Origin of the sequence: Streptomyces sp. NPDC005925 (assembly GCF_040638805.1) — a bacterium.
Lineage (GTDB): Bacteria > Actinomycetota > Actinomycetes > Streptomycetales > Streptomycetaceae > Streptomyces.
On the sequence record NZ_JBEXVL010000021.1, the window covers coordinates 56,077 to 100,468 of the forward strand.

Below are 44,392 nucleotides of genomic sequence, written 5' to 3' on the forward strand. Positions count from 1 at the left end.
CGTGGCGGTCGGGGAGAGTGGTCATGGGGCTATTCCTCGGGAGTCTGTGCGGCCTGACGAGCGGTCAGGCGGCGTGTTCGGAGGCCGGGTTCGGGTCGGGCCGGGGACGCGAACAGTCTCTCCGGCTCCGGTCGGCGCGGCGATCCGCAGGCATGCCTTTGCGTCAACCGCGCCTGCGCCCGCGCCCGCCGTGCACGGCACAGGTGATCCGTGCCGTGCAGACCCGGCGGCCCGCCTCGTCGGAGACGACGACCTCGTAGCTGGCGGAGGAATCGCCGAGGTGCAGTGCCGTCGCCACACCCGTCACCGTGCCGGAGCGTACGGGCCGGTGGTGGGTGGCGTTGAGGTCCACACCGACGGCGATGCGCCCCTCGCCGGCGTGCAGGGCCGCGCCCAGTGAACCCAGGGACTCCGCGAACGCCGCCGAGGCCCCGCCGTGGAGTATGTGCTGCAACTGCGTGTTGCCGGCCACCGGCATGGTCGCCACGACACGCTCGGGGGTGGCCTCGAGGAAGACCACGCCCATCCGGCCGGCGAGGGTCTCGGCCCCGGCCTCGTTGACCCAGGCCACGACGGACTCGGACGGGCCGGTCGGCACGGCACCCGGCGGCCCCCCGAGCGGCGTCCCCGGTCCGGGAACCGCCGAGGTCGGCGCGGTCACGCGTCCGCCGCCTTCGTGCCGTCGGCGACAGCCACCGCCCGAGGGTCGGCGGGACGGTAGTCCTCCAGCGCCGCGTACTTCTCGCGCAGCAGGCGCTTGAGCACCTTGCCGGTGGGGCCGAGCGGGACGTCCTCGGGCGAGGGCGCGATCTCCAGCAGCGCCAGCGAGGGCTGGCCGGCACGCTCCAGGGCGGCGTTGGCCCGCCGCAGCAGGTCCGCGGCCGAGGCCTGCCGCCGCAGCGTCACCAGCGCCGCCGGGACGGTGCGCCCGTTCCGCCGGCCGGCGACCACCGAGCAGTCGGCCAGCTCGTCGACCGCGAGGAGCAGCTCCTCCTCCATCAGGGCCGAGTATCCGTCGCCCGTGTCGGTGCGGATGCGGTCGACCGCCCGGTCCACGTGGAAGAACTCGCCGTCGGCCGAGCGGCGTACCAGGTCCCCGGAGAGCCAGTACCCGGCGAGCATCGACCGGTAGGTGGCGTCGGAGTCGTTCCAGTACCCGTGGGCCACCGAGTCGCTGCGCACCCCGAGCAGGCCGACCTCGTCCGGGCCCGCCTCGGAGCCGTCCTCGTTCAGCACCGCGACCTCGGCGATCGGCACGGCGGTGCCCAGGTGGCGGGCGCGGGTGAGGGAGTCCTGGGTGAGGACCCTGCGCAGCGCGGCCCAGCCCAGCTCGGAGGAGCCCAGACCGTCGTCGATGATCGACCCGGGCACGCGTGTGCCCTCGGGCGTGGTGGTGTGCCCCAGCGCCATGAGGCGGCGCATGTGCGCGTCGTGGCCGCAGTCCCCGAGGTTCACCCACACCGCGACGGACTCGAAGTCCGCCGGGTCCGGGTCGTGCGTCGCCAGGTGCGAGAGGGCCTCGTTGAAGGCCAGGACGACATTCGGGCGGTGGGTGACGCAGCCACGGGCGATGCCCGGCCCGGTCGGGTCGGACCAGCCGACGGTGGGCACCCCGGCGAGCAGCGAGTAGAAGGTGAACGCGATGGCGCTGGAGTGCGACTGCGGTGCGCCCGCGAGTACCAGGACGTCCTCCGGCTCGGGGTGATTGACGAGCCGGAAGCGGGCGCCCGAGACGCTCTGGCGGTGGGTCCAGATCACCGGCTTGGGCGCGCCGGTGGTCCCGGACGAGTGGCAGATGACGACGGCGTCGTCGTCGCCGTGCCGGAACAACTGCGAGGCGAGCGGCGCACGGGCGCCCAGCACTCCCACTTCCTCGTCGAGGGCGGTCCAGCGCAGCTCGGGCAGCTCGCGCTCCCGCCCGGCGAACATCTCCAGCCGCTCCCGGTCGGTGAACAGTCCGACGGCGCCGGTGCGCCGGACCAGCCCGAGGGCGAGGTCGGGCAGCATGCGGCCGTTGATCAGTACGCCGATCGCGCCGATCCGGGCCAGCGCCGTCAGATGCACCTGGTACGCGAACGTGTCCGCGAGGTACACGCCGATCCGGTCGTGCGGCCCCACACCCCGGTCCAGGTACCAGGCCGACCACGCGTCGGCCAGGGCGTCGAGCTCGCGGAGGCTGAACTCCGACCGCAACTCCCCGTCCGGTCCTGCGAGCGGCTTGTCGGCGAGCAGCACCGGCAGATCCGCCGCCGGATTCGTCTCGACGGCTGTGCGCCAGGCGTTGCCGCCGCCGAGACCCGGTAGCTCCGCGAGACGTTGGCGCGCTTCAGGGGAGAGCATCGTTTTGGGCGTGAGCGGCATGAGATCACCTGGCTTCGATCGGGGAAATCTTCGGTGGACGTCACAACTCCGCCAGCGACGCGCGCGGGTACCGGACAACCCGGCCGCCGGTGCGACCCCCGTGCCGGCAGCCCGCACCGACGACCGCACCGGCGGCTCGTCCACGGAAAGCTAGGGGCGGGCCCCCGGCCGCCGCCAGCACGGTGCGGAAAGTGCGTCAGGTCGGCGTACGCACCCCCACGACCGGGCGTCGCACGACGTCCGGGCCCCGGCGCCGCACCGGACGGGGGGCCCGAACGGACCACCCACGGCGCGGACTTGACGGACTCCGACGACGTCGCTGACGCGCCGGAAGCCGCTCGGTTACGGTCCTGACGGCTTACCGGGAGACCCCCCGGAGTCATCGCAACCGGCCGTCCTACAGCCCGACAAGGAGCGCGCCCGTGCCGCCTGAGCGCTTATCTGACGCCGTGGAGCGGCTGCGCCACATCGTGGCGACCGTTCTCGAACTCGACCTTGCCGAGGTACCCGCCGACGCCTCCTTCCAGCAGGACCTGAAGCTGGACTCCCTCGAGAAGGTCGAGGTCGCCGTGCGCATCGAGCGGGCCTTCGGCCGTGGGCTCGCCGACGAGGAGTTCGCCGCCGTCGACAGCGTCCTCGACGCCGCCGGCCTGCTCGACGCCGCCGGCCCACTCGCCCCGGCGCCCACGGGGCAGGAGCCCCCGGCGCCGGAGGAGCAGGACCTCATGGTGACCGCGGGGCCCAGCACCGCGGGGCAGGAGCCCCCGGCCGCCGCATCCGCCCCGGGCACGGCCCCCGCCGCCCCCGCCTCCGCGGACCGCGCCGCCCCGCGGCGGGCCGCCGCGGCCCCGGCCGGCACCGGCACGGGCCCGGCCCCCGGCGGCACCGACCTGGTGCGAAGGCTGGTCGGCCGTCACCTCGCCGCCGGTCACGGCGGCCGGACCGCGTACGTCGATCCCGATGCCGGTGAGATCAGCTACCGCGACCTGTACGAGGCCGCCCGGGGGTACGCCGGAGCGCTGAAGGCCCTCGGGGTGCAGCCCGGCACGCGCGCTCTGGTCGTCGCCCAGGACTCGGTGGCCACCGTCGTCGCCTTCCTCGGACTCTGGTGGCACGGCTGTGTGCCCGTCCCCGTGAGCCCCCTGCTCGGCGAGGACGAGCGGGACCTCATCGCCGCCGACTGCGCCGCCGGGGTCCTCCACCTGGACACCGCCCCGGCCGGTGCACCCGAGGGCCTCGTCCTGCTCACCGGCGACGAGGTCCGCGCCGGCCTGCGCGGCGGCGGCCCCACCACCGCCCACCGCCCCGGCCTCGCCGAGGCGCCCGCGCTTCACCCGGCCGACCGGGCCGCCCTCATCCAGTACACCTCCGGCAGTACGGGGACGCCCAAAGGCGTCCAGCACTCCGCCGCCGGGATCGTCGCCATGCTCGACGGTTTCGGCGGCCGACTCGGACTGCGCGCCGACGACGTCGTGCTGTCCACCGCCCGGATGCCCTTCGGCTACGGCTTCGGCAGCTCCGTCCTGTGCAGCCTCGACGTCGGCGCGACCACCGTCCTGATCGGCGGGGCGGTCGACGTCCGCGTCGTCGGGGCCGCCCTGCGCCGTCACCGCCCGACGGTCCTGTGCTCCGTACCGCGCCTCTACGCGGCGCTGCTCGACGCCCTGCGCCCCGGCGACGAGGCCGTGGCCGGGCTGCGGCTGTGCCTGACCGCGGGCGAGAACTGCCCGGCCGACCTGTACCTCCGGATCCAGGACACCTTCGGCGCGGCCGTCGTGAACTGTTTCGGCGCGACCGAACTCATGCACGTCGTCGTCGCCACGCCGCCCGACCGCCCGATGCCCGGACGGATGGGCATGCCCGTCCCCGGCGTCACCGCCACCGTCCGCGACGAACACGGCCGGCCGGTGCCCGACGGCACCGAGGGCCGCCTGCACATCGCGGGCCCCTCCGTCTCGCTGGGCTACCTCAACCGCCCCGACGCCGACCGGGTCACCTTCGCCGACGGGGGCGCCTACACCGGGGACCTGGTCCGCCGGGACGCCGACGGCGGCCTCACCCACCTGTGCCGCGTCGACGACGTCCTCAACCTGGGCGGCTACAAGGTGGCCCCGGCCGAGATCGAGGCGGTGGTGCGCGACGTCGACGGCGTCCGCGACTGCGCCGTGGTCGCCGCCCGCGACGACGACGGCCTGGAGTGCGCCGTGGCGTTCCTCGTCACCGACGACGCCGACCACGACACCGTCCGCCGGGCCGTGCGGTCCCGTATCCGCACCGGCCTCGCGTCCTACAAACGTCCGGCGCGGATGGAGTTCGTCGACGCGCTGCCCACCACGACCACCGGCAAGGTAGCCGCCCACCGACTTCGGGAGCAGGCAAAATGACGTGGGACATCACCGGGATGGGAGCGGTCGCCTGTGTGGGCGACACCCCGTCCGGCATCTTCGACTCGCTGTGCGCCGGCCGCGACGGCCTCGGCGCCCTCCAGGTCTTCGACCATGACAAGTACCGCGCCCGGCAGGCGTACGAGATCACCGACCGCGCCCGCCCGGGCGTCGACGAGCCGGCGCGGGCCACCCGCTGGCTCGTCGCGGCGATCGACCAGGCCCTCGCCGACGCGGGCCACAGCGACGACCTCGCCGACGTACCCGTCCTGGTCGGCACCACCCTCCAGGAACAGCGCAGCGCCGAACTGTGGTGGCGCCACGGCGCCCCGCTCGACCCCGGCGCGCTGCACTTCGGCACCGCCCTGAAAGAACGCTACGGCGCCACCCGTACGTACACCTTCGCCAACGCCTGTGCCGCCACGCTCTACGCGCTGGCCATGGGGACCGACCTGATCGAGCTCGGCGAGGCCGACACCGTCGTGGTGGCCGGGACCGACTCCATCGGCGAGAGCGCCTACGGCACCCTCGACCGGGTCCAGAACGAGGTGCCCGGGGCGCTGCGCCCCTTCGACCGCTCGCACGCCGGGATGCTGATGGGCGAGGGAGCCGTCGCGGTGGTGCTCACCCGCGCGGCCGGCCCCGGCCGGCAGGTCCACGCGCGGCTGCGCGCGGTCGGCGTGAACTGCGACGCCCACCACTCCACCGCCCCCGACCCGGAGGGCATCACCCGCGTCCTGCACGAGACCCACCGCCGGGCCGAGGTGGCGCCGCGGGACATCGACCTCGTCATGCTGCACGGCAGCGGCACCCCGAAGAACGACTCCACCGAGGCCGCCGTGCTGTCCCGGATGTTCCCGGCCGGGAGCGGACCGCTGATGACCGCCGTCAAGTCGATGACCGGCCACACCCTCGGCGGCTCCGGCCTGCTGAGCCTGGTCATGGCGGCGATCGCCCTGCAGCGCGGCCAGGTGCCGCCCGTCCTCGGCCTCGTCGACCCCATCGAGGAGGCCGCCGGTCTGCGGCTGGTGCGCGACAAGGCCGCCGCCGCGGACCTGACGCTCGCCCAGATCGACGCGTTCGGCTTCGGCGGGATCAACGCCGCCGCGATCCTGGAGGCAGCACGATGACCACCGCGCACCCCTCGGCGCCGGCGCCCGCCCGCCGCGAGGCCGTCGTCACCGGCGTGGGCCTGGCCGTCCCCGGCCTCACCCTGCCCGACGAACTGCTCGGCACCGTCCGCGAGGGCGGCTTCGACCCCCGTACCGGACTCGTCGGCCGCGACCTGCGGCACAAGGACCGCGCCTCCCGGCTCGCGCTGCGCAGCGCCACGCCCGCCCTGCGCGACGCGGGCCTGCTCGGCGACGACGGCTTCACCGGCCACGGCGACTCCACCGCCGTCGTGGTCAGCAGCAACTTCGGCATCCTGGACAGTGTCTGCTCCTTCGCCGACATCATCGCCCGGGACACCGTGCTCGGCCTCAGCCCGCTCGGGCTGCCGCAGACCTCCAGCAACGTGATCGCCGGATCGGTCGCCATGGCCCACAAGCTGCGCGGCCCGAGCGTCACCCTGTGCAACGGCCCCACCAGCGGCCTCGACGCCCTCTACTGGGCCCGCGCGCTCATCGTCGCCGGGCGCGCGGAGACGGCCCTGGTGATCGGCGTGGAGCCCGACGGCGACGCCGTCGCCAAGCTCCTCGGCGGGGCGGCCGTGGACGGCGCGGTGGCGCTCGTCATCGAGTCGGCCTCCCGCGCGGCCGAACGCGGCGCCCGGGTCCGCGCCGTCCTGGCCGGCTGCGCCCGTGGGGACAGCCTGACCGAGGCCGTCACCACCGCCCGGTCCGGCGGCCCCGGCCGGACCCCGGCGGACGAGGCCCGCCCCGGGCCCGCCGTCGACCTGTGGCTGACCGACCGCCCGGTCCCCGAGGAGGCCGCGGGGGGCCCCGAGCGGGACTCCGCGGACACCGCGGGGGGCGCCGAGTCCGCGCCGGACGACACGGCAGTCCCGCCCCGCGTCCGGGCCGGCGCCGTCCTCGACCCGACCGCGTCGCTCGGCCTCTGCTCCGGCGCGCTCGGACTGCTCCAGGCCGCCGCCGCCGTCGCGCACTTCGACGAGCACCCCGGCCACACCGCACTCGCCACCTGCGGGGGCCCCGAGGACGACGCCGTCGCCGCGGTGTTCCTGCACGGCCCCTGCCGCACCGCCTGATCAAAGTCCCACCCCGCCCAGATGAGGAGTCACCGCCATGGCCGACCACACCGACAGGCCGCTCGACGTCGAAGAGCTCCGCGCCGTCGTCGCCGGGGCACTGGAACTGCCCGTCGAGGAAGTCACCGACGACGCGCGCTTCAAGGAGGACCTCGAGGTCGACTCGCTGATATCGCTGGAGATCGCCGTCCGCATCGAGGAGCGCTACGGCGTCAAGATCGACGAGTCGCAGCTGACCGAACTGGGGAAGTTCCGGCTCGTACGCGAACTCGTCGAGGCCGGTCTGGGCACCGAGTCCGCGACGTGAGCGGCACGGACCCGGGGCAGCGGCCCGCGCCCGCCGCCCGCCCGGTCGCGCTGGTGACCGGCGGGTCCCGGGGCATCGGGCGCGCCGTCGTCGTGCGGCTCGCCGAGGACGGCTACGACATCGCGTTCTGCTACCGCTCCGACTCCTCCGCGGCCGAGGCCGCGGCCAAGGCCGCCGAGGCGGCCGGTGCCCGCGTCCACCACCGGCAGGTCGACGTCGCCGACCTCGCGCAGGTGAAGGAGTTCGTCGCCGGGGCCGAAAAGGAGGCCGGCCCTCTGGCGGCCGTCGTCACCTCGGCCGGCATCACCCGGGACCGCCCGCTCGCCCTGATGACCGAGGACGAGTGGCACGGGGTGGTGGACACCAACCTCACCGGCACCTACAACGTCTGCCGTGCCGTCGTGTTCGCGATGATGAAGCGCCGCCGCGGCGCGATCGTCACGCTGTCCTCCATCGCCGGGGTGCACGGCAACGCCACACAGACGAACTACGCGGCCTCGAAGGCCGGGATCATCGGTCTCACCCGGTCACTGGCCAAGGAGGTCGGCCGTTACGGAATCCGGGCCAACACCGTGGCGCCCGGCCTGATCGACACCGACATGACGGCCGCACTGCCCGCCGAGGTGACCGAGCGCCACCTCGCCAACATCCCGCTCGGCCGGGCCGGTACACCGCGAGAGGTCGCCGACCTGGTCTCGTTCCTGGTCTCGGACCGGGCGGCCTACCTCACCGGCCAGGTCATCGAGCTCAACGGCGGCCTCTCCGGCTGACCGGGCCGCACCGCACGGGTGCGGCACGTCCGGCGCGCCCCGGGCCCGCGGCGCACACCCCCGGGACGTGGTCGCACCCGTGCCCGCAGGACAGCCGGACGGCCACGGCGGCGACCGCCCGCCCCACCCCGAGCGCTCCGCAGCTCGACCGGGAGGGCCGCCGCCGTGGCGCCCCCCAAGAACGGCCGCCGTCGGCACGACCACGATTCATCCGAGACAGGAACGGGAAGCGAAGCCATGCCTGGGATACCCCCTATCGAGGCCTACCCGATGCCCACCCCCGGTGGTCTGCCGGCCAATACGGCCCAGTGGACCCCCGACCCGGCCCGCGCGGTACTGCTCGTCCACGACATGCAGCGGTTCTTCCTGGCACCCTTCCCCGACAGCGTCCGCGGCTGGCTGGTGCAGAACGCGGCGACGGTGCGCGACCGCTGCGCCGCGCTCGGCGTCCCGGTGGCGTACACGGCGCAGCCCGGCAGCATGACGGAGCAGCAGCGGGGCCTGCTCAAGGACTTCTGGGGGCCGGGCATGCGCGCCGAGCCGTCCGACCGTGAGGTGATCGACGAGCTGGCGCCGGTGGACGGCGACTGGCGGCTGACCAAGTGGCGCTACAGCGCGTTCTTCAACTCCCCGCTGCTGGAACGCATGCGCGCGAGCGGCCGGGACCAGCTGATCCTCTGCGGCGTGTACGCGCACGTCGGCGTCCTGATGACCGCCGTCGAGGCGTTCACCCACGACATCCAGCCGTTCCTCGTGGCCGACGCCGTCGCCGACTTCTCCGAGCAGTACCACCGCCTGGCCCTGGACTACGCCGCCGAACGGTGCGCGGTCGTCCTCACCGCGAAGGAGGTCCTCGCATGAGCGCGTCCACGTCGGCCAAGGCGGCCGGAGGCGACCTGCTGACCCGGATCCTCACCGACCCGCCCGACGCGTACGCGCTGCTGTACCGGCCCGAGAGCGCGGGCGCCGGCAACCTCGACGTCCTCGTCGGCGAGGTCACCGAACCCGCGACGCTGGCCGCCCTCCCGCTGCCGGACGGGCCGGTGCACACGGGCCGCGCGCAGCACGACCTCCTCGTGGTCATCCCCTACCGGCAGATCGCCGAACGCGGTTTCACCGTCCCCGACGACGGGGCCCCGCTGATCGCGCTGGCCGTCACGGACCAGCAGCGGCTGAGCCTGCCCGACGCGCTGGCCCGGATACCCCAGGTGCCGATCACCCTGAGCGGCGGGCACTTCGACGTGGACGACGAGTCCTACCAGGAGATCGTCCGCGCCGTCGTCGGCCGGGAGATCGGTACGGGCGAGGGCGCGAACTTCGTCATCAAGCGCTCGTTCGTCGCCGACATCACCGACTACGGCCCGCACAGCGCGCTGACCTTCTTCACCCGGCTGCTGCGACGGGAGGCACGCGCCTACTGGACGTTCCTCGTCCACACCGGCGAGCGCACCTTCGTGGGCGCCACCCCCGAGCGGCACATCAGCGTGGACCGGGGCAAGGCCGTGATGAACCCCATCAGCGGCACGTACCCCTACCCGCCCCAGGGGCCCACCCTGGACGGTGTCCTCCAGTTCCTCGCCGACCGCAAGGAGACCGACGAGCTCTGCATGGTCGTCGACGAGGAACTGAAGATGATGGCCCGGATCTGCGAGAACGGCGGCCGTGTGGTCGGGCCCTATCTCAAGGAGATGACCCGCCTCGCCCACACCGAGTACCTCATCGAGGGGCACACCACCCGGGGCGCCGCCGACATCCTGCGCGAGACCATGTTCGCCCCGACCGTGACCGGTTCCCCCCTGGAGAGCGCCTGCCGGGTCATCAGCAAGTACGAGCCGCGGGGGCGCGGCTACTACAGCGGCGTGGCCGCGCTCATCGGACGCGACGAGTCGGGCCGTACGGCGCTGGACTCGGCCATCCTCATCCGCACCGCCGCCATCAGCGAGGCGGGCCGGGTGGGCATCGGCGTCGGCGCGACCCTGGTGCGCCACTCGGATCCGCGCGCCGAGAGCGCCGAGACCCGTGCCAAGGCGGGCGGCCTGGTGGCGGCCCTCGACTCCGGCAGCGGCGCCCGCCCCGCCGAACCGGCCGGCCAGGTAGCAGTCCCGGACCCGGGCAGCGCACGCTTCGCCGACCACCCGCAGGTCAGGGCGGCTCTGGAAGCGCGCAACGGCTGCCTCGCCGATTTCTGGCTGCGCGACGACGCCGACCGGATGGCGACGCGGAGCGAACCCCTGCTCGCCGGACTGCGGGTCCTCGTGGTGGACGCCGAGGACACCTTCACCTCCATGATCAAAAATCAGCTCCGGGCCCTGGGCCTGGCGGTGACGGTCCGGCGCTTCGACGAGCGGTACTCCCTGGACGGCTGGGACCTGGTCGTCCTCGGCCCGGGCCCCGGCGACCCCGCCGAGAGCGGCAACCCGAGGATGCGCCACCTCCACGCGGCGGTGCGCACCCTGCTGGAGCGGCACACCCCGTTCGTCGCCGTGTGCCTGAGCCACCAGGTACTCAGCCTCGCCCTGGGACTGGAGGTGATCCGGCTGAAGACCCCCAACCAGGGGGTCCAGAAGCCGATCGACCTGTTCGGCGCGACCGAACGCGTCGGTTTCTACAACACGTTCGCCGCCCGGAGCCTGGAGGACAAACGGGAGGTGCCGGGCGTCGGCTTCGTCGAGGTGAGCCACAACCCGGCCGACGGCGAGGTGTACGCCCTGCGCGGGCCCCACTTCGCGTCCGTACAGTTCCACCCCGAGTCGGTCCTCACCCAGGACGGCCCCCGCATCCTCGCCACGGCCGTACGGGAGGCCGTCGGCATCTGACCCCGATCTCCTCCCCGGGCTCCACCCGGGTCCACGACCCGATCTCCTCCCCGGCCGTCACGCGGGTCCACGACCCGATCTCCTCCCCGGCCGTCACACGGGTCCACGACCTGATCTCCTCCGCGAGTCCGCCCGGTCCACGACCCGGTCTCCGACGTGCTCTCCGGCCCCGACCTCCGTCCGTACGGCGGCAGGGTCATCACGGTCCGGGCCGGACGGGCACGGACGGCCCGGACGGGCACGGACGTCGAGGGGGTCCGCGCGTGCGGCCCCGTAACGGCCGGAGTGCTCCGGTGTCCGTTCGCGCGTGCGGCCGGGACGCGACGCGTCACCGGCTCGAGTCGTGCCGTCCTCCGGCTCACCCGCCGTGGTCCGCGCACCCCGGCACGGCATCGGAGCCGCAGCCCGGTCGCGTCGTGCATTCCAGTCGGATATGGGCGTGCAAGTGGTGAACTCGGCGTCTGAATACCGAAGTTGTACCCGTGACCGACTGCGGGGCGATTCGGGTCATGTGGTGACAACGCCGTAGCCGGCGGCTTCTTCGACCGGCGCGAAGCGGAGACCGGCGCAGCCGTCCGGAAACCCGCCGGCGGCGCGCGTCGACGTCTTCCGCTTCCGCACGGCCGAGTACACTCGCACGCGACTCCGCGAGCCTCCCGAGTACGGGTACGTCACCCCCTCGGGACGCGGACCCCGATGTATCCGGCTCTCGCCCCGCAGCGTAACCACCCGCTGTCCGTGTTCAGGGGGACTTCATCACCGTGGAAGACCTCGTGACCGAACAGGACCCCTGGGCGGCAGCCGGCCCGAGCGGCGCACGTTCCGGATCGGCGTCATGGGCGGCGATGTGAAGCGGAACGCCGCGCACTCCGGCGTGGGGCCTTCGGCCTGTCGGCTCCGGAGTGATCCTGAGCGTGAGCATCTGCCCGGTGGGCGCCCGCAGAAAGGGAGTGGAGTGGTGCGGCAAGAGCGCGCGATGCGGACGAGAAGGCAGATCCTGGACGCGGCGGGCGTGCTGTTCGCCGTGCTGGGGTACAAGACGGCGACGGTGGTCGACCTTCTCGCGCACTCCGGGGTGACCAAGGGGGCGTTCTACTTCCACTTCTCCTCCAAGGAAGACGTCGCCCGGGCTCTGTTCAAGGAGCAGAGCATGGAGCAGGACCTGGTGGCACCGCAGAAGTTCAAGCTGCAGGAGATCGTGGACGGGCATCTCGTCCTGACCAGCAAACTGCGCAACGGCGCCCGTGAACGCGGATGCTTCCGGCTCTGCCTGGAGCAGGGGCTCGACGAAGAGTTACGCAGGAGCTGGCTCCTCGAACGTGTCGTCTTCAACCAGAAGTTGCTGACAGCGGCCCGGGAACAGGGAGAGCTCGCCGCGCACGTGTCGGTGCGTGAGACGGCGGAATTCCTGGTCAGTGCCTGCATGGGGCTGCAGCTCATGTCCCAGACCGTCATCGACGACGCCGACACGGGCATGGGACGACGCATCGCACTCCTGCTGCGCAACGTCATGTCCGTCATCGCGATCCCGGACGTCTACGCCGAACTGGACATCAGGCAGGACCGGGGAATCCAGCTCCTGGAGACGTAGAAACCGCTCACCCACCCGCGGTCCCGCATGCCCGGGGCGGAGCACGGCGGGGCGCGGAAGTCCGCCGTGAGCTGCTGAGACTCCCGTCTCAGCGGCATGTCAGAGCCGTCTGGCACTGTTGTTCTCGTCGCCGGGGGAACCGGTGGACGAAGGGAGAGATTCCCGTAGCGGCCCAACGGGGCCCGGACTTGTCCGGCCGGGGCTTTGCCCCTCGCAGGTTCGAATCCTGCTCTCTCCGCTGCGCCTGCAAGACGAGGACGGCGACGTGTCCGGCGAAGTGAACATCTCGCCGGACACGTCGCCGTGCAGCGCTCATCGCAACCGCAGGAGACATTCTTATGGAACTCGCCTGGAAAATCCCCATGCAGGGCACGAGTCATTTCACATGGGAATACGATTCCGAGCGCGAAACCCTGCTGAATCTCTATCAAAAGGGCAAGGACAAGCAGTGGGACAGCGCGAAGCGCATCGACTGGTCTCTCGAAGTCGACCCCTACGACGCCCTCGGGACCCCTGAGCACACCCTCGGCCTGTACGGCTCGAAGCAGTACTCCAAGCTCAACGTAAGGGAAAAGCAGGAACTGCGGCAGCACATGGCTGCCTGGGAGTTCAGTCAGTTCCTGCACGGGGAGCAGGGCGCGATGATCTGTTCCGCGCGCATTGTGGAATCCGTCCCCGACATGGACTCGAAATTCTATGCCTCCACCCAGGTCATGGACGAGGCGCGGCACGTGGAACTCTTCTCCCGGTTCGTGGAGGAGAAGATCGAGATGACCTACCCGATCAGCCCCCACCTCAAGGAACTGCTCGGCCAGGCACTGCAGGACTCGCGCTGGGACATGCCCTACCTCGGCATGCAGGTCCTCATCGAGGGGCTAGCGCTCGCCGCCTTCGGGATCCTGCGGGACAAGACCACCAAGCCGCTGCCCAAGCAGATCCTCTCGTACATCATGCAGGACGAGGCCCGGCACGTCGCCTTCGGAAGGCTGGCGCTGCGGGACTACTACAAGAACCTGACCAGCCAGGAACTCGCGGAGCGCGAGGAGTTCATCGTCGAGGGCTGCTACCTGATGCGGGACCGGCTGCGGATGCAGGAGGTCTGGGAAAACCTCGGGTTCGACATGAAGGAGTGCATGGAGTACATGAACAACGGGCCGCGCATGCGGGCGTTCCGTTCCTTGCTCTTCACCCGCATCGTGCCGTGCGTCAAGGACATCGGCCTGTGGAGCCCCAAGATCCGGCAGGCGTACGACGACATGGGCGTCCTCGACCTGGCGGGCGCCGACCTGGTCAAGCTCATGGAGTCCGACGAACTCCAGGCCGAAGCGCTCGACGCGGAACGCCGCGAGATGGAGGCGAGGCGCGCCGAAGTGCACGAGGCCATCGCCGAGGGTGCGCTCCACGCGTCCGGCGGTGCCGGCAGCGGCTGACGCCGGAGCCTTCGTGCGGCGCGCCGGACGGGGGGCCGCCCGGGGATGAGGACGCGGGCCGGTGCTGTCCATCACGGACCACCGGCCCCGCTCCGTCTGCGGCCACGCCCGCCGCAGGTCCCGCGACGGCGGACACGCCGTGTCACCCCCCGCCGCGCCCGGGGACATTTCCGTACCGTCCGACCTCGAGGATCCGCACCCGCCGCAGCACGGACACGAGCCGGGGGCGGGGGCCCGGTGTGATCACCGTGCCCCCGCCCCCGCCCCCGCCCCCGTCGTGCGCCGGGCGGCCTCCGCGTGCGTCAGAAGGCGTTGCCGAAGATCAGTGCCAGCAGCCGCCCCACCTCGTCCGCCGACGCTTCCTCCAGGCGGTCGACCCCGTCGGCGAACTCCTCGCAGCCCCCCGTACCGAGCCACTTGTCCCGCACCATCTCCGCGATCGGCGGGCCGCCCTCACTGCCGACCGCCCCCACGGGCACATGCAGCTCGCGGCTGACGCTCCGCCCGTCCCGCATGCGCACGTGCACCCGCGCGCCGGTCACCTTGCGGGCGTCGCTGAAGTCCCGGCTCGGCGGCGGCAGTTCACCCACCAGGTCGACCAGCCACTGCCCATCGCCCTCCCAGCCCGCACCGAACTGCCGCAGCCACTCCTTGCCCCGCTCACCCGCCTGCCGCAGCGCCTCGCCGAAGGGCACCTCGCAGTGGAACAGCTCCCGCGTCATGTCCCGGTCCAGACGTACGTCCATCCGGCCGGCGAGCGACCACCGCTCCGTGTCCGCGAGGCCCTTCTCGGTGAAGTCCTCGGTGCTCAGCTGTCCCGTGAGCAGGGCGGTGGCCAGCGTGTACCGCAGCGAGAACACCAGCGCGCTCACCGGCGACACGGGACCGCGCAGGTACTCGGCGGCCCGGCGCTCCACCACCGCCGTGTACAGGGACGTGTCGACGTCGACCTCGGCGATGTCGTCGGCGCGCAGCGGACGCCCCGGTGAGGACAGTTCCCGGTGCAGCTCCAGGCCCACATCGATGGCGGAGTCCATGCCCGGCCCCCCGGGGTGCACCTTGAAGGACGTCGTGCGGGTGTGCCAGCGCGTGCCGAGCCCGGCCACCACGGCCTCGGGAAGCGCGATGGTGGCGAACCGGGAGAGGAACCCCTCCGGGTGCTCGAAGATCACCGGGCTGCCCGCGAGGCCCACGGCCGAGGCGTCACAGGCGTCGAGTCCCACCCGCACCGGGGTCGACGCGCCGAAGAGCTTGGCGTCGCCGTCGAGGAAGCCCACGGGCACCGTACGGGGAGGCAGCCCGAAGCCGAGGCCGAGCGTGTCCACCCAGCGCTGCGCCGACGCGTTCTCGCCGCGCAGCCGCCCGGCTATGGCCCCGGTGACGTGGGTGAACGCGGCGCTCTGGCCCCGGAAGGGACCCAGCGTCGTGGCGGCGGTGATCCGGGCCGCCGTCTCGTTCGCGACGATGATCGAGGTGAGCAGCTGTTTCCCGGTGAGCCGCTGTCTTGTCGCGTACGCGAGGGGGACGGCCACGGTCGAGTTGGACAGGTGCCCGGCGTAGGCCGTGTCGTCGAAGTGGAGCCAGGACCCGAGTCCGGCGAGCACGAAGGCGGACCGGGCCGGGTCGTCCTGGAACGGCGCGCCGAAGCCCTGGACGAACCGCTGGCCCAAGGGGTGCTCCAGGCCGGCCCGCACGGCTGCCAGCTGGGACAGGATCTGGTGTTTGGCGGTGGTGACGACATCGTCCGGTATCTCGTCCAGGCGCAGCACACTCGCCCATCCCGCCAGCTCTTCCGTGAGTGTCGTCACTGGGTCTCCCTCGATCCGCTCGGGTGCTCTCGCGCCGTCGTGCTTCGGTGCCTACGCGTGTCTTACGCACGAAGGGGCTTCACCCCTCATCCCGGGCGGCAGGTGACGTGACGCCGTCTCCGTCGTCACCGGAAACACGGGGACCGCGGCATCCGCGCCACCGACCGGAGCGCCCGGCCGTGAAGCCCGGCCACCCGGCCACGGCCACGGCCACCGGCGAGCCCGCGGCCAGTCCGAGTCGCCCCGTCCGGAGCGGCGCACCGGGCATCGACCCGCGCCCCGCCCTCCCGGATGGCGGTTGTTTTGAGGGGTGCGGTGGTCGCCCGCGTAACAGGAACGTTCGCCCCCGTACCCACACCTGAGCGAGGCATCTGCCGTGACAGCCGCACCTTCACCCACCCGGCTGCAGTCCGGGCACTCGAGCGAGACGGCCCATCTCACCGCCCGCGCCCGCGCCGCCGACGCCGTCATCGAGCCGGACAGGCGACTGCTGGGCGACACCTACGCGCACCTGTTCGTCACCGTTCCCCCGCCCGTCACCTCGCAGGAGGCCCTCGACCGGCTGCAGCGCCTGGACCGGGCCCACGGCGGTTTCATCGCCGAGATACTCCTGAGGCAGCGCTACTTCGAGGACCTGGTCGCGCTCGCGGTCGACGCGGGGGTGCGCCAGGTGGTGCTGCTCGGCGCCGGATACGACACCACGGCGCTGCGCCACACCGGCCCCGACACGGTGCGGTTCTTCGAGGTGGACCATCCCGCGACGCAGGCGGCCAAGCTGGAGGTGCTCGCCGCGGCGGACCTCACCCCGCCGGTCACCTCGGTGCCCCTCGACTTCACCGCGGGCGCCTCGCTGCGTGCGGAGCTCACCGCGCACGGCTTCGACACCGACGCGCCGTGTGTCGTGGGGTGGCTGGGGGTGACGTTCTTCCTGCCGGCCGAGGCGTGCCGCGCCACCCTCGCCGACCTGGCGGACACCGTCGCGCCCGGCAGCCTGCTGCTCTTCGACTACATGGACGAGGCCGTCGTGAACGGCACCAGTCCGTACCAGGGCGCCCTGCAGATGGCGCGTCAGGTCGCCGAACAGGGCGAGCCGTACATCAACGGCCTGACCCCGCACACCGCCGCCGCCACGGCCCGTGACGCGGGCTTCGAACCCGTGGAACAGCTGCGCGTGGCCGAATTGGTCCGACGCTACGGCGGCCCCGACCCTTACTGCAGCGACGACGACTTCATGGGCCTGGTCACGGCGCGTCGCACGGAGCGAGGGGCGAGCGGCCGTGGTGACTGAACCGGGATGGGCGGCCCGCGCCCTGCTGATCGCCAATCCCCGGGCCGGGGCCCGCGACCGGCGGCTCATCGACCAGGTCGTCGCACACTGCGAGGGCCTGGTGCCGCACCTCGACGTCGTCCACACCGAATACCAGGGCCACGCCGAGGAGTGCGCGGCCGGGGCCTTCGCCGCGCACCACGACGTGGTGATCGTGCTCGGCGGTGACGGCACGACCCGCGAGGTGGCGTCGGGCCTGGCCCGCACCGGTCTCGGGCAGCCCGCGGGGAAGCGGCCCGCGATGATCAACATCCCTCTCGGCACCGGGAACTCGTTCTACCAGGAGATCTGGGCCGACGCCCCCTGGCGCGAGGTCCTCGACCAGGCCCTGTCCGGCGAGCACCCCCACCTGCGCCGGGTGGACATGGCGCACATCCGGGAGATCGACGTCCTGGCGCTGCTCGGCGCGGGGTCGGGCCTGGTCGCCGACGTCCTGGAGGTGGCCAACCGCATGGTCGACGTCCGGGGCCGCGACCGCTACCAGCAGGCCGTCGCCCAGGTCATGAGCGCGTACGCGCCGTACGAGGGCCGGGTGAGCGTGGACGGGGAAGTCGTCCACGAGGGCCCCGTCGTCCTGGTGAACATCGGCGGCGGCCGCTACCGGGCGGGCCGGTTCAAACTGCTGCCGCACTCGGTCATCGACGACGGCCTGCTCGACGTCTGCGTGGTGGGCGGGCAGATGGGCGTACGCGAGCTGGCCGGACTGACCCGGGACGGCAGCCACATCGGGCGCCCCGGCGTGGTGTACGAGCGTGGCTCCCGCTTCGTCGTCGAGCGCACCGACGGCGGCCGGCTCTCCTTCGAGCACGACGGTGAGCTGCGCACGTGCGACGTCTCGCGCTACACCATCGACGTACTCCCCGCCGTCCTTCCCGTCCTCGCCCCGCCCACGCCGCCGGGACCGGGCCCCGCGCACGCGTCCGGCGCCGCGCGGCTCGCCGAGGGCGTCGCATGAGCGGTGAGGGCGACGGAGGTCTCACGCGGGCTCTCGCGCAGTGGACCGCGGGGCTGCGGTACGACGACATTCCCGCTCGTGTCGGCTCGGTCGTCACCAGCCAGGTCGTCTCCCACCTCGCGGCGGTCCGCGCCACCGCCGCCCACCCGGTGGGCCGCACCCTCCTCGCGGCCTTCGGCCCCCTCGACGCCGACGGCGATCCGGCCCGTACGGCCCATCTGACGGCGGCGCTGTCCTCCAGCCTCTATCTGGAGGACACCCTGTACGCGGGCCACGTCTCGCACGCCGCCGTCGGCGTCCCGGTGGCGTACCAGAAGCGCCAGGCGCTCTCCGGACGCGCCCTGATCACCGCCGTGACCGCCGCCAACGAGGCCGCCGCCCGCGTCACCGCCGCGGGCACGCTCGGCCCGTTCCGGGGGCAGTGGGCCGGCCACACCCATCTCGTGGCGGCCTGTGCCGCCCTGCTGCACGGCGAGGGCGCGGACGCCGGGAAGCTGCTGAACGCCTGGGGCCTGGCGCTGGCCGCGCCCCCGCGTGCGCTGCGCCCCGCGGTGCTCGCCAGCGACGCGAAGGTGCTGTCCGCCGCCGCTCCCGTGCGCACGGCGATCGACGCCTGCGCCGCCGCGCTCGCCGGGCTCACCGGCCGCGACGACGTGATCGAGCATCCCGAGGGGCTCCTGGCGGTGTTCTCCGGGGCTGCCGTGCCCGAACTCGTGGCGTACGGGCTCGGCGAGCGCTGGCACACCGAGACCCTGTCCTTCAAGCTGCTGCCCGCCGGCGTCCACCTGGACGCGCTGGTCGAGTGCGCCGCCGAACTGCATCGCAGACTGCGCCCCGACGGTTCAGCGGGCATCGCCTCGGTCGACGTGGCCGTGCCCAGGATGACCATGGTGATGAGCGGTCACGCGGACCGCTATGTGCGGGGCGCCGCCACCTCCCTGCCCGCCCTCAACCTCAGCGCCGGGTACAACGTCGCCACCGCCCTGCTCACCGGCGGTCTCACGGTCGCCGATCTCGCCCCGCCGGGCCTGGCCGAGGAGGGCCGCTGGGAGCTCGCGAAGCGGGTGCGGCTGTACGCGGACGAGGAGCTGAGCCGGCTGGGCGTGATGTCCACCGCCCCGGTCGGCGAGACGCTGCGCCACGCCGGGCCGCGTGCCCTGGAGTGGAAGACGGAGCTGCCCGGTATCCCCATGGAGAAGCTCCTGGACGAGCTCGGTCCGCCCGCGGCCTCCTTCGGGGAGGCCACCAAGATGCTGGGCTGCCGCATGACGGTGCGGATGCGCGACGGGCGCGAGGAGACCTGCGAGCTGGCCGCGGGGACCGGAGCCGTCGGGTCGGACTCCTGGCAGAACCATCCGGCCCTGGTGCGCGGGAAGCTGCTGCGCACGGGCGTGGACGAGGCGGCGGCCGACGCCCTGGCCCGTCTGGAGGAGCTCACGGCGCGAGAACTCGCGGAGGTGCTGCGCCAGGTCTTGCGCCTCGAGCAATAATACCTACTGTTGGTATGTGAACTGGGTCACGTCGCCCGGGGTTCGTTGACACTCACTGTCAGTACTAAATACATTCCTACCAACGGTATCTAAGAAAGAGGTGTGACCCGTGGCTACCCCCGATGCCGCCGCTCCACAGCGCCGGTCAGCGGCGTCCTTACTGCTCCTGGCGGCCGGAGCCTCGTTCCTGGCAGTGCTCGACGTCACCGTCGTGAACCTCGCGATGCCCGACCTGCGCGAGGACTTCACAGGCTCCGCGTTCAAGAACCTGTCGTGGGTCATCACCATCTACGCGATCGTCTTCGCGGCCCTCCTCGCCCCGGCGGGACGCCTCGCGGACGCGCTGGGCAGGCGCACGGTCTTCCTCGCGGGCATGAGCGTCTTCACGGCGGCATCGCTGCTGTGCGCCCTGTCGCCCAACCTCGGCTTCCTGCTGGCGGCCCGCGCGATCCAGGGATGCGGCGCCGCCGCGATGATCCCCGCCTCGCTCGCCATCGTGCTCATGGACTCCCCGCCCGAGCGCCGCCGTGCGGCCATCGGCCAGTGGAGCGCCGCGGCGGCCCTGGCGGCGGCGGTCGGTCCCGCCGTCGGCGGCGTCCTCGTCGACATCTTCGGCTGGCGCTCGCTCTTCCTGATCAACATCCCCTTCGGGCTGTACTTCCTCTACGGCGCCGTCGCGATCCCGCGCACGACCGCCCCGGGCGCCGAGCGCAAGCTCCCGGACCTGCTGGGCACGATCATGCTGGGCGCCGGTGTCGGCCTGTTCTGCCTCGGCATCAGCAAGGGCAGCGAGTGGGGCTGGAGCGAGCCCTCCAGCCTGGTCTGCCTCATCGCCGGCCCGGTCCTGATCGCCCTGTGCCTGCTGCGCTCCGCCAAGCACCCGGCCCCCGCCCTGGAAATCTCCCTGTGGCGCAACCGCACCTTCGCCCTGGCCAACGCCGCCGCGTTCTGCTACGGCATCGCGCTCTTCTCGTGGCTCCTGGTCGGCGTCCTGTACGTCACCCAGGTGTGGGGCTACTCCGAGCTGGAGGCCGGACTCGCCATGACGCCGGGCGCGTTCGCGGCGACGGCCGTCGCCATGCGGGTCGGCAAGCTTCCGCCCACCTACGGGCCGCGGCTCGCCACCACCGGCGGCGCGGTCGTCCTGGCCGGCACCGGCTTCCTCCTCGCCTTCACCCTCCCCGACCACTCGATGTTCCTCGCCTACTGGCTTCCGCTCGGTGTCCTGGCGGGTGTCGGCATGGGTGCCATCACCACCGGCACGTCCACGGCCGCCGCGCTCTCCGTCTCGCCGCTGCGGTTCGCCGGGGCGACGGGCCTGAACCAGACGGCCCGGCAGATCGGCGGTGCCATCGGCATCGCGATCCTGGCCACCGTGGTCTCCGGAGCCCTCACGGACATCGCCGACTTCGAGCGCATCTACCTGATCGCCGCGTGCGCCTCCGTGGTGGTGGCCGTCCTCGGGCTCGGCCTCACCATCAAGCTGCCGCCGGCCCCGGCCGCCGCCACGCCCCCCGCGCAGGCCGCCGGCGAGCAGAAGACGCCGACCTCCGACGCCGCGAACTAGTACGGCACGACCACCGCCCTCACCCAAGGAGACGTCAGCCATGACGAGCACGGAGTCGTCCTCGGACCGCACACAGGAGCTGCAGGACCCGCACCTGCTGACCGCGGAGGAGATCACCGCCCAGCTCCAGGGCGCCCCCTGGACCCGGTACGCCGCCATCGGCGACAGCATCGTCGCGGGCCACCGCGAACCCGTCGAGGGCTACGCCGACCTCAGCTGGGCCGACCGCGTGGCGACCGCGCTGCAACAGATCAACCCGCAGCTCGAGTACCGCAACTTCGGCGTGCGGGACCTGTCGGCAGCGAAGATCAGGGCCACGCAGCTCGACCCGGCGCTGGACTTCAAGCCGGACATCGCCATCGTGGTGGCGGGCGGGAACGACCTGCTCGGCAAGCACTTCGACACGGCGGCCGTGGAGACGGAACAGGCCCGTATGGTCTCGGCGCTGCGCAGCCGGGGCTGCACGGTCGTGACGATGGGCCTGTTCGACAACACCTGGACGCCGTACGTCGCCGACAAGTACAAGGCGGTCATGAAGCACCGGCTCCAGCAGTTCTCCGACCTCACCCAGGCGGTGACGCAGCGCATGGGCGGGCTGCACGTCGACCTTCCCAGCCACCCCGCGGGCAAGGAGCCGATCTTCGCCTCCGACGGCCTCCACCTCAACGCGCGCGGGCACGCGGTTGTCGCGACCGAGGTGATCCGCACGCTGGGCGAGCACCTCGCCGCCAAGCGGGCCTGAGCCGCCGCCCCGGAACCGGGTCCCGGCGGGCGCGAGACCGTCTCGTCCCCCGCGGCGGTACGCCCCGCCGGGGCCACCGGGCTCCTCCTCGGAGGAGCTCGGGCTTCGGCATATCAGGAGGACTCCCGGTCGGAATCCCGATGCACGCCGTGCCGGCCGCCCGTCGCCGGCCGCAATCGTCCCGGGCCGCAGGACCAAGGTGAAGGACGCCGAAAGAAGGAAGGTGGGACACCGTGAACGCCCGCTCTGCCGACGAGCCGTACGACCCCTACTGCATCTCCCCGGCCATGGCCACAGAGCTACTGACGCAGGCGCCCTGGCGGCGGTTCGTCGTCCTGGGCGACGCCTTCGCGGAAGGGCCGGGGGAGCCGTGCGAGGGCTACGACGACGTTCCCTGGGCGCACGGCGTGGCCGCCGCGCTGCGCTCGGTCCATCCGGACCTGGCCTATCTCAACCTGGCCCAGCGGAACCCGATCGCCGCCGAGGTGCGCGCCAGGCAGCTCGGCAAGGCGCTGACCTTCCAGCCCGACCTCGCGGCCGTGGCGGCGGGCGGCAGCGACGTACTGCGCGAATCCTTCGACGCCGACGCGACGGAGGCGGAACTGGCCCGGGTCATCGCCCCGTTGAGGGACGCGGGCGTCGAGGTGGTCATCCTCGCGCCGTTCGGCAGCGGCAGCACGGGGGACCTGCCCAGGGACGTCCTGCGCCGACGGCTGCAACTGCTGGCGGAGCGCACCTACGACCTGGCGCTGCGCAACGGCGCGATCCACGTCGACCTGAGCGCCCATCCCGCCGACGCCGACCCCGGCATCTTCGGAGCGGACGGCTGGCACGTCAACGCACGGGGCCACGCCATCGCCGCCGCGGCGACGATCCGCCGTCTGGGCGTCCACCTCGGCGTGTACGGCCCGCCCACCCTCCACTGAGGCGCGGCCTCCTGGCACGCCCGGGAGGCCCCGCGGGGCGCGCGTCCGACGGACGGGACCCCGCCGTGCGGACAGCGGAGCCCGGACCGGGGGACCGCCCGCCCCGAGCGCGCCGCCGAACGCCGCCCCGACGGGCTCCGGTACGAGGCCCCTCCGGCCGGCGGTCTACGGCTGCAACGTGGGAGGCATGCGCCGAATGGAGTCGAAGAGCAACCGGAACTGGCGCAGGGTGGCGTCGAGGAGCTCGTCTGGATCGTCCGCGTGCGCCATGGCCATGGCGGCCTCGCACTGGGCGCCGTAGATCATCGAAGCCAGCGACTCGACCTCGTGCCGGGGAAAGCGTCCCTTGCCCACGGCCTGGGCGAGGCCGTAGAACATCATGCGCCGGCAGTCGGCGCGAATGTCGCGCATGACCTCCCACCCCAGCGCGCCGGGCGCGTCGATGAGGGTGATGCGCTGCGTGCTGGGCTCCATGGAGCCGACCAGGAATTCCCGCATTCCCTGGAACAGCGCTTCCCAGGGGTCGTTGTAGTGCGAGTACTTCTGGGCGATCGCACTGGAGAGGTCGTGCTGTTCGCGCTCGTACACCGCTCGGAAGAGCTGTTCCTTGTTCTTGAAGTGGTGATAGAACGCGCCCTTGGTGACCTCGGCGGCGTCGCAGATGGCGTCGAGCGAGGTGGAGGTGTACCCGTCCCGGGCGAACAAATTCCGTGCGGCGACGAGAAGTTGGTGCGTGGTCGTGGAGGAGCGCTCCTGCTGGGTGCGGCGTCCGGTTCGCTTCGTCGCCGTCTGCTGAGTCATATGGTTGTGCTCCTCCTCACGACCGGCTTGTGCCACCAGGGTCGCAGTCGACCGCCGCCGCCGTGACGGTTTCCCGGCGGGGGGCACTGTCCTGGCGTCGTATGTGAGTGACAGTCTAGGTTACGTACTGATAGTCGGACTCTGCAATGGGACCGACGTCCGGAGCGGCGGACGGCCCGAATAAGGGATTCCCGGGGCGCTCAGCCCTTCACCTCTTGTCCCGCGGTCGTGCGGGGCTCAGTGGCCGCGTCGGCGTCCCCGGCGAGTGCGATGCGGTCGAGGGCCTCGGGGGTCGCGATGTTCGGCAGCAGGTGACGCAGGAAGGAGACCACCCGCTGCCCCAGGTCGGTCCCGTCGGGCAGGATCTGCGAGGCGAGGCGGGCGCCGGCGAAGGCGCCGACCAGGAGTTCCGCGGCTTCGTCGGCGGCGACGTCGGGGCGCAGCGCCCCCTGTCTGCCGGCCTCCTCGAGCAGATGCTGGTAGCGCCCGGCCCACACGTGATATGGACGCTGGCGTTCCGCCGTGTCAAGTCCTTGTTCCAGACACAGCCGAAAGCTGCCGCTCACGATGGGGTCGTTCTCCAACTGGTGGGCCGTCGCCAGGGTCCGCTCCTTCAGCTCCTCGAGCTTGAACGGCAGCGGTCCCGCGGTGGCCGGGCGGGCTATCCACTCGTCCAGGACGGCGCTCGCCACGTCACGCTTGGACGCGAAGTGGAAGTAGAAGGCCCCCCTGGTGACACCCGCTCGCGCGGCGATGCCGACGCATGTCGCGGCCACGTACCCGCGCTCGGCGAACTCCTCCGCTCCGGCCTCCAGGATGAGCCGGCGGGTCCTGGCCGCCCGTTCCTGTATCGCCACACACCCTCCTTGTCGATTTGTCGATGTGTCCATCATGGCCGCGGGGCCCGGATCCCGGGTTCAAGCCTGTGGATCTTGACCGGATCCTGCGCTTCGATGGCCCAAAAGAGCCCAACATTTAGTAGAAGCAAGGGTTGTGTTCAAAACCAGCACGTGTGTATGTTCTGGGATCGATAGAAAGTTCGACGCGTCACACGCTCGGAGTGGTGCCGAATCTCTCGGCCCGGAAAGGTTTAACCGGCTCTTCGGCTCGTTAAACGGTTGATTCCCGACAGGTATGTCCTTCTGAATGTCGAAGTCGTGACGTTCGATGTGTACGCGAGTCTCCTTTCTGATGTTTCCGTACGTGTGGCTGAGTCAATGTAACACGTCCGTCTATCAGTTCCGAACCACGGGGGTTTAAGGTGCGGATCGGGCTACTCGGGCCATTAACTGTGACCGATCACTGTATTCCCATCGATATTCCGGGTGAGAAGCTCAGAGCCATTATCGCCACGCTTGCTCTCACTTCTGGAATGACGGTTTCGTCTTTCGCTCTGCTGGACGAACTCTGGGGCGAGCAGCCGCCGCGAAGCGCGGCGAACTCGCTTCAGGGGCATATTGCCAGGCTGCGCCGGGCGCTGGTACAGCACAGCGGAAAGGAGGACATACGAAATGTGATCCGGACATCGGGTTCGGGATACATGCTCGTGCTTCCACCGGAGAACATCGACGCCTCGCGGTTCATCCTGGACGTCGAACTGGCGAGCCACATCAGGACCCGCGAGCCGGAGAGGGCCATCGCCCTCCTCACCAACGCCCTCGACACGTGGCGCGGGCCCGCGCTGCTCGACACCGGGCACGGCATGATCTGCCGCACCGCCGCCGCCCGGCTCGAGGAGACGCGGCTCATGGCCAGGGAACTCCTCATCGAGGCCAAGCTCGCGCTCGGCGGCCACCACGAGGTGGTGTCGGAGCTGGAGCAACTTCTCTCGCGCCACCCGCTCAGGGAGCGGCTGTGCGAGCAGTTGATGGTCGCCCTGTACCGGTGCGGCCGCCAGGCCGACGCCATCGGGACCTTCCACCGGGTGCGCCAGCGGCTGTCCGCGGAGCTCGGCCTGGAGCCGGGGCCGGGCCTGCAGAACACCATGGTGGAGATCCTGCGGCAGGGGCCGAGCCTGCTGCACAGGGCCAGCTGAGCGGCGGGGCGGGCGGCGGGCCGGCCTCCGGGCGGCTCGCCGCCCGCCCCGCGACCGGACCCGGCGCGGGGGCCGGCGTGCCGGACGGTGAGGAACGCGGTGGCCGGCCCACCGGGTGTTCGGTGCCGGTGGGCCGGGGCCGCGGCCCGCATCGGCCGGGCTTCAGGAGCAGGCACCTGGGCCGCGCGGGCCGCTTCGCGCAGTGCGCGGGCCGGCCCGGCCTGGTGGCGAAGACCGGGCGCGCCGTCTCGCCGCACCGGGCGCACCCGTCCGTCTGCTCCCCGGGCAGGGGCAGGGGCAGGGGGCGGGCGGCGGGGGGCGGGCGGCGGTCGATGACGGCGTGCCCGGCGGCAGCCGCACAGGTGAGCATCGGCAGCCGGGGGTCCGGGCGGGCGACGCTGTGGCGGGCAGGCCTTCGTGCCGCACCACGAGCCGGTTTCGAGCGCCTCGCGGAGCGGGAGGGGGCGGCGCGCCGGACTCCGCGCCGCCCCGGTCCCGTCCGGCTGCGGCCCGATCCGCCGGCGACGCCCCGGGAACACCCACGCGTGATCCTGCTGCGCGCGCCGTCACACCCCCTCGGAGGGGAGGATCAGATGGACTTGGTCACGCGCAGGATCTGCCAGATCGCCCCGAAACTGGCGCCCCCCTGGAACGCCAGGTACTCGGGCAGCACCAGGTGCGGCCCCCATTTCTCCTTGTAGGCCAGTTGGGTCGCGGCCGGATAGATCGAGCCGCCCTTCTCCGCGAGCAGCCGCATGAACTTCCCCGTCAGCGCACTGTTCCCGGGAATTTCGCAGGCCGGGTCGAGACCGGTGAACGGAGTGAAACCGAAATGCAGCCACTCGGCGCGCTCCTCGGTGAACCGCTCGATCGCCGCGGCGTTGATGGCCTCCATGACGCCCGGCATCACATCGGGAAGCCGCCGGCTCAGGTCGTGCAGCCAGCCCGGGCGGCTGCCATAGGCCGGAGAGTACGAGATGTAGGCGACCGGCCTGTCCTCGATGAGCCCCACGAACAGCCGGCGGTGTTCCTGCGCCGGGCCGCCCACCTGTCCCACCAGGAATTCGATCTCCTTGACGTGCTTGCCCTTCGCGCGGAGCCAGTCCCGGTCGATCTCGCCGATCTGTTTCCTGACGTCCTCGTCGTACGGCAGTTCGTGTACCTGGAGGCCGCTGCGCTTCGCCCTCGATATCTTGTTGCGCAGCTTCATGAACTTCGTGCCGCGCAGTGTGAACTCCGGCAGATGTACCGAGTATGAGGAACCCACCTGGTTCACGGTGAAACCCGCCGCCGCGAACAGTTCGACGTCCGTCTGCTGGAGCTGTATTCCGACGATCTTGCGCCGTTCTGCGCGCGCGTACCTCTCGAACTCCTCCAGCAGCGTGCGCTGCTGCTCCTTCTCGGCGAACGCGCCGCCGAACTGGATGAAGTACCTGCCCGCCCGGCGATAGGTGATGACCCCTCCGCCGCTTCCCTCGAAGTGTTCGTTGCCCTCATTGACCGCGAGGAAAGCGCTGGCATTGTCGCCGTGGTCCCGGATCGATCGCAGAACTGACTCCAGTTTGCCCTGAGCGCCTTGAGAAGACTCCACCGACTGGCTCATCAGTCCACTCCATCGTCATATCGTCTATGGATGTGCGGGAATGTAGCAGAAGGTGGCGGCGAAATGCTGAAAAGCCTGTATCAGTGAGATCTAAGCGGCCTCTCAGAGGGCTCTGAAAGCATCGTTCGCGAGGCTGGCGCAGGTAAGTTTTCGAATGATGAGGAGTGTCCGTGGGCAGTACACAGCTGTCTCGCCCGGTGTCGCAGAATTCATCTGCTCCACCCCCCAAAGCCGCTTCCCTGCGCACCTATCACTCTTATGTGAGGGGTGAGCCGCTGGAAAGCGCCGAGTGGGTGTACGTGCTGAATTCCAGCACCCTGCTCGACGACGTCTTCACCAGCCTGACTCTCAAGCGGAAACTGGAACAGGGGCGCATCACGCCCGAGGAACGGCGTGACGTCGTCGTGGGGCGGGTCGCCAAGGCGGACCGGGCCACCGTGCAGCTGGCGATCGACGCCGCGGCGGAAGCCGCCCCCGCCTGGGGCGCGTTCCCCCTCGACGAACGCATCGGGCGCTTCGGCACGCTCCTGCACGACAGGCTCGCCGAGCGGGCCGAGGAGATAGCGGAGATCCTCGTCCAGGAGGGGCATCCCCTGATGCTCGCCCAGTGGCAGGTCTCCGGGATGCTGGAATGCTTCAGCCCCGAATCCAACGCCTTCTACCGCTCCCAGATGTTCCAGGAGTTCCACCGCGGTGAGCGCCGGCTGCAGGTGCGCAGGCAGCCCGACGGGGTGGTGTGCCTCAACCCGCCTCAGAACGCGCCGCTGTCGAGCGCGCTGCTCGGCGTCACCGCCGTCATGGGCGGCAACTCGCTCATCGTCCGCGCCCCGCGCAGCGGCCCGCTCGGCGTGATGTACGTGATGCAGGAGATCGTCGCCCCCGCACTCGACGAGGTGGGTGCCCCGCCCGGCACCCTCAACGTGGTCTGCGGAGACCCCGGTCCCATGCTCTCGGCCTGGCTCGCCAGCCCCGACGTCGACGACATCATCTACTTCGGCTCCAGCGAGAACGGCACGAAGTTCGAGGCGCGCTGCGTGGCCGAGGGCAAGAAGCCCATCCTCGAACTCGCCGGCAACGACGTCGTGACCGTCTGGAAGGACGCCGACATCGACCTGGCGGCCGAGGCGCTCACCGAGAGCTTCTACGGCTCCGGACAGCTGTGCATGATCCCCAACCAGGTCCTGGTCCACCCCGACGTCGCCGACGAGCTGATCGCCACCCTGGTCCGCAAGGTCGGGCACATCCGGCCGGGCTACCCGACCGAGCCCGACGTCCTTCTCACGCCCGTGCTGCGCAACGAGAAGTTCTTCAAGTGCCTGGACGACGCGCTGGCCAAGGGCGCCGAGCTGGCCTGCGGCGGGCACGCCATGCAACTGGACGAGAGCCGCGACCCCAACGGCATCTTCCTGGAGCCGACCGTCATCGTCGTACGCGGCCTGGACCACGCACGCGAGGTCGAGGCCGTGGCGCACGAGACGTTCTTCCCGCTGCTGCCCATCGTGGTCGCGGACCCCGCGCCCGACGGAGAGCTCCTGGAGCGCTTCATCGACTTCGTCAACTCCAACGCCTACGGACTGCGCAACTCCCTGTGGGCGAAGGACTCGAAGGCCGTGGACCGCTTCCTGGCACGGGTGGGCAACGGCGGACTGCTCAAGGTCAACGACTCCCACATCGGCTTCCTGCCCTGCCTGCCCACCCACGGCGGCACGGGACTGACCGGCGGCGTGTTCGGCGAGGCCAACTACCCGATCCTGCGCACCTCCCATGTCCAGGGCGTGAGCATCTCCACGGGCTCCCGTCCACGCGACGCGGTCTTCGGAGCCTGGCGGACCCTGCGCGAGCAGACGACCTCGTAACCACCCCGCAACCCGCCTCCGCGAAGGAGTTCCCATGCGTGCACTGGATGCCGCCCGCGACACCTGCGAGCGCTATCTGCCCGGACTGCTCGGCGCGCTCGCCGAGCACTCGCTCGACGACCTGGAGCGGCCCGACAGCCCCGCCATCGGCCTGTTCCGCTCCCACGGCGGACCCGCCCTGGTCATCCCCAAGACGTATTCCGGCCTCGGCGCCGGCCCCCGCGAAGCGGTCGAGGTGACCCGGGCGCTCGCCGCCGCATCGCCCTCGCTCGCCGTCGCCACCACCATGCACCACTTCTCCGTCGCCACGCTCTTCTCGCTCGCCGACAGCCTCCAGTCCAGTGGGGTCGAGTGGGCGCTGCTCGAGGGGATCGTGGAGCAGAACCTGCTGGTCGCCTCCGGCTTCGCCGAGGGCAGGCCCGGACGCGGCATCCTCGAGCCGACCATGGAGGCCCGCCTGGACGAGGGCGGCAAGGGCTACCGCATCAACGGCTCCAAGAAGCCGTGCAGTCTCTCCTCGTCCATGGACCTGCTCACGGCGAGCGTCGCGCTGCCCGCCGCGGACGGCACCAGCGAGATGGCCGTGCTGCTCGTGCCCCGCCAGACCGAGGGCGTGACCGTCCACCCCTTCTGGTCCAGCTGGGCGCTGGCGGGCGCGGAGAGCGACGAGATCCGCCTCACCGACGTACTCGTCGACGAACAGCAGGTCATGCGGACCGAGCTGGGCGACAGCGGCGAACTGGACGAGTTGCAGACCGTCGGCTTCATCTGGTTCGAGATGCTGATCTCCGCCTCGTACCTCGGCATCGCCAGCGCGCTCGCCGAGCGCGTCACCACCGCCGGGCGCGGCTCGGTCTCCGAGCGGGCGCAGCTGGTCACCCGCCTGGAGACGGCCTCCCTGCTGCTCGAGGGCGTGGCCCGGATGATCGAGGACGGCGAGACGGACAACGCCGCGCTCGGCAAGTCCCTGGTGGCCCGCTACGGAGCGCAGGACGCCATCGGCGAAACCGTGCGCAGGGCCGTGGAACTCCTCGGCGGAATGGCGTTCATCAGCAGCGGCGACGTCGGCTATCTGGCCGCCGCCTCCAACGGGCTCTCCTTCCACCCACCGTCCCGCTCCAGCTTCGCCGAGCCGTTCGTCGAGCACGTCGGCGGCAAGCCGCTGCGGCTGGCCTGAGGAGTCGCCACATGACCACCACCACGGACGCGCCGTCCTACAGCCGGGAACACATCGGACGGCTGTACCGCGCCAACCTCAGCAAGGGCCGTGCCACCCTCGGCGAACTCTTCGGCGGCCACATCGAGACCGGCTCCGAAGGCTCCTGGATCGTCACCGACGACGGCCGCCGCTTCCTCAACTGCGGCAGCTACGGCGTGCTGATCACCGGCGCCCGGCACCCCACCGTCGTACGCCACGTCACCGAGCAGCTGGGGCGCCATCCCGTCGCGAGCCGGGTCTTCCTCGAACCCCAGGCCGCCCTGGCCGCCGAGGCCCTGGTCGCCACGGCACCGGCCGGCCTGGAACGGGTGCACTTCGCCTGCTCGGGCGCGGAGGCGGTGGAGGCGGCCGTCAAGATCGCCCGGACCCGGGGCAAGGACCAGCTGATCGCCACCCACGGCGGATACCACGGCAAGACCATGGGCGCCCTCAGCCTGACCGGCAAGGACGTCTTCCAGGACCCGTTCCGCCCGCTGCTGCCCGGCGTCCACCACGTGCCCTACGGGGACGCGGACGCACTGGAGGAAGTCCTCAGGACCGTGCCGGGGCGGGCCTGCTTCGTCGTCGAACCCGTACAGGGCGAGGCCGGGGTCGTCCTGCCGCCGCCCGGCTACCTGCGCGCCGTGCAGGAGCTGTGCCGCACCTATGACGCGCTCTTCGTCCTCGACGAGATCCAGACGGGCCTCGGCCGCCTCGGCACCTGGTGGGGCGCCGACGCCGAGGGCATCACGCCCGACGTGCTGCTCGCGGGCAAGGCGCTCGGCGGCGGCATCCTGCCCGTCTCCGCGGTCGTCGCGACCCCGAAGGCGTTCGCGGCCTTCGACAAGGACCCCTACCTGCACACCTCGACGTTCTCCGGAACCCCGCTGGCCATGGCCGCCGTACGCGGCGCCCTCACCGCCATCGAGGAGGACGGCCTGGTCGACCGTGCCCGCGACCTCGGTGCCGAGATCCTCACCACCGTCCGCGACATCGCGCGGCGCCACTTCGGACCCGTGGTGCGCGAGGTGCGCGGCCGGGGCCTGCTCATCGGGATCGAGTTCGCGGTCCCCGGCCCCGCGGGCGACCTGCTCATCGAACTGATCTCGCACGGTGTGGTGGCGAACCACTCGCTCAACTCGCACCTGGTGCTCCGGCTCACGCCGCCCGCCGTCCTCAGCGCGGCGGACGCGCGCTTCCTGTACGAGGCATTCGACCGCGCCTGCCAAGCGCAGGCGGCCCGTTACGTACCGACTTTCGAAGGTGACTCCGCCCATGCGTAGTGTTCACGTGGCCGTCGAGCTGTCTGGGACCTCGCCGGCCGGCGGGTACGACCAGGTGAAACAGTTCGCCCGCTACCCCGAGCTCGCCCCGGTGGTCCGCGCCGTGACCACCCATGAGATCAGCGCCGACGAGGAGACCAGCGACTGGGAGGTCTACTTCCGCAACGGCATCCTGCGCTGGACCGAGTCCGACCACTTCGACCCGGACCGTCTGACGATCGGCTTCACCCAGCTCGACGGGGACTTCGACTCCTTCGAGGGGACGTGGACGATCTCCGGCACCGACAGCGGCTGCGTGGTCGACTTCCGTGCCGACTTCGACTTCGGCATCCCCAGCCTGGCCGGGATCCTCGACCCCGTCGCCGAACGGGTCATCAAGGAGACCATCGCCCGCGTCGTCATCGGGCTGTTCGGCGGCAGGGGAACCGTCGTCGGCGACGAGGCCCTGGCCCGGGCCGTGGCCCGCCCGCCCGCGGAGATCCAGCTCGCCGGCGCACCGGTGGAGTGAGCCATGGACACCAAGAACCTCTTCATGACGCCCGTCACGGCGCTCCTCGTGCGCGCCGAATACGCGCTCGGACTCGTGGTGGCCGTCGTCCTCTTCTTCGCCCACCTCGGTGAGATCCGCTGGTGGCCCGCGATCGGGCTGTTCCTCTACATCGACCTGATCGGCTACATCCCCGGTGCCGTCGTGTTCCGGCGCAGGGGACACGGCGACATCCCCAAGGGGTACTACCTGGCCTACAACATCATGCACAGCCTGGTCACCCAGGGCCTTGTGGCGCTCGCCTGGATCTGGCTGTGGGGCGCCGAGTGGGCGCTGCTCGCCCTGCCCATCCACCTCTTCGGCGACCGGGCGCTGTTCGGCAACTTCCTCAAGCCGTTCGGACTGCGCTTCGAACCCGAGGCCCACCCGGCGTACCGCGCCTTCCACAGCGAGTTCACCGGCGCCGCGCCGACAAGCGGCAACGATCCGCTGCGCGCGGTCTCATGACGGGCTCCACCACGGCCCCGGCCGCCGCCCTGAACACCACGATGCGGCACTTCGTCACCGGCGTGACGGTCCTCACCTGCGGCAGCCCCGCCGAGGCCGAAGGGGTCACGGTCTCCACGCTGACCACGATCCCCGGCGACCCGCCCATGGTCTGCGTCGCGCTGCGACAGGGCAGCCGCGGCCTCAAGTCCCTCCTCGCCGCCGAGACGTTCGTGGCCAACGGCCTGGCCGCCGACCACGAGTGGCTCGCCCATCACTTCGCCCGGCGCCGCCGCCCCAAGGGACTCGCCCAGCTGGCGCCCCGGACCTGGGCGGAGCCGTCGCCGAACGGCGCGCCACGGCTGCAAGGGGCGGTGTCCTGGCTCGAATGCCGGCTCGAACGGACGGTGGCCGCGGGCGATCACGAACTGGTGATGGCCCGCGTGCTGACCGGCGCCGCCACCGTCGGCGCCCCTCTGGTCAACTTCGCCGGCGTGCTGCACCCCGGCCCTTCCTCCGTCCCGCACGCCGTGAACCGCGCCCATCCGACGAACCCCGAAAGGAAGCAGTGATGACCTCCTCGAACATCCCCTCCGAGGCGGACTGGGAGCAGGCCCCCTCGCTCATGGACGGGGCGCTGAACCTGGAGCTCTCGGCGGCGACCTGCAATCTGTCGTACTGGCTGCGATCCGTTCCGCAGGGCACGCTGCGTGGCCGGATCCTCGGGCACGCCGACGACGTGCGGCCGATGGACGTCGTACGGCAGGAAGGACCCCTCAACGCGGCGATCACACAGGAACTGGCCTTCCGCTCCATCGCCGAGGAGAAGGCGACCCGGGCCATCGGCCACATGGTCGCCCTGGCGCCCGACAACGACAGCATGGAGTTCTACTCCACCCAGCTCATCGACGAGGCGCGGCACGCGATGGTGTTCCGCAGCCACCTCCTGCAACTGGGCATCGCCCCCGACGAGCTGCACGCCGAGGTGGACCGGCTCGCCGCCGAGGACCGCGACTCCATCCTCACCCCGCTGGAGGACTTCGGCCTCAGGGTGCTGCGCGACGAGCGGGACTTCATCGGCGGCGTCCTGGTCCTGACCGTCCTGGTCGAGGGCGTCCTCGCACCCGCCGCCGAGCTCAGCGAGCGCAAGTGGCGGGTCTTCGACCCGGCGGCCGCCGACATCGAGCGCGGCGCGGGCATCGACGAGATCCGCCACCTGACCGTCGGCAGCTCCATCCTGCGCGAGCACCTCCTCAAGCACCCCGAGGACAAGCCGAGGCTCCTGGAGCTGATGGCGGAGGGCTACGAGCTGTGGGGACGGCTGCCCACCACGGACCAGCTGATGCGCCGGGAAACGCTGTTCCAGAAGGGCATCGACGAACACGGCCACCTGCTCGGCGACTACGAGCCCTGGCCGGGCCGGCGTCTGGTCGACACCACGCCCGAGGAGCGCATGGAGACCGGCAAGGCGTGGGCCGACAGGATGCAGCACACCCGGCTCGCCTACATGGGGCTCGAGGAGGCGATATGACTCCAGCCGGCGGAACCGGCGCCGCGAGCGCCGCAGGCAGCCCCACGGCCACCCTGGACGAGGTCACCCAGGTGGTGAAACGTGCCGGCCTGATGAACCTCCAGCCCGGCTACTACGTCGCCAAGATCGCCTTCAGCCTGCTGCTGCTCGCCGCGGGCTGGGCCGCCTTCGTCCTGGTGGGCGACAGCTGGTGGCAGCTCGCCGTCGCGGCCTTCCTGGCGCTGTGCTTCGGCCAGACCGACCTGATCGGCCACGACGCCGGGCACCGCCAGATCTTCCGCACCCGCAGGGGCAGCGACATCCTCGGCTACATCCACGGCAACCTGCTCACCGGGGTCAGCTTCGGCTGGTGGATGGGGCACCACACCAAGCACCACAACTACCCCAACCACCTCTCCCTCGACCCCGACATCACCCGCCGCCAGGTCATCTTCGACCCCAAACACCGCACGAAGAAGACCAGCGCCATGGCGCGTTTCATCGTGCGCCACCAGGCCTGGATGTTCTACGTGGTGATCACGATGGAAGGGCTGCGCCTGCACCTCTCCGGGTACATCGCCGCCCGCAAGGGAGTGATCAAGCGGTACGTGGCCGCCGACCTGGCCCTGCTCACCCTGCACCTGGCGGCCTACTTCACCGCCGTATTCCTGTTCCTCCCACCGGGCAAGGCCATCGCGTTCATCGTCGTCCACCAGGCCCTCTTCGGGTTCTACATGGGGCTGCTCTTCGCGCCCAACCACAAGGGTCTGCCGGTGCGCGACGGCGAGGAGGAGGAACTGGACTGGCTGACCCGCCAGGTGGTGACCTCCCGCAACATCCTGCCCCACCGGGTCACCGACTTCTTCTACGGCGGCCTCAACTACCAGATCGAGCACCACCTGTTCCCCTCCATGCCGCGCCGCAACCTGCGCCGTGCCCAGCCGCTGGTCAAGGAGTACCTGGTTAGTCACGGAATGCCGTATGCCGAAGTGACGCTGATGCGCTCCTACCTCGACGTGTCCGACTACCTCGGCGAGGTCAGCGACGAGGTCAAGGCCCTGGAGCGGACCGCGCACCTCCAGGTGGGAGGCACCTGATGGTGGCGGCGGCACGCGCGGCGGTGGTGTGCGGGCTGGGCACCCACCTGCCGCCCCGGGTGGTCACCAACGCGGAGCTGGCGAGGGAGGTCGACACCTCCGACGAGTGGATCCGCAGCCGCACCGGGATCGGCCGGCGGCACATCGCCGAGAACGGCACGGCCACCTCCGACCTCGCCGTCGAGGCGGGCCAACGGGCGCTCAAGTCCGCCTCGGCGTCCGGCTCGGCCGTCGCGGTGGACGCCGTCATCGTGGCGACGACCACCCCGGACCACCCCTGCCCGGCCACGGCGCCGGCGGTGGCGGCCCGGCTGGGCCTGGGCACCGTGCCCGCCTTCGACGTTGGGGCGGTGTGCACCGGCTTCCTGTACGGCCTGGCGGCGGGCGGCGGCCTCATCGCCGCCGGCACGGCGCACGGCGTGCTGGTCATCGGGGCCGAGACGTACTCCAGCATTCTCGACCCTGCCGACCGGTCCACCCGGGCGATCTTCGGGGACGGGGCCGGCGCTGTCGTCCTGCGCGCGGGCGAACCGGACGAACCCGGCGCGCTCGGGCCGCTGGTCCTCGGCAGCGACGGCACCGGGAGCGACCTGATCCGGGTCCCCTCGGGCGGCTCGCGCGACCCGGTCCGCCCCGGGCACGCCGACCGGGCCGACCCGTACTTCCGCATGGCGGGCTCGAAGGTGTTCCGCAACGCGGTGGAACGGATGGCCGAGGCCTCCCAGGAAGCCGCGACCCGGGCCGGATGGACACTGCAGGACATCGACGTGTTCGTCGTCCACCAGGCCAACCTCCGCATCATGAACGCGGTCGCCGACCAGATGCGGCTGCCCCGGTCACGCTTCCCGGTCCATCTGGACAGGGTGGGCAACACCGCCGCCGCGTCCATCCCCCTGGCCCTCGCCGACGCCGTCACCACGGGCGCCCTGCGGCCCGGGCAGCGCACCGCGCTCGCCGCGTTCGGGGGTGGGCTGACCTGGGGCGCGGCAACCCTCACGTGGCCCGACATCACCCCAGTCTGACCGCTCGTCATCCCTGTAGGCCCACACCTCGCAAGGAGTACCGCCATGAGCGACACCTACCCGCGTCTGGTCCAGCTGCTCGTCAAGAACTTCGGCTTCGAGACCGACGAGATCAACCCCGAGGACACCTTCAGCCAACTCGAACTCGACTCGCTGGCCCTGGTCGAACTGACCCTGACCGTCCAGCAGGAGTTCGGCATCAAACTGTCCGACGACGACCTCGGCTCCGACGACACCCTCGGCCAGGCCGCGGAGGTCATCGAGAGCAAGCTGGTGGTGGCCTGATGCCAGGCCCCGCCGGCTCATTCGACGCCGCGGTCACCGGGATCGGCATGGTGACCGCGGTGGGGATCGGAGCCCAGGCGTCCTGGGACGTGATACGGGATCCCGGAGGCACCGCCGCCTCGGGGGTCCCGGCCCTCGAGGGCACCCCTGCCCACATCGGGTGCTGGATCCCCGGCTACGACGCCAACAAGGCCATCGGGCGACGCAAGGCGTGGCGCTACGACCGCAGCAGTCAGTTCGCCCTCACCGCCGCCGCCGAGGCGGTCGCCGACAGCGGGCTCGACCCGGGCGGCTGGGACGGCACCCGGGTCGCCGTCGTCCTCGGCAGCGGCATCGGCGGCGCCGGCAGCTGGGAGAAACAGCACCACGTCCTCCTGAACGACGGCCCGCTGAACGTGTCCCCGCTGCTGATCCCCATGCTGGCGGTCAACATGGCGGCCGGCTACGTGGCGATGGAACACGGCGCCCGCGGCCCCAACTTCGTCACCGCCACCGCCTGCGCGTCCGGCACCACGGCCATCGGCATGGCACGCGAACTGCTGCGCCAGGGCGTGTGCGACGTGGTGATCACCGGCGGCACGGAGGCGTGCCTGATCCCCTCGATCATCTCCGGCTTCAGCCAGATGGGCGCGCTCAGCGGCCGCCAGGGCGACCCGCGCGCGGCATCGCGCCCCTTCGACGTCGACCGCGACGGCTTCGTCCCCGCCGAGGGCGCCGCCGTCCTCGTCCTGGAGCGCGCGGCCGACGCGAAGGCCCGGGGCGCCCGCGTGTACGCGAACGTCTGCGGATACGGCGCCTCCGCGGACGCCCACCACGCCACCGCGCCCGACCCGACGGGCGCGGGCGCGGAACTCGCCCTGCGCGCGGCCCTCGACGACGCCGGACTCGCCCCCGACGCCGTGGACCACGTGAACGCGCACGGCACGTCGACTCCGCTCAACGACGCGGCGGAGGCGAAGCTGATCCGCAGGGTCCTGGGTCAGCGGCCCGCCGTCACCTCCGTCAAGGGCACGGTGGGCCACTCGCTCGGCGCCGCCGGCGCCATCGAGGCGGCCGTCACCGCCCTCACCGTCAGCCAGGGAGTCATCCCGCCCACCGCCAACCTCGAGAGCCAGGACCCCGAGATCGAGTTGGACGTCGTCGCCAAGACGGCACGAACGGCCCCCGTGGAGGTCGCCGTCAGCAACTCCTTCGGCTTCGGTGGCCAGAACGCCGTGCTGGCCTTCTCCCGGGCGTGACCCGCCCCCGACCCTGTGGATCAGATGCTCATGACGTACGTGATCGCCCAGCCCTGTGTCGACGTCAAGGACAAGTCCTGCATCGACGAATGCCCGGTGGACTGCATCTACGAGGGCCGGCGGGCCCTGTACATCCACGCGGACGAATGCGTCGACTGCGGGGCCTGTGAGCCGGTGTGCCCGGTGGAGGCCATCTTCTTCGAGGCGGACCTCCCCGCCGAGTGGCACGAGTACCACGTGTCCACGACCGAGTTCTTCAAGACCGTCGGATCCCCCGGCGGTGCCGCCTCCTCCGGGCCGTACGACCACGACTCCACGCTGGTGGCGGCCCTCGGCCCGCAGGGGGTGACGCGCTGATGGGCGGCCGTTCGGTCCTGGTCACCGGAGGGAACCGCGGGATCGGCCTGTCCGTCGCCCGCGCGTTCGCCGCGGCGGGCGACAGGGTCGCGGTCACGTACCGCACGGGTGACCCGGCGGCCCTGAAAGCGGAGGGCTTCCTCCCCGTCCGGTGCGACATCACCGACTCCGAGCAGGTCGCGCAGGCGTACAAGGAGGTCGAGGAGAGCCACGGCCCGGTCGGCGTGCTGATCGCCAACGCCGGCGTGACCCGCGACCAGTTGCTGCTGAAGATGTCGGAGGAGGACTTCACCTCCGTACTCGACACCAACCTCACCGGCGCCTTCCGGGTGGTGCGGGGCGCCGCCTTCGGGATGCTGCGGGCCAGGAAGGGCCGCGTGGTGCTGATCTCCTCGGTGGTGGGCCTGCTCGGCTCGGCGGGGCAGGCGAACTACGCGGCCTCGAAGGCCGGGATGGTGGGCTTCGCCCGCTCGCTCGCCCGCGAGCTGGGGTCGCGCGACATCACCTTCAACGTCGTCGCGCCCGGCTACGTCGACACCGACATGACGCAGGCGCTGACCGACGAGCAGCGGGCGCGGATCGTGGAGCGGGTACCGCTGGGCCGGTACGCGCGCCCGGACGAGGTCGCGGCGGCGGTGGTGTTCCTCGCCTCCGACGACGCGTCGTACATCACCGGAGCCGTCGTCCCGGTCGACGGCGGATTGGGCATGGGGCACTGAATGAGCGGAATCCTCGAAGGCAAGCGCATCCTGGTCACCGGCGTGCTCCTGCAGTCCTCCATCGCCTTCCACGTGGCGCGCCTGGCGCAGGAGCAGGGGGCGGAGGTCATGCTGACCGCGTTCCCCCGCCCCAGCCTGACCCAGCGCGTGGCCCGGCAACTGCCGAAACCGGTGACGGTGGTCGAGCTGGACGTCTCGAACGAGGAGCACCTGGCCCGGCTGGAGGGTGTGGTGCGTGCCGAGCTGGGAGGGCTGGACGGTGTGGTCCACTCGATCGGCTTCGCGCCGCAGGACGCCCTGGGCGGGAACTTCCTGAACACGCCGTTCGCGTCGGTGGCGACGGCGATGCACGTGTCGGCGTACTCGCTGAAGTCGCTGACGACGGCGTGCCTGCCGCTGATGCCCGAAGAGGGCGGCGCGGTGGTGGGGCTGACCTTCGACGCCCAGTTCGCCTGGCCGCAGTACGACTGGATGGGCCCGGCGAAGGCGGCGCTGGAGGCGACGTCCCGGTACCTGGCGCGGGACCTGGGCCGACGGAACGTCCGCTGCAACCTGGTGTCGGCCGGCCCGCTCAAGTCGATGGCGGCGAAGTCCATCCCGGGCTTCGCGGACATCGAGGGCATGTGGAAGGACCGCTCCCCGCTGGAGTGGGACGTGACGGACCCGGAACCCGCGGGCCGCGGCGTGGTGGCGCTCCTCTCGGACTGGTTCCCCAAGACCACCGGCGAGATCGTCCACGTCGACGGCGGTGTCCACGCGATCGGCGCGTGAGCGCTCCCCCCCGTGCACACGGATACCAGGGCCGCCCCTTCCCGGCACTTCGCCGGGAACGGGGCGGCTGCTCCGTGCGGCTGCTCCGTGCGGGGGGACCGGCGGCCGGCGGAACAGGCCGGTGGTCCCCGTACGCGTACGGGGACCACCGGTGACGGGCACCGCGACCTCTCACCCCCCGGTCAGGCTCGCCCCGTGCCAGCGGCGCAGACGGGCGCGGGCGCGGGTGAAGGCGCCCTCCGCGGCCTTGATGGAGATCCCCAGGCGGCCCGCGGCCTCACGGGTGCTGGTGCCCTCGATGCGGGCCAGGATGACCTCGCGCTCCCTGCCCTCCAGGCGCTGCACCTGCTGGAGCATCCAGGCACCCTCGGCCGCCGCGCAGGCCGCCTCCTCCGGTCCCGACGCGGTGTCCGGGGCGAAGGCGTGCTGATACAGGAATCTGCGGGTGCGCTCCCTGCGACGGTAGACGTCCACGCACAGGCGCAGCGTGACCGAGGTGAGGAACGGCCCGACGCGCTCCGCGTCGAGGTCACGGTGGTTCGCGGCCCGCAGCAGCGCCTCCTGTACGCAGTCCTCGGCGTCCTGATGCCCCGTCAGGCGCAGCCGCGCCAGCCGGTACAGCCGCTCCCGGTGGGGCAGCAGCAGCTCCCAGCGCTGAGCCAGGAGCGACTCGTCCGTACTCAGCACCGGTGCAGATCACCCCGCCCGGGTGAGACCTCCACCGGCACCGCGTTGAAGACCGCGTTGCCCGACAGGGGGTCGACGACCAGGTCGTCGGTGAGCGCGTTCACGTTCACCCCCGGAGCCTTCGCCGCATACGTCATCCGCGTGCCGTCCCGGCCGTGGCCCCAGCCGTACGGCAGGCTCACCACCCCCGGGCCGACCCGGTCGGTGGGCTCGGCGTGCGCCACGACGGCACCCGACCTGCCCCGTACCGTCACCTCGTCGCCGGCCCCGATGCCGAGCCGGCGCGCGTCCTGCGCGTTGATCTCCAGGGTGCAGCGGTTGGTGCCGCCCGACAGCGCGACGGTGTTGTGCGTCCAGCTGTTGGACGAGCGCAGATGGCGTCGCCCCACCAGCAGGAAACCGCCCTCACCCCGCTCCTGCCCGGCCGCGAGGAACTCCGCGAGGCGGGGGATGTCGCCCGCCACGGGCTCGGGAAACAGCTCCACCTTCGACCCGGCGCCCACGATCTCGGCGAGCCGGGGCCGCAGCGGCCCGAAGTCCATCCCCTGCGGACGCTCACGCAGCACCGCCAGGTTCACCCCGTCGGGACGCAGCCCGAAGGCGTCCCCGAAGGCGCCGAGCCGGAGCATCAGGTCGATCCGCCGCTCCGTGCTGTCCTCGCCGGTCAGCTGCGCCTTGAGCCCGGCGGGGTCGCGGCCCGCCAGCGGCGAGCCGGGCGCCGCGACCACGGCCGCGAGCGTCTTGTCGATGATCGACGCGTCCAGCGCGGCCGGGTCCGCCCCGGGACCCGCGCCGGAGAGGATGAGGGTGAGCTTGGCGAGGATCTGCGCCTCGCTCGGCCGGCCCTCCTCGCGCGGCAGCAGCGCGGGCGAGTAGCGGGCCACCCGGCGCACCGCGAGCCGGGACAGCACGATGTCGAAGTGCTCCGACTCCAGCACGCGCGGTGGCGGCAGGATGACGTTCGCGTGCCGCGTCGTCTCGTTGACGTACGGGTCGACCGCCACCATGAAATCCAGGTCCGCGAGCGAGCGGTCCAGGCGCTCGCCGTTGGGCGCGGTGAGCACCGGATTGCAGGCGATGGCCACCAGGGCCCGCACCTGCCCCTCGCCGGGGGTGTCGATCTCGTCGGCGAGGGTGGCCACCGGCAGTTCGCCGAGCACCTCCGGCAGTCCGCGCACCCTGCTGTGCCAGCGGCCCAGTTGCAGCGGCCCCGTCGGGCGCAACGCGTTGTGCTGCGCCTCGCCGAACATCGCCCCGCCGGGCCGGTCCAGGTTGCCCGTGAGGGCGTTGACCACGTCCACCAGCCAGCTGGTCACGGTGCCGAAGGCGGCGGCGGTGGTGCCCATGCGCGCGTACACGGCGGCCGACGGGGCGGCCGCCAGTTCGCGGGCCAGGCCCCGGACGGTGTCCGGGTCCGTACCGCACACCCCGGCCACCGCCTCCGGGGTGAAGCCCCGCGCGGTTTCCCGGAGCCGCTGCTCACCCGCGTACAGAGCGGGGTCGAGAGGGGAGGTGAGCCCCTCGTCGAACAGGGTGTGCACGAGCGCGAACAGCAGCAGCGCGTCGGTTCCGGGACGGATCACCACGTGCTGGTCCGCGACGTCCGCCGTGCGGGTACGCCGCGGATCGACCACCACGAGCCGCCCGCCGCGCGCCTTCAGCGCCCGGACACGGCCGGGCAGATCGGGTGCGGTCCACAGGCTCCCGTTGGACACCATCGGATTGGCGCCGAGGATCAGCAGGTGGTCGGTGCGGTCGATGTCGGGCACCGGGATCGCCCACGGGTCGCCGAACATCAGCCCCGAGGAGACGTTCTTGGGCATCTGGTCGACCGTGCTGGCGCTGTAGACGTTGCGGGACTGCATGAGCTGGCGCATCACGGCCACATGCAGCGGGATGCCCACCGTGTGGATCACGGGGTTGCCGTAGTACAGCGCCACCGCGTCCTTGCCGTGCTCCTCCGCCACCCGGCCGAGGCCGCGCGCCACTTCGGCGAAGGCCTCGTCCCAGGTGACCTCGGCGAATTCCCCGTCCGGCCGGCGCACCAGGGGCGCGTGGCACCGCTCGGGGTCCTGGTCGATCTCGCCCAGGGCGATGCCTTTGGGGCAGACGTACCCCTTGCTGAACACATCGTCCCGGGCGCCGCGCACCCTGACGGCACGTCCGTCCTCGATGTCGATGCTGAGCCCGCAGCCGGCCTCGCACAGCGGGCAGATCCGGTGACGGGTGGTGATGCCGCTCACCATATGACCGGGATCTCTTCGTAGCCGCCGAGGGCGGCGGTCATCCGCCAGCGCAGTTCCTCGGGGTCGACGTGCAGGCGCAGCGTGGGGAAGCGGGAGAAGAGCGACTTCATGGCGATCTGCACCTCGGCCCGTGCCAGCGCCGAACCCGCGCAGAAGTGCGTGCCGTAGGCGAACCCGATGTGCTTGTTGTCCTTGCGGTGGACGTCGAAGGCGTCAGGGTTCTCGAAGACGGAGCCGTCGCGGTTGGCGGAGCTGATGGGCGCGATGACCGCGGAGTTCGCCGGGATCGTGGTGCCGGAGAGCTCCACGTCCTCCAGCGTGATCCGGATGAACGTGCCGTCGCCCGGCGTGACGAGACGGATGATCTCCTCGCACGCCTGGTCCATCAGGGACGGGTCCTGCTGGATCAGGGCCAGCTGGTCGGGGTTGCGCAGCAGCAGCACCGCACCACCGCCGGTCACGGTCACGGTGGTGTCGTGGCCGGCGAGCAGGAACATGATGCCGGTGCTGACCAGCTCCTCATGGGTGATGGTCTGTTCCACGTCCATCGAGCGGACCAGCTTGCTCAGCAGGTCCTCACCGGGGTTGTCCCGCTTCTGTGCGGCGAGCCGGGCGATGTAGTCGCGCATCTCGGTGTTGGAGCGCACGATCTCTTCGGCCGTGTACTTGGTGAGCGACATGAAGTGGTCGCACCAGGCGCCGAAGAGGTGCTGGTCCTCGTACGGAATGCCCAGCAGCTCGCAGATGACCTGCAGGGCGAGGGGGCGGGCCAGGGTGGCGTTCAGGTCGACCGGGCCGGTCATCCCCGCCATGTCGTCGAGGAGTGTGTCGACGATCTCCTGGATGCGCGGACGCATGGCCTCCGCACGGCGCGGCGAGAACTCACGGTTCGTCAGGTTGCGCAGCACCGAGTGGCGCGGCGGGTCCATGCTGATCAGGCTCGACGAGTCGGGTTCGACCAGCTGCGCGCGGGGAGCGCCGTCGCGGAACAGCGCCTCGCGGCTGAACCGGGGGTCCGAGAGGACCGTCTTCACGTCGTCGTAGCGGGTCACCAGCCAGGCCGGGTGGCCGGTGGGCAGACTGATGGGACAGACCGGCTCCTCGGCCCGCAGCTGCGCGTACTGGCACGGCGGCTCGTTGGGCGACGTACGGGGAATCGGATACGAGTACTTCGGTTCGTGGGCGGCCGGTTGCTGAGCCTGTGTCGTCTCCGACATCGGCGGGTATCCCTTCACTCGGATGAACTCGTCGGATACTGGCCGTACTTTCTTCGCTGCTCTCTGGCCTTCTTCGCGAGCTCTGAAGTTGCTTTCCGCTCCCTGTTTCGCGGGCTGTGAGCCATGGCGGAGAGAGCAGGATTCGAACCTGCGCAGGGCAATTCCCCTACGGCAAACAATCACCGTTCCCGTCGGGCCGCTTCGGGTACCCTCTCGGGTGTTCGTCTCGAGGCAAGATCCACGGTGTCAGATGGCTCTGGCAGTCCGCTTATAAACCGCTGAGATGGGCATCTCAGCGAGAGTTCTCCCAGCTCATCGAGGGTGTCACGGGTGTGGGACCTGCCCTTGGGAAGCACGGAATGACTGCTGAAACGGGAATCTCAGCGTGATGTCAGACGAACGCCTCACAGTGAGTCGGTGCGGTTGTCCGGAGCCGAACCGGGAAGCACGGAGAGACGGAAAGCCGGAAAGGGTGAGGGAAACTGACTGATACACGTGGGCGGGTGACAGAACTCCGTTCCCTCCGGGAGCTGGCCGTACGGGGACCGAGTGAGAAGGCGACCGAGGCGCAGCGTGCCAAGGGGAAGCTGACGGCTCGGGAGCGTGTGGAGCTTCTTCTTGATCCGGGTTCGTTCCGTGAGGTGGAGCAGTTGCGCCGGCATCGGGCGAGTGGGTTTGGTCTGGAGGCGAAGAGGCCGTATACGGACGGTGTGGTTACGGGCTGGGGGTTGGTGGAGGGGCGGACGGTGTTCGTCTATGCCCATGACTTCCGGATTTTTGGTGGTGCGTTGGGTGAGGCGCATGCGGCGAA

General features: G+C 71.5%; 41 protein-coding genes, 1 tRNA gene and 1 pseudogene (1 of these 43 cut by a window edge). 33 read left to right on the top strand and 10 right to left on the bottom strand.

Features of this window, described 5'->3' with window-relative positions; translation table 11 throughout:
• The 3 genes from ABZ354_RS21715 to ABZ354_RS21725 form a co-directional block, all read right to left on the bottom strand.
• A protein-coding gene (locus tag ABZ354_RS21715) for an MFS transporter (RefSeq protein ID WP_358659107.1) crosses the window boundary here: on the bottom strand, positions 1 to 25 show its 5' end (the start). Its footprint begins 1,430 nt before the window's first position; the window shows 25 of its 1,455 coding nt (coding positions 1–25); the start codon lies at positions 23 to 25; its stop codon lies off the left edge, out of view.
• Between the two features lie 138 nt (positions 26 to 163).
• On the bottom strand, positions 164 to 571 hold the full coding sequence (locus ABZ354_RS21720) for a hotdog fold thioesterase (protein WP_358659183.1): 408 nt from the start codon (positions 569 to 571) through the stop codon (positions 164 to 166).
• 86 nt (positions 572 to 657) lie between these two features.
• Entirely contained in the window at positions 658 to 2,361 is a 1,704-nt protein-coding gene (locus tag ABZ354_RS21725; RefSeq protein WP_358659108.1) for a class I adenylate-forming enzyme family protein, read from the bottom strand.
• A gap of 422 nt (positions 2,362 to 2,783) precedes the next feature.
• Here ABZ354_RS21725 and ABZ354_RS21730 point away from each other — a divergent pair, with 422 nt between their 5' ends.
• The 10 genes from ABZ354_RS21730 (at position 2,784) to ABZ354_RS21775 (ending at position 13,868) form a co-directional block, all read left to right on the top strand.
• A complete protein-coding gene (locus tag ABZ354_RS21730) occupies positions 2,784 to 4,745 on the top strand; it encodes an AMP-binding protein (protein ID WP_358659110.1) in 1,962 nt (653 codons plus the stop codon).
• Positions 4,742 to 5,875 (top strand): beta-ketoacyl synthase N-terminal-like domain-containing protein, encoded by a 1,134-nt coding sequence (locus tag ABZ354_RS21735; RefSeq protein WP_358659112.1) that lies wholly within the window; start codon positions 4,742 to 4,744, stop codon positions 5,873 to 5,875. The genes ABZ354_RS21730 and ABZ354_RS21735 overlap by 4 nt, the downstream gene beginning before the upstream one ends.
• Positions 5,872 to 6,954: a beta-ketoacyl synthase N-terminal-like domain-containing protein gene (locus ABZ354_RS21740; protein ID WP_358659114.1), complete on the top strand. Its 1,083-nt coding sequence runs from the start codon at positions 5,872 to 5,874 to the stop codon at positions 6,952 to 6,954. Before ABZ354_RS21735 ends, ABZ354_RS21740 begins: the two co-directional genes overlap by 4 nt.
• A 37-nt stretch (positions 6,955 to 6,991) precedes the next feature.
• Positions 6,992 to 7,261 carry an acyl carrier protein gene (locus ABZ354_RS21745; RefSeq protein ID WP_358659116.1) on the top strand — a complete coding sequence of 90 codons (270 nt, stop codon included), beginning with the start codon at positions 6,992 to 6,994 and terminating at the stop codon, positions 7,259 to 7,261.
• Complete coding sequence (gene fabG, locus ABZ354_RS21750; RefSeq protein ID WP_358659118.1) at positions 7,258 to 8,031, top strand: 3-oxoacyl-[acyl-carrier-protein] reductase; 774 nt, start codon at positions 7,258 to 7,260, stop codon at positions 8,029 to 8,031. The genes ABZ354_RS21745 and fabG (ABZ354_RS21750) overlap by 4 nt, the downstream gene beginning before the upstream one ends.
• 237 nt (positions 8,032 to 8,268) lie before the next feature.
• On the top strand, positions 8,269 to 8,892 hold the full coding sequence (locus ABZ354_RS21755; RefSeq protein WP_358659120.1) for an isochorismatase family protein: 624 nt from the start codon (positions 8,269 to 8,271) through the stop codon (positions 8,890 to 8,892).
• Positions 8,889 to 10,847: an anthranilate synthase family protein gene (locus tag ABZ354_RS21760; RefSeq protein WP_358659122.1), complete on the top strand. Its 1,959-nt coding sequence runs from the start codon at positions 8,889 to 8,891 to the stop codon at positions 10,845 to 10,847. The genes ABZ354_RS21755 and ABZ354_RS21760 overlap by 4 nt, the downstream gene beginning before the upstream one ends.
• Positions 10,848 to 11,823: 976 nt before the next feature.
• Complete coding sequence (locus ABZ354_RS21765; RefSeq protein WP_358659124.1) at positions 11,824 to 12,438, top strand: ScbR family autoregulator-binding transcription factor; 615 nt, start codon at positions 11,824 to 11,826, stop codon at positions 12,436 to 12,438.
• A 152-nt stretch (positions 12,439 to 12,590) separates the two neighbouring features.
• Positions 12,591 to 12,676: transfer RNA gene (locus ABZ354_RS21770), tRNA-OTHER, on the top strand.
• Between the two features lie 124 nt (positions 12,677 to 12,800).
• Positions 12,801 to 13,868: a ferritin-like domain-containing protein gene (locus ABZ354_RS21775; RefSeq protein ID WP_358659125.1), complete on the top strand. Its 1,068-nt coding sequence runs from the start codon at positions 12,801 to 12,803 to the stop codon at positions 13,866 to 13,868.
• Positions 13,869 to 14,170: 302 nt separating this feature from the next.
• Here the strand turns inward: ABZ354_RS21775 and ABZ354_RS21780 are convergent, their stop codons facing one another.
• The gene (locus tag ABZ354_RS21780) at positions 14,171 to 15,676 is read right to left on the bottom strand and encodes an MmgE/PrpD family protein (protein WP_358659127.1); all 1,506 of its coding nucleotides are present in this window, start codon (positions 15,674 to 15,676) and stop codon (positions 14,171 to 14,173) included.
• 376 nt (positions 15,677 to 16,052) lie between these two features.
• Here ABZ354_RS21780 and ABZ354_RS21785 point away from each other — a divergent pair, with 376 nt between their 5' ends.
• The 6 genes from ABZ354_RS21785 to ABZ354_RS21810 all read left to right on the top strand — a co-directional run bounded on the left by ABZ354_RS21785 (position 16,053) and on the right by ABZ354_RS21810 (position 22,683).
• The gene (locus tag ABZ354_RS21785) at positions 16,053 to 16,964 is read left to right on the top strand and encodes an SAM-dependent methyltransferase (protein ID WP_358659129.1); all 912 of its coding nucleotides are present in this window, start codon (positions 16,053 to 16,055) and stop codon (positions 16,962 to 16,964) included.
• Positions 16,954 to 17,958, top strand: a complete 1,005-nt coding sequence (locus tag ABZ354_RS21790) for a diacylglycerol kinase family protein (protein ID WP_358659131.1) — start codon at positions 16,954 to 16,956, stop codon at positions 17,956 to 17,958. The genes ABZ354_RS21785 and ABZ354_RS21790 overlap by 11 nt, the downstream gene beginning before the upstream one ends.
• Positions 17,955 to 19,448 (top strand): MmgE/PrpD family protein, encoded by a 1,494-nt coding sequence (locus ABZ354_RS21795; RefSeq protein ID WP_358659132.1) that lies wholly within the window; start codon positions 17,955 to 17,957, stop codon positions 19,446 to 19,448. Before ABZ354_RS21790 ends, ABZ354_RS21795 begins: the two co-directional genes overlap by 4 nt.
• Before the next feature lie 109 nt (positions 19,449 to 19,557).
• Positions 19,558 to 21,015, top strand: coding sequence for a DHA2 family efflux MFS transporter permease subunit (locus ABZ354_RS21800; RefSeq protein WP_358659134.1), 1,458 nt, complete (start codon positions 19,558 to 19,560; stop codon positions 21,013 to 21,015).
• 40 nt (positions 21,016 to 21,055) lie between these two features.
• On the top strand, positions 21,056 to 21,757 hold the full coding sequence (locus ABZ354_RS21805; protein ID WP_358659136.1) for an SGNH/GDSL hydrolase family protein: 702 nt from the start codon (positions 21,056 to 21,058) through the stop codon (positions 21,755 to 21,757).
• Between the two features lie 233 nt (positions 21,758 to 21,990).
• Positions 21,991 to 22,683, top strand: a complete 693-nt coding sequence (locus tag ABZ354_RS21810; RefSeq protein WP_358659138.1) for an SGNH/GDSL hydrolase family protein — start codon at positions 21,991 to 21,993, stop codon at positions 22,681 to 22,683.
• A 165-nt stretch (positions 22,684 to 22,848) separates the two neighbouring features.
• Here the strand turns inward: ABZ354_RS21810 and ABZ354_RS21815 are convergent, their stop codons facing one another.
• Together ABZ354_RS21815 and ABZ354_RS21820 are read right to left on the bottom strand one after the other, a co-directional pair.
• Entirely contained in the window at positions 22,849 to 23,484 is a 636-nt protein-coding gene (locus tag ABZ354_RS21815; RefSeq protein ID WP_358659140.1) for a TetR/AcrR family transcriptional regulator, read from the bottom strand.
• A gap of 200 nt (positions 23,485 to 23,684) precedes the next feature.
• A complete protein-coding gene (locus ABZ354_RS21820; RefSeq protein ID WP_358659142.1) occupies positions 23,685 to 24,341 on the bottom strand; it encodes a ScbR family autoregulator-binding transcription factor in 657 nt (218 codons plus the stop codon).
• A 434-nt stretch (positions 24,342 to 24,775) separates the two neighbouring features.
• On the opposite strand from ABZ354_RS21820, the pseudogene ABZ354_RS21825 reads away from it, so the two are divergent.
• Positions 24,776 to 25,018, top strand: a pseudogene (locus ABZ354_RS21825) (helix-turn-helix domain-containing protein); the annotation flags it as partial.
• A 6-nt stretch (positions 25,019 to 25,024) separates the two neighbouring features.
• A complete protein-coding gene (locus tag ABZ354_RS21830) occupies positions 25,025 to 25,519 on the top strand; it encodes an AfsR/SARP family transcriptional regulator (protein WP_358659185.1) in 495 nt (164 codons plus the stop codon).
• 589 nt (positions 25,520 to 26,108) lie between these two features.
• Here the strand turns inward: ABZ354_RS21830 and ABZ354_RS21835 are convergent.
• Entirely contained in the window at positions 26,109 to 27,122 is a 1,014-nt protein-coding gene (locus tag ABZ354_RS21835; protein WP_358659144.1) for a DUF2156 domain-containing protein, read from the bottom strand.
• A 260-nt stretch (positions 27,123 to 27,382) separates the two neighbouring features.
• Between ABZ354_RS21835 and ABZ354_RS21840 the strand changes: the two genes are divergently transcribed.
• The 14 genes from ABZ354_RS21840 to fabI are packed head-to-tail and all read left to right on the top strand — an operon-like array spanning position 27,383 to position 39,431.
• Positions 27,383 to 28,978 carry an aldehyde dehydrogenase gene (locus ABZ354_RS21840; protein WP_358659145.1) on the top strand — a complete coding sequence of 532 codons (1,596 nt, stop codon included), beginning with the start codon at positions 27,383 to 27,385 and terminating at the stop codon, positions 28,976 to 28,978.
• Between the two features lie 34 nt (positions 28,979 to 29,012).
• Entirely contained in the window at positions 29,013 to 30,155 is a 1,143-nt protein-coding gene (locus ABZ354_RS21845; RefSeq protein WP_358659147.1) for an acyl-CoA dehydrogenase family protein, read from the top strand.
• A gap of 11 nt (positions 30,156 to 30,166) precedes the next feature.
• Complete coding sequence (locus tag ABZ354_RS21850; RefSeq protein ID WP_358659149.1) at positions 30,167 to 31,459, top strand: aminotransferase class III-fold pyridoxal phosphate-dependent enzyme; 1,293 nt, start codon at positions 30,167 to 30,169, stop codon at positions 31,457 to 31,459.
• Entirely contained in the window at positions 31,452 to 31,967 is a 516-nt protein-coding gene (locus ABZ354_RS21855; RefSeq protein WP_358659151.1) for an SRPBCC family protein, read from the top strand. The genes ABZ354_RS21850 and ABZ354_RS21855 overlap by 8 nt, the downstream gene beginning before the upstream one ends.
• A gap of 3 nt (positions 31,968 to 31,970) precedes the next feature.
• Complete coding sequence (locus ABZ354_RS21860; protein WP_358659153.1) at positions 31,971 to 32,453, top strand: hypothetical protein; 483 nt, start codon at positions 31,971 to 31,973, stop codon at positions 32,451 to 32,453.
• Positions 32,450 to 33,004, top strand: a complete 555-nt coding sequence (locus ABZ354_RS21865; protein WP_358659155.1) for a flavin reductase family protein — start codon at positions 32,450 to 32,452, stop codon at positions 33,002 to 33,004. Before ABZ354_RS21860 ends, ABZ354_RS21865 begins: the two co-directional genes overlap by 4 nt.
• Positions 33,004 to 33,963: a VlmB-like protein gene (locus ABZ354_RS21870; RefSeq protein WP_358659157.1), complete on the top strand. Its 960-nt coding sequence runs from the start codon at positions 33,004 to 33,006 to the stop codon at positions 33,961 to 33,963. Before ABZ354_RS21865 ends, ABZ354_RS21870 begins: the two co-directional genes overlap by 1 nt.
• Positions 33,960 to 35,039, top strand: coding sequence for an acyl-CoA desaturase (locus tag ABZ354_RS21875; RefSeq protein WP_358659159.1), 1,080 nt, complete (start codon positions 33,960 to 33,962; stop codon positions 35,037 to 35,039). Before ABZ354_RS21870 ends, ABZ354_RS21875 begins: the two co-directional genes overlap by 4 nt.
• Positions 35,039 to 36,061, top strand: a complete 1,023-nt coding sequence (locus tag ABZ354_RS21880) for a beta-ketoacyl-ACP synthase III (RefSeq protein ID WP_358659161.1) — start codon at positions 35,039 to 35,041, stop codon at positions 36,059 to 36,061. The genes ABZ354_RS21875 and ABZ354_RS21880 overlap by 1 nt, the downstream gene beginning before the upstream one ends.
• A 45-nt stretch (positions 36,062 to 36,106) precedes the next feature.
• A complete protein-coding gene (locus ABZ354_RS21885; protein WP_358659163.1) occupies positions 36,107 to 36,346 on the top strand; it encodes an acyl carrier protein in 240 nt (79 codons plus the stop codon).
• Positions 36,346 to 37,584, top strand: a complete 1,239-nt coding sequence (locus ABZ354_RS21890; RefSeq protein WP_358659165.1) for a beta-ketoacyl-[acyl-carrier-protein] synthase family protein — start codon at positions 36,346 to 36,348, stop codon at positions 37,582 to 37,584. The genes ABZ354_RS21885 and ABZ354_RS21890 overlap by 1 nt, the downstream gene beginning before the upstream one ends.
• Before the next feature lie 30 nt (positions 37,585 to 37,614).
• A complete protein-coding gene (gene fdxA / locus ABZ354_RS21895) occupies positions 37,615 to 37,941 on the top strand; it encodes a ferredoxin (protein WP_358659167.1) in 327 nt (108 codons plus the stop codon).
• A complete protein-coding gene (fabG, locus tag ABZ354_RS21900) occupies positions 37,941 to 38,660 on the top strand; it encodes a 3-oxoacyl-[acyl-carrier-protein] reductase (RefSeq protein ID WP_358659169.1) in 720 nt (239 codons plus the stop codon). Before fdxA ends, fabG (ABZ354_RS21900) begins: the two co-directional genes overlap by 1 nt.
• Positions 38,661 to 39,431: an enoyl-ACP reductase FabI gene (gene fabI / locus ABZ354_RS21905; RefSeq protein ID WP_358659171.1), complete on the top strand. Its 771-nt coding sequence runs from the start codon at positions 38,661 to 38,663 to the stop codon at positions 39,429 to 39,431. It abuts the gene before it with no gap.
• 171 nt (positions 39,432 to 39,602) lie between these two features.
• Here fabI and ABZ354_RS21910 read toward each other — a convergent pair whose 3' ends face one another.
• The 3 genes from ABZ354_RS21910 to ABZ354_RS21920 are packed head-to-tail and all read right to left on the bottom strand — an operon-like array spanning position 39,603 to position 43,581.
• A complete protein-coding gene (locus ABZ354_RS21910) occupies positions 39,603 to 40,118 on the bottom strand; it encodes a sigma-70 family RNA polymerase sigma factor (protein WP_358659172.1) in 516 nt (171 codons plus the stop codon).
• The gene (locus tag ABZ354_RS21915; RefSeq protein ID WP_358659173.1) at positions 40,112 to 42,364 is read right to left on the bottom strand and encodes a molybdopterin-dependent oxidoreductase; all 2,253 of its coding nucleotides are present in this window, start codon (positions 42,362 to 42,364) and stop codon (positions 40,112 to 40,114) included. Before ABZ354_RS21915 ends, ABZ354_RS21910 begins: the two co-directional genes overlap by 7 nt.
• A complete protein-coding gene (locus ABZ354_RS21920; protein ID WP_358659175.1) occupies positions 42,358 to 43,581 on the bottom strand; it encodes a cytochrome P450 in 1,224 nt (407 codons plus the stop codon). Before ABZ354_RS21920 ends, ABZ354_RS21915 begins: the two co-directional genes overlap by 7 nt.
• Positions 43,582 to 44,063: 482 nt before the next feature.
• On the opposite strand from ABZ354_RS21920, the gene ABZ354_RS21925 reads away from it, so the two are divergent.
• Positions 44,064 to 44,392 (top strand): carboxyl transferase domain-containing protein (locus tag ABZ354_RS21925; RefSeq protein ID WP_358659187.1); only part of this gene is annotated, 329 nt, incomplete at its 3' end.

Coding starts and splice junctions, on each gene's coding strand:
- ABZ354_RS21725 (WP_358659108.1), bottom strand. CDS start 2,361: ATGCCGCTCACGCCCAAAACGATGCTCTCCCCTGAAGCGCGCCAACGT.
- ABZ354_RS21735 (WP_358659112.1), top strand. CDS start 4,742: ATGACGTGGGACATCACCGGGATGGGAGCGGTCGCCTGTGTGGGCGAC.
- ABZ354_RS21740 (WP_358659114.1), top strand. CDS start 5,872: ATGACCACCGCGCACCCCTCGGCGCCGGCGCCCGCCCGCCGCGAGGCC.
- ABZ354_RS21745 (WP_358659116.1), top strand. CDS start 6,992: ATGGCCGACCACACCGACAGGCCGCTCGACGTCGAAGAGCTCCGCGCC.
- ABZ354_RS21755 (WP_358659120.1), top strand. CDS start 8,269: ATGCCTGGGATACCCCCTATCGAGGCCTACCCGATGCCCACCCCCGGT.
- ABZ354_RS21760 (WP_358659122.1), top strand. CDS start 8,889: ATGAGCGCGTCCACGTCGGCCAAGGCGGCCGGAGGCGACCTGCTGACC.
- ABZ354_RS21765 (WP_358659124.1), top strand. CDS start 11,824: ATGCGGACGAGAAGGCAGATCCTGGACGCGGCGGGCGTGCTGTTCGCC.
- ABZ354_RS21775 (WP_358659125.1), top strand. CDS start 12,801: ATGCAGGGCACGAGTCATTTCACATGGGAATACGATTCCGAGCGCGAA.
- ABZ354_RS21795 (WP_358659132.1), top strand. CDS start 17,955: ATGAGCGGTGAGGGCGACGGAGGTCTCACGCGGGCTCTCGCGCAGTGG.
- ABZ354_RS21805 (WP_358659136.1), top strand. CDS start 21,056: ATGACGAGCACGGAGTCGTCCTCGGACCGCACACAGGAGCTGCAGGAC.
- ABZ354_RS21815 (WP_358659140.1), bottom strand. CDS start 23,484: ATGACTCAGCAGACGGCGACGAAGCGAACCGGACGCCGCACCCAGCAG.
- ABZ354_RS21830 (WP_358659185.1), top strand. CDS start 25,025: ATGCTCGTGCTTCCACCGGAGAACATCGACGCCTCGCGGTTCATCCTG.
- ABZ354_RS21835 (WP_358659144.1), bottom strand. CDS start 27,122: ATGAGCCAGTCGGTGGAGTCTTCTCAAGGCGCTCAGGGCAAACTGGAG.
- ABZ354_RS21845 (WP_358659147.1), top strand. CDS start 29,013: ATGCGTGCACTGGATGCCGCCCGCGACACCTGCGAGCGCTATCTGCCC.
- ABZ354_RS21850 (WP_358659149.1), top strand. CDS start 30,167: ATGACCACCACCACGGACGCGCCGTCCTACAGCCGGGAACACATCGGA.
- ABZ354_RS21855 (WP_358659151.1), top strand. CDS start 31,452: ATGCGTAGTGTTCACGTGGCCGTCGAGCTGTCTGGGACCTCGCCGGCC.
- ABZ354_RS21860 (WP_358659153.1), top strand. CDS start 31,971: ATGGACACCAAGAACCTCTTCATGACGCCCGTCACGGCGCTCCTCGTG.
- ABZ354_RS21865 (WP_358659155.1), top strand. CDS start 32,450: ATGACGGGCTCCACCACGGCCCCGGCCGCCGCCCTGAACACCACGATG.
- ABZ354_RS21870 (WP_358659157.1), top strand. CDS start 33,004: ATGACCTCCTCGAACATCCCCTCCGAGGCGGACTGGGAGCAGGCCCCC.
- ABZ354_RS21875 (WP_358659159.1), top strand. CDS start 33,960: ATGACTCCAGCCGGCGGAACCGGCGCCGCGAGCGCCGCAGGCAGCCCC.
- ABZ354_RS21880 (WP_358659161.1), top strand. CDS start 35,039: ATGGTGGCGGCGGCACGCGCGGCGGTGGTGTGCGGGCTGGGCACCCAC.
- ABZ354_RS21885 (WP_358659163.1), top strand. CDS start 36,107: ATGAGCGACACCTACCCGCGTCTGGTCCAGCTGCTCGTCAAGAACTTC.
- ABZ354_RS21890 (WP_358659165.1), top strand. CDS start 36,346: ATGCCAGGCCCCGCCGGCTCATTCGACGCCGCGGTCACCGGGATCGGC.
- fdxA (WP_358659167.1), top strand. CDS start 37,615: ATGACGTACGTGATCGCCCAGCCCTGTGTCGACGTCAAGGACAAGTCC.
- fabG (WP_358659169.1), top strand. CDS start 37,941: ATGGGCGGCCGTTCGGTCCTGGTCACCGGAGGGAACCGCGGGATCGGC.
- fabI (WP_358659171.1), top strand. CDS start 38,661: ATGAGCGGAATCCTCGAAGGCAAGCGCATCCTGGTCACCGGCGTGCTC.
- ABZ354_RS21915 (WP_358659173.1), bottom strand. CDS start 42,364: ATGGTGAGCGGCATCACCACCCGTCACCGGATCTGCCCGCTGTGCGAG.
- ABZ354_RS21920 (WP_358659175.1), bottom strand. CDS start 43,581: ATGTCGGAGACGACACAGGCTCAGCAACCGGCCGCCCACGAACCGAAG.